The organism is Kitasatospora sp. NPDC001664 (genome assembly GCF_053596675.1).
Genome location: NZ_JBSFGS010000030.1, coordinates 1 through 57,671, shown reverse-complemented (window position 1 = coordinate 57,671; position 57,671 = coordinate 1). Strand labels below are relative to the sequence as shown.

Below are 57,671 nucleotides of genomic sequence, written 5' to 3'. Positions count from 1 at the left end.
GCGCAGCTACGCCTTCAACCTGATCGGCATGGCCAGCGTGCACCTGCTGCAGAACGAGCCCCGGCAGGCCGTCGCGGTGGCGGAGGAGGCGGTGGCCATCGCCACCAAGGTCCGCTCCGAGCGGCTGAACACCCGCATCCGCAAGACCACCGCCAACGCACTGCAGAACTACGGCGACCTGGACGCCGTCGCCCAGCTCTCCGACCGGGTGGTGGAGAACATCCCGGAGTTCGTCCAGAGCACCTGAGGCCCGGCGGCGGCCGGGACGTCCGTGGTTTGCGGTCCCGGGATGCCGGTGGCCTGCGGGCCTCACGGTCGGGGGTCGCCCGTCCGCAGCAGTCGTTCACCTCCTCGTAACGCCGCCGTGGCGCTCGTCACGGCGGCGAAACACCGAGCCGCACTGGCCGAAATCCGCCTTCGGCACTCTCCTCCTCAACGCCGACACCCCGGGTGGCACGGGACAGGGATCCCGGGTGTGGAGCGGCTCTTGCACCCACGAGGAGACGCCGATGCCGGACGGCTTCAGCGCTGGCGACACCGCCTTCGTATTCATCTGTGCGGCCCTGGTCATGGTGATGACCCCGGGCCTGGCCTTCTTCTACGGAGGCATGGTCAGGGTCAAGAGCACCCTCAACATGCTGGTCATGAGCTTCGTATCGCTCGCGATCGTCAGCGTGCTGTGGGTCCTCTACGGCTACTCGCTGGCCTTCGGCCCGGACGCGGGCGCCGGTCTCATCGGCAACCTCGACTACCTGGGCATGCGCGGCATCGGCCTGAACGACCTCACCGGCACCATCCCGGTCACCGCGTTCTCCGCCTTCCAGCTGATGTTCGCGATCATCACCCCGGCGCTGATCAGCGGCGCCATCGCGGACCGAGCCAAGTTCGCCGCCTGGGGCCTCTTCGTGGCCCTCTGGGTCTCGGTGGTCTACTTCCCGGTCGCGCACTGGGTGTTCTTCTTCGACGGCGGCAACGGCGGCTGGCTCGGCGACCGCAACGGCGTGATCGACTTCGCCGGCGGCACCGCCGTCCACATCAACGCCGGTGCGGCGGGCCTCGCGCTCTGCCTGGTGCTCGGCAAGCGGATCGGCTTCAAGAAGGACCCGATGCGCCCGCACAGCCTGCCGCTGGTGATGCTCGGCTCCGGGCTGCTCTGGTTCGGCTGGTTCGGCTTCAACGCCGGCTCGGCGCTGGCCGCCAACGGCGTCGCCGGGATGGCCTTCGTCAACACCCAGGTGGCCACCGCCGCCGCGGTGCTCGGCTGGCTGGCCTACGAGAAGATCCGCCACGGCGCCTTCACCACGCTCGGCGCCGCCTCCGGCGCGGTGGCCGGCCTGGTCGCCATCACCCCCGCCTGCGGCTCCGTCAGCCCGCTCGGCGCGGTGGCCATCGGTCTCATCGCCGGTGTGGCCTGCGCCGCCGCGATCAGCCTCAAGTACCGCTGGGGCTTCGACGACTCGCTCGACGTGGTCGGCGTCCACCTGGTCGGCGGCGTCATCGGCTCGCTGCTGATCGGCCTCTTCGCCACCGGCCACGTCGGCCAGACCGCGCAGGGCCTGTTCTACGGCGGCGGCGTCGGCCAGCTCGGCAAGCAGGCGATGGGCGTGGTCGTGGTCGGCCTCTACTCCTTCGTGCTCTCCTGGCTGCTCGGCAAGGCGATCGACAAGACCATCGGCTTCCGGGTCTCCGAGGACGTCGAAGTGGCCGGCATCGACCAGGCCGAACACGCCGAGTCCGCCTACGACTTCAGCGCCGTCGGCGCCAGCCTGGGCCGCGCCTCCACCTCCGCCTCCACCGTCACCACCGCTCCGAAGAAGGCCGAGGTCGACGCCTGATGAAGCTCATCACCGCAGTCATCAAGCCGCACCGTCTGGACGAGGTCAAGAACGCCCTGCAGGCCTTCGGGGTGCACGGACTGACCGTCACCGAGGCCAGCGGGTACGGCCGCCAGCGGGGCCACACCGAGGTCTACCGGGGCGCCGAGTACACCGTCGACCTGGTGCCCAAGGTCCGGATCGAGGTCCTGGTCGAGGACGACATGGCCGACGACGTGGTGGAGGTCGTGGTGAAGGCTGCCCGCACCGGCAAGATCGGTGACGGCAAGGTCTGGAGCATCCCGGTCGACACCGCCGTCCGGGTGCGGACCGGCGAACGCGGCCCCGACGCGATCTAGCGGGACCGGAACGACCGGCATCATTCGAGAGCGGTGAGCGGCGCTCGAGGGCAGCGGTCGAGAGCGGCGGTCGAGGGCAGTGGTCGACGGCGGCGGTCGAGAGTGGCAACCGAGAGCAGCAACCGACGGTCCCAGGCGGGCCGGTGACCCCCGTGGTCGCCGGTCCGCCGGACGCGTATCCGGACCCGGGCGGGTCCGGCCGAGCCAGCAGCAGCCCGCCGCGGCAGGACAGCCGCGGCGGGCACCGACGGACGGGGAACCGACGTGACCACCACCGACCAGCCCTCCGACCACGCGGCCGCCCGCGCCCGGCTGCTCGACGAACCGGGCCTGACCGGCGCCGTCCGCCGCAAGGCACTGGCCCGGCTCGCCGACGACTGGCTGGCCGGCCTCTACGCCGCGGCCGGCGCGCCCTCCGGCTCCGCCCTGGTGGCCGTCGGCGGCTACGGCCGCGGCGAACTCTCCCCGCGCAGCGACCTTGACGTGCTGCTGCTCCACCGCGGCCCGCTCGACCCGGCCCTGCCCGAACGGATCTGGTACCCCGTCTGGGACGGTGGTGCCGCCCTCGACCACGCCGTCCGCACCCCCGCCGAGGCCCGCGCGGTGGCCGCCGACGACCTCAAGGCCCAACTCGGCCTGCTGGACGCCCGCCACCTGGCCGGGGACCCCGAGCTGACCGCCGACCTGCGCTCCGCCGTCCTGTCCGACTGGCGGGCAAGCGCCCCCAAACGGCTGCCCGAACTGCGCGCCTCCTGCCTCGAACGGGCCGAGCGCCACGGCGAGTTGGCCTTCCTGCTGGAGCCCGACCTGAAGGAGGCCCGGGGCGGCCTGCGGGACGTGGTGGCGCTCAACGCGATCGCCGCCAGCTGGCTGGCCGACGCCCCGCGGGACGGGCTGGAGGCCGCCGCCGAGCGGCTCGCCGACGTCCGCGACGCCCTCCACCTGACCACCGGCCGGGCCACCGAGCGGCTCGCCCTCCAGGAGCAGGACCAAGTCGCCGCCAGGCTCGGCGTGCTGGACGCGGACACCCTGCTGCGCCAGGTCTACGAGGCGGCCCGCACCATCTCCTACGCGGCGGACGTCACCTGGCGCTCCGTCGAACGGGTCCTGGCCGAACGGAGCGGGGGCGGCCGGGTCCGCCGCAGCCGGCTGTTCACCTTCGGCGGCGCCGGGCGGGGGAGCGGGGCGGCGGCCCGGGGCCAGGTCGGCCGGGCGAACAGCGCGGTGGCCCGGGGTGCGGTCGAGCGGACGCCGCTGGCGGAGGGCGTGGTCGAGCAGGACGGCGAGGCGGTGCTCGCCCAGTCCGCCCGGCCCGGCCAGGACCCGGTGCTGCCGCTGCGCGCCGCCGCCGCGGCCGCCCAGGCCGGGCTGACCGTCTCCTACGCCACCGTCCGCCGCCTCGCCGCCGAGGCCGCCCCGCTCCCGGTGCCCTGGCCGGACGAGGCCCGGGCCCAGCTGGTCACCCTGCTCGGCGCGGGCGAGGCGGCCGTGCCGGTCTGGGAGGCGTACGAGGCCGAGGGCCTGATCACCCGTCTGCTGCCGGACTGGGAGCGGGTGCGCTGCCGCCCGCAGCGCAACGCGGTGCACGTCTGGACGGTGGACCGGCACCTGATCGAGACCGCGGTGCGGGCCGCCGCGATGACCCGCCGGGTGGCCCGGCCCGACCTGCTGCTGGTCGCCGCGCTGCTGCACGACATCGGCAAGGGCTGGCCCGGCGACCACTCCGAGGCGGGCGAGGTGATCGTCCGGGACGTGGCCGCCCGGATGGGCTTCGACAAGGCCGACGTCGAGACCCTCGCGCTGCTGGTCCGGCACCACCTGACCCTGGTCGACACCGCCACCCGGCGGGACCCGGACGACCCGGCCACCGTGGAGCTGATCACGGAGGTGACCGGCACCCTCTCCCACCTGGAGCTGCTGCACGCGCTCACCGAGGCGGACGCCACCGCCACCGGGCCGGCCGCCTGGAGCAGCTGGCGGGCCTCGCTGGTGTCCGGTCTGGCCGGGCGGGCCGCCGCGCGGCTGACGGGGGCTCAGGAGCCGCTCGCGGAGCTCGGCTGGGCCTCGGGACCGACCGCCGAGCAGGAGCGCCTCGCGGTCGAGGCGGCCCGCACGGGCGAGCCCGCGCTCACCCTGCTGGCCCACACGCTGAACACCGGGACGGGCCTGGGGGGCGGCGCCGCCGGTGTGGCCGGTGTCGCCGGGACGGGCTCGGGGAGCGGCGCCTCCGAGCCGCTGGGAACCGAACCGATGGGGGTCGAGCTCACGCTGGCCCTGCCGGACCGGCCCGGCCTGCTCGGCACGGTGGCCGGGGTGCTGGCGCTGCACCGCCTGACGGTCCGTTCGGCCGGGCTGCGCGAGCTGGACCCGGCGGGGGCCGGGCCGGTGCTGCTGCTCGGCTGGACGGTGGCGGCCGAGTACGGCGAACTCCCGGAGGCGGCCCGGCTGCGGGCCGACCTGCGGCGCGCACTGGACGGCTCGCTGGACGTCACCAGGAAGCTGGCGGAGCGCGACGCCGCCGCCCCGCGCCGCCGGGGGATCACCACTCCGCCGCCGGTCGTCACCGTCGCGCCGGGCGGGGCGTCCAGCACCGCGACGGTGCTGGAGGTGCGTGCGCACGACGCCCCCGGGCTGCTGCACCGGATCGGCCGGGCGCTGGACGGGGCGGGCGCCCGGGTCCGCACCGCGCACGTCTCCACCCTGGGGGCGGAGGCGGTGGACGCCTTCTACCTGACCGACCCGGCGGGCGGTCCGCTGACGGTGGAGCGGGCGCGGGAGGTGGCGGCGGCGGTGCAGTCGGCCCTGTCGTGAACGGGCCCCGCCGGCCGCTCGACCGCCGCTTCCGACGACCGCTTCCGACCGGGTGGGGACCGTTGGAGTGGTGGCCGGATACCCTGGGGGCGACGACAGTACCCGTACCGATGCCGCAAGGGACCCGCGACCGACGTGTTCGACACTCTCTCCGACCGCCTCGCAGCGACGTTCAAGAACCTCCGGGGCAAGGGCCGCCTCAGTGAGGCGGACATCGACGCCACCGCCCGCGAGATCCGGATCGCCCTGCTCGAGGCGGACGTCGCGCTGCCCGTGGTGCGCGCCTTCATCGCGCGGATCAAGGAGCGCGCGACCGGCGCGGAGGTCTCCGGCGCGCTCAACCCCGCGCAGCAGGTCATCAAGATCGTCAACGAGGAGCTCATCGCCATCCTCGGTGGCGAGACCCGCCGCCTGAAGTACGCCAAGTCCGGCCCGACCGTGATCATGCTGGCCGGTCTCCAGGGTGCCGGTAAGACCACCCTGGCCGGAAAGCTCGGCCACTGGCTCAAGGCGCAGAAGCACACCCCGCTCCTGGTGGCCTGTGACCTCCAGCGCCCCAACGCCGTCACCCAGCTCGAGGTGATGGCCGGCCGGGCCGGCGTCGCCTTCTACGGCCCGCAGCCGGGCAACGGCGTCGGCGACCCGGTGCAGGTGGCCCGCGACTCGATCGAGTACGCGAAGCAGAAGCAGTTCGACGTGGTCATCGTCGACACCGCCGGCCGCCTCGGCATCGACGCCGAGCTGATGCAGCAGGCCGCCGACATCCGGGCCGCGATCAACCCGGACGAGGTCCTGTTCGTGGTCGACGCCATGGTCGGCCAGGACGCGGTCACCACCGCCCAGGCCTTCCTCGACGGCGTCGACTTCACCGGCGTGGTGCTCTCCAAGCTGGACGGCGACGCGCGCGGTGGTGCGGCCCTCTCGGTCGCCCATGTGACCGGCCGTCAGATCATGTTCGCCTCCAACGGCGAGAAGGTCGACGAGTTCGACGCCTTCCACCCGGACCGGATGGCCTCGCGCATCCTCGGCATGGGCGACATGCTCTCCCTGATCGAGAAGGCCGAGCAGACCTTCTCGCAGGCCGAGGCCGAGAAGATGGCCGCCAAGCTGCGCGGCGGTCCGAAGGCCTTCACGCTGGACGACTTCCTGTCCCAGCTGGAGCAGGTCCAGAAGATGGGCTCGATCTCCAAGCTGCTCGGCATGCTGCCGGGCATGGGCCAGATCCGGGACCAGATCAACAACATCGACGACAAGGACGTCAACCGGGTCGGCGCGATCATCAAGTCGATGACCCCGGTCGAGCGGGCCGAGCCGGAGCTGATCAACGGCTCCCGCCGGGCCCGCATCGCCAAGGGCTCGGGCGTCCAGGTCGGCGAGGTGAAGAACCTGGTCGAGCGGTTCTTCGAGGCCCGCAAGATGATGTCCGCGATGGCCTCCGGCAAGGGCATGCCCGGCATGCCGGGGATCCCCGGGATGGGCGGCGGCGGCAAGAAGTCCGCCAAGAAGGCCCAGCCGGCCAAGGGCAAGCGCAAGAGCGGCAACCCGCTCAAGCGGGCCCAGGAGGAGGCGGCCGCGGCGGAGCGCAAGGCGCTCGGCGCGGGTGCCGGTGCGGGCGACGCCGCGCAGGCCCCGGGCGGTGCCTTCGGGCTCGGCGCGGGCAAGGGCCCGGCCGACTTCGAGCTCCCCAAGGAGTTCAAGGACCTGCTCTGACCCGCTGCGGACGTTCCGTCCGAGTCGGTCCGAGGGCGAGTTTCCGACGGCCCGTCACCCCTTCCGGTGGCGGGCCGTCGCCATGCCCGATGATGGTGCCGTGCGAGTGGAGATCCGGGCCCCCAGGGCGGCAGACGCAGGACCGTACGCGGCGGCGGTCCGCCGCTCCGCCGAGCACGTCGGGCGGTGGAACCCGGTGGAGCCGGACGGCCTCCCCGAGCTGCTCGGCCGTCAGGGGCCGGGGCTGCGCACCTTCCTGATCCTCGAGCGGGACAGCGGTGGACTGGTCGGCAAGTGCAACGTGGCCAACATCGTCATGGGCCGCTTCTGCAACGCCGCCCTCGGCTACGACTCCTACCTCCCCTACGCGGGGACGGGGCTGATGAGCGAAGGCATGCGGCTGGTGGTGGACCGCTGCTTCGCCGGGCAGGTGGACGGCGGGCTCGGGCTGCACCGGCTCGAGATCAACGTCCAGCCGGAGAACGAGCGCTCGATCGCGCTGGCGCGGCGGCTGGGGTTCCGGCACGAGGGCTTCACGCCGCGGATGCTCTTCCTGGGCGGGGCCTGGCGGGACCACGAGCGCTTCGCGCTGACGGCGGAGGAGTGGCCGGGGGTCTGACCCCGGGCCGCCTGACTCCATGTCGTCTGACCCCGGGTCAGGCCTGCGGGGCGCGGCGTTGCGTCTTGGTCGGCCCGTCCGGATGTCCGTATTGTCCGATGGGTGAGCAATCCCGTACCGCCCCGTCAGACCCCCGACCAGCCCTGGCGGTCCGAGGGCGCACCGCCTCCGCCGACGCCGAAGAAGAAGATGCCCGGTGGCTGGGCCGGCATGCTCCTCACCGCGCTCGCCGTCTTCCTGCTCGCCGAACTGCTGCTGAACACCTTCGGTGGCGGGGGCGGCACGACCATCTCCTACACCGAGTTCCGCAATCAGCTCGGCAAGGGCAACATCACCCAGATCTACTCCAAGGGCGACGCCATCGAGGGCACCCTCAAGGCGGCCGCGCCCAAGCCGGACGGCGCCAAGGGGAACTACACCGACTTCACCACCCAGCGCCCGGCCTTCGCCGACGACGGACTCTGGAACACCCTCCAGCAGCAGGGCGTCACCGTCACCGCCGAACCGGTGGTGCAGCAGCGCAGCTTCCTGGCCAACCTGCTGATCTCGCTCGCCCCGATGCTGCTGCTGGTGTTGATCTGGGTGCTGCTGGCCCGCCGGATGGCGGGCGGGATGGGCGGTGCCGGAGGGTTCGGCAAGAAGGCCCCGCCGAAGCCGGTCAACCCGGACGAGGGGAAGCGCACCACCTTCGCCGACGTGGCCGGCATCGACGAGGTCGAGGCCGAACTCAGCGAGGTGGTCGACTTCCTGAAGAACCCGCAGGAGTACCGCAAGCTCGGCGCCAAGATGCCGCGCGGCGTGCTGCTCACCGGTCCGCCCGGCACCGGCAAGACCCTGCTGGCCCGGGCCGTGGCCGGGGAGGCGAACGTGCCGTTCTTCTCCGCCTCCGCCTCCGAGTTCATCGAGATGATCGTCGGCGTCGGTGCCTCGCGGGTCCGGGAGCTGTTCGCCGAGGCGCGGAAGGTGGCGCCGGCGATCATCTTCATCGACGAGATCGACACCATCGGCCGTCAGCGGGGCGGGGGCGGCGGGATGGGCGGCCACGACGAACGCGAGCAGACGCTCAATCAGATCCTCACCGAGATGGACGGCTTCTCCGGCTCCGAGGGCGTCATCGTGATCGCGGCCACCAACCGCGCCGAGGTCCTCGACCCGGCGCTGCTGCGGCCCGGCCGCTTCGACCGCCGGATCACCGTCAGCCCGCCCGACCGGGACGGCCGGGTGGAGATCCTCAAGATCCACACCCGGACGGTGCCGCTCGGCTCCGACGCCGACCTCACCCAGCTGGCCAAGGTCACCCCCGGCATGACCGGCGCCGAACTCGCCAACCTGGTCAACGAGGCCGCCCTGCTCGCGGTCAAGCGCAAGCAGGACCGGGTCGGGGCCGACGACCTCTCGGACGCGCTGGAGAAGGTCCAGCTGGGCGCCGTCCGTCCGCTGGTGATGCCGCAGGGCGAGCGCGAGCGCACCGCGTTCCACGAGAGCGGCCACGCCCTGCTGGGCATGCTCCAGCCCGGCGCCGACCCCGTCCGCAAGATCACCATCGTGCCGCGCGGCCGGGCCCTGGGCGTCACCCTCTCCACCCCCGACACCGACCGCTACTCGTACACCGAGCCGTACCTGCGCGGCCGGATCATCGGCGCGCTCGGCGGCATGGCGGCCGAGCAGGTGGTCTACGGCGTCATCACCACGGGCGCCGAGAGCGACCTGGAGCAGGTCACCAACATCGCGCGGGGGATGGCCGGCCGCTGGGGCATGAGCGAACGGGTCGGCCGGCTCACCGCCGTCCCCAGCGACACCCAGGGCGCCTACGGGCTCTCCGCCGCGCCGACCACCCTGGACGCGGTGGACGAGGAGGCCCGCCGGATCGTCGCCGAGTGCTACGAGGAGGCCATCCGGCTGCTCAACGTGCACCGCGGCCAGCTGGACGCCCTGGCCGCCGCGCTGCTGGAGGCCGAGACCCTCGACGAGGAGGCCGCGTACCGGGCGGCGGGGGTGGCCCGCAACGCCAAGGAGCTGGACCGCAGCTGACGGTCCGTGGAACGTGTGCCCCGGTCCGGGAAGGGACCGGGGCACACTCCTGTCCGCCGACGGCCCGTGGTCCGCCGCCGCTGCCCGTGGGGCTCGGACGCTTGCCCGTGGGTCTCGGACGCTGCGGGCGGGGCGGGGCGGGGCGGGGCGGGGCGGGGCGGCGCGGGGCGGGGCCGGTCGGGGGTGGGCTCAGGCGCGTTCGCCGACCACGTAGCGGAACAGGTTGGTCATCCGGACCGAGGCGTCCGGGAGGACGAACGGGTGCAGCGCCTCCTCCAGCTCCTTCGCGACCAGGGTCCCGCCCGACTCCGCCAGGGCGGCGTCGAACAGCCCGGTGGAGAGCAGCCCGCGCACCGCGCTCTCCAGGTCGGGATAGGCGAACGGGCAGGACACCCGGCCGCCCCCGGCCGGGCGCAGACCGGCGCGGAACAGCAGCGACTCGAGACCCCCGGGCGCGCTCAGCGCGAACGGCCCCGGCAGCAGCCCGGCCCGCACCGCCGGCCCGGAGCCGGCCAGCCGCTGCCCCAGCTCCAGCACGGACGCGCTCTCGCAGCGCTCCGCCGGGCCCCAGGCCGCCAGCACCAGCTGACCGCCCGTCAGCACGCGCCGGGCCGCGGCCTCCACCAGCAGGCCGGGGGCGCGCGTGGTCTGCAACTGCTCGAAGACCGTCACGAGGGAGTGCGCCGAGCGGGCGACGGGTTCCGCCGTCCGGGTGCCGGGGCGGTGGTCCGGGTGGGCGCCGGGACGGGTGCTCAGGTGGGCACCGGAACTGGTGCCGGGGTGAGCGCCGGGATGGGCACCGGCGTGAGCGCCGGAGTGGGTGCCGGTGCCGCTGCGGGTGCCAGGGTGGGTGCCGGGGTGGGCGTCCGGCCTCGCGGCCGGACGGGTGCCGGTGGCGGGTTCCTGGTGCACCGTCAGGCCACGGGCGGTGGCCAGCTCGCGCAGCTCGGGGTCGGCCTCGGCGCCGGCCACCTGCGCGCCGCGCTCTGCGGCCAGCAGCAGGGCCAGCCCGGAGCGGCAGCCGATGCCGAGCAGGCTGGTCGCCGGGCCGACCTCCAACCGCTCGTACACGGCCTGGTAGAGCGGTACCAGCATCCGTTCCTGGATCTCCGCCCAGTCACGGGCCCGGTTGGTCCGGCCGAGTCGGCCGTCCGGGGCGTGGGGGCGTAGCCAGTCCGGAGTCGCCTCCGAGGTCGTGCCGGTCAACTGCGCCGAAGCCATCTCGGCCTCCATCCGGTCCTTGGGTCACCACAGGGTCGCCGCATCGAAAATCAACCCCCCAAAGTCCCGCCCCGACACCAGCGAACAGCCGTCGGGCCCCGGCGTCCAGAGGGGTACGGGGTGGTGTCCCGCCACATGGGTGATGCGCCCCCGGTGCGCCCTCCCGAGCGCCGTCCGACGGCCCGTCAGCCGGACGGCTGGTCAGTCGGCCGGTGGCCGACCGCAGCTGGCAGGTGAAACGGATTCACGGTCCGGGGCCCACTCCCCGTACCATCTGCCCCATGGCTAAGGCACCCGTGCTCACTCCCCAGGCGGACGACTTCCCGCGTTGGTACCAGGACCTCATCAACAAGGCCGAGCTGGCCGACAACGGCCCGGTCCGCGGCACCATGGTCATCCGACCGTACGGCTACGGCCTGTGGGAGCGGATGCAGCAGGAGATGGACGCCCGGATCAAGAAGGCGGGCGCGCAGAACGCCTACTTCCCGATGTTCATCCCGCAGTCGTACCTGACCAAGGAGGCCGAGCACGTCGAGGGCTTCGCCCCCGAGCTCGCGGTGGTCACCCACGGCGGCGGCAAGGAGCTCGAGGAGCCGGTCGTCGTCCGGCCGACCTCCGAGACCATCATCAACGAGTACTTCTCCAAGTGGGTGCAGAGCCACCGCGACCTGCCGCTGCTCATCAACCAGTGGGCCAACGTCGTCCGTTGGGAGCTGCGCCCGCGCGTCTTCCTGCGCACCACCGAGTTCCTCTGGCAGGAGGGCCACACGGCCCACGCGACCTACGAGGACGCCCGCGCCTACGCGTCGATGATCCACACCGAGGTCTACGGCGACTTCATGACCAACGTGCTCGGCATCGACGTGGTGCTCGGCCGCAAGACCGCCAAGGAGCGCTTCGCCGGCGCGATCAACACCCTCACCCTCGAGGGCATGATGGGCGACGGCAAGGCGCTGCAGATGGGCACCAGCCACGAGCTGGGCCAGAACTTCGCGAAGGCGTTCAACACCACGTACCAGCTGCAGGGCGCCGAGCGCGAGCACGTCTGGCAGACCTCCTGGGGCGTCTCGACCCGCATGGTCGGTGGCCTGATCATGTCCCACGGCGACGACAACGGACTGCGCGTCCCGCCGCGCCTGGCCGCCGTGCAGGCCGTGGTGCTCGCCATCAAGGGCGACGACGCGGTGTTGGCCAAGGTCCGTGAGATCGGCGCCCAGCTGGAGGCGGCCGGCGTGCGGGTGGTCGTGGACGACCGCACCGACACCCCGTTCGGCCGCCGCGCTGTGGACTGGGAGCTCAAGGGCGTCCCGGTCCGCATCGAGGTCGGCCCGCGCGACCTGGAGAACGGCACCGCGATGCTGGCCCGCCGCATCCCCGGTGGCAAGGAGCCGGTCTCGATCGACGGCCTGGCGGCGCTGCTGCCCGGCATCCTCGAGGAGGACCAGGACCTGCTGCTCCGTCAGTCGCGCGAGCGCCGGCTGTCCCGCACCGTCGAGGTCTCCAACCTCGACGAGGCGGTCGAGGCCGCGGCCACCGGCTGGGGCCGGATCTCCTGGGCCGAGCTCGGCCCGGAGGGCGAGGCCAAGCTGGCCGAGCAGGGCGTCTCGGTCCGCTGCATCGTCGCCGCCGACGGCTCCGTCCCGCTGACGGACGACCAGGAGGGCAACGTCGCGATCGTGGCCCGGGCGTACTGAGTTCGCTTCTTCCCGGCACCCAGAACGTGACTTATGCAGTGCGAATGTTCTACCGCCGACTGACTGTCTGGTGAGACTACTGACCGGTCAACTCCCGGTCGTGGTGAACTAGCGGTACGGTATACGGCCCGTGGCCCTGTCAATTCTCGACACCGCCACGGGCCGTTCGCCGCAAGGGGAGCAACCGCTCCCGGGCGATAGCCGAGAGCCTGGCGAGGTTCGCCGGGCCCAAAGTTGCAGGGGGTTGGTCTTGCGTCAGATACAGGCAGCGCAATTCGCGCACGGCAGTGCATTCCTGAAAGTTCGCTGGGAATTCCCCGTGAACGGGAACTCGCGGAACATCGGCTCTCACTGCATCGTTGGTCTAGCGTGAGCACGACACAGCCTCTCGTCCTGGCGGCCGAACTGGCCGCCGCCTGGAGCGACATCCAGGCCCACCATCAGGACCTCCCCGACCTGGCCTCGCCCGAGGCGCTGATCGGCGAGTCCTCCTCGGCCTGCGGCACCCAGCTCGGCTTCGAGCGACTGCTGCACGAAGCCGCCCACGGCCTCGCCGCCGCCCGGGACATCCGGGACACCTCGCGAGCCGGCCGCTACCACAACCGCCGCTTCCTGATGCTCGCCTCCGAGCTCGGCCTGGCCCACCCGATCGAGCCGCACGCCAGCAGCGGCTTCTCGCAGGTGACCATGCTGTCGGAGACGCAGGAGCGCTACTCCGAGACGATCGAGCGCCTCGACCGCGCCCTCGGTGCGCACCAGCTCGCCGTCAACGGCGAGGGCGGGCACCGCGCGTTCCGCGGACCGGCCGCTCGGCACGGCTCCTCCGGGGGCGGCGTCCGCGTCAAGGCGATCTGCGGTTGCGGCCGCAACGTCCGGGTGGTGCCGTCGGTGCTCGCCCAGGCGTCGATCGTCTGCGGCGCCTGCCAGCAGCCGTTCCGGATCGCCTGAGCACCGGGGCGCTCAACCGCAGCCGGTCGGGGGGTGGCCATCCGTTGCCAGGCGGATGAGCCGTACGTACCGCGCTGCTCGCACGCGGGGCCGATGGCCCCGGTGGTTTCACAGGTCCGCAGGTTCGCGGATCCGCAGGTGTGCAGTTCCGAAGGTTCGGTAGTCCCGCAGTCCCGTAGTACTCGCAGCGCCGTACAACCTGCACTGCTCGTGGTGTGCAGTGCCTGTCGTGCCGAGATTCGGCTCAACCGAGGGCGGGGGCCCTCGGTCGGGCCGACCGGCGCGGACCCCGGTCGGGCGCGCCGTCGGCGTGTGGCAGAATGGACAGCTGAGTACTCGGCAGCCGAGCAGGACCCCTCTCTCCTACGGCTGGCGTGTCCCTTGAACGGCCCACCTCGCAACCCCACGCGACGGAAGTGGCCGCTCACCCACGTCAACACCAGGAGAATCCACTCCCGTGGCAGTCAAGATCAAGCTCAAGCGTCTCGGCAAGATTCGCTCCCCGCACTACCGCATCGTCGTCGCCGACTCGCGCACCAAGCGTGACGGTCGCGCGATCGAGGAGATCGGCATCTACCAGCCGACCTACAACCCCTCGAAGATCGAGGTCGACACCGACCGTGCCCAGTACTGGCTGTCCGTCGGCGCCCAGCCGACCGAGCCGGTCCTCGCCATCCTGAAGCTCACCGGCGACTGGCAGAAGTTCAAGGGCCTGCCGGCTCCGGCTCCGCTGCTGGTTGCCGAGCCCAAGGTCGAGGACTTCTCGCACCTCTTCGCGAAGGCCGTCGCCGGCTTCGAGGACAGCACCACCGGTGTTGCCATCACCCCGAAGGCCAAGAAGGCTGACAAGGCCGAGGCCGAGGCCGACGCCGCTTCCACCGAGGCCTGATCGTGATCGAGGACGCCCTGGACCACTTGGTGAAGGGCATCGTCGAGCACCCCGACGAGGTACAGGTGCGCTCGCGCAACCTGCGTCGGGGGAACACCATCGAGGTGCGCGTGCACCCCGATGACCTCGGCAAGGTGATCGGCCGGGGCGGCCGCACGGCTCGCGCTCTGCGCACCGTGGTCGGCGCCCTCGGCGGTCGCAACGTCCGGGTCGACCTGGTCGACGTGGACAGCATTCGCTGACGTCAGATCGTCAGGATTCAGGGACCGGCCGGGACGCATGTCGTCCCGGCCGGTCCTTCTGCGTACCGGGGCACCCGCACGGGTGTCGCTCGTGTATTCATCGCTTCAAGGACCAGAGGATCAGGAGAAAGATCACCGTGCAGCTCGTCGTCGGCAAGATCGGCCGCGCCCACGGCATCAGGGGGGACGTCAGTGTCGAGGTCTGGACCGACGAGCCCGAACTGCGGCTCGGGCCCGGTGCGGTGCTGCTCACCGACCCGGCGTCGGTCGGTCCGCTGACCGTCGAGTCGGGCAAGGTGCACAGCGGTCGGCTGCTGCTGCGCTTCGCGGGGGTCAAGGACCGGAACGGGGCCGAAGCCCTGCGCGGCACCATGCTGATCGCGGAGGTCGATCCGGAGGAGCGCCCGGACGATCCGGAGGAGTACTACGACCACCAGCTGATCGGGCTCGACGTGGTGATGCTGGACGGCACCCTCGTGGGCGAGCTCACCGAGGTGGTCCACCTGCCGTACCAGGACCTGCTCACCGTCACCAAGCCCGACGGTACGGAGGTGCTGGTGCCCTTCGTCACCCGCATCGTGCCGACTATCGACCTGGAGAACCAGCGTGCGGTCATCGACCCGCCGCCCGGCCTGATCGACCCGGCCGACGCCGAGGTGGTCCGCGCGGACGCGGCCGAGCCGACCGAAGCGGATGAGACGGCCGAGGGCGCGGAAGCTGACGGTGCGTCGGCCGGCGGAACGCCCGACGAGGCCCCCGACGGTGCGCCCGGCGGGGCTCGCGCATGAGCGAGATGCGGATCGACGTCGTCACGATCTTCCCGGAGTACCTGGAGCCGCTGAACGTCTCCTTGGTCGGCAAGGCCCGTGCCCGGGGGCAGCTCGACGTCCACCTGCACGACCTGCGGTCCTGGACCACCGACGTGCACCGCACGGTGGACGACACTCCTTACGGTGGCGGCCCGGGCATGGTGATGAAGCCGGAGCCGTGGGGTGCGGCGCTGGACGCGGTGCTCGCTCAGGGGCCCGAGGGCGAGGTGCCGACCCTGGTCGTGCCGACCCCGAGCGGGAAGCCGTTCACCCAGGAGCTGGCCCAGGAGCTGGCGGGGCGTCAGTGGCTGGCCTTCGCACCGGCCCGCTACGAGGGCATCGACCGACGTGTGATCGAAGAGGCCGCGACCCGGATGCCGGTGGTCGAGGCGTCGATCGGTGACTACGTGCTGGCCGGCGGCGAGGTCGCGGTGCTGGTGATGGTCGAGGCGATCGCCCGGTTGCTGCCGGGAGTGCTCGGCAACGCGGAGTCCCACAGGGACGACTCCTTCGCGCCGGGTGCGATGGCGGACCTGCTGGAGGGGCCCGTCTACACCAAGCCCGCCGAGTGGCGCGGCCGCGAGGTGCCGGAGGTGCTGCTCAGCGGTCACCACGGCAAGATCGCCCGGTGGCGCCGCGAGCAGGCGTTCGCCCGTACCCTGGCGAACCGGCCGGACCTGGTGCAGCGCTGGCAGCACGGCGACTTCGACAAGAAGGAGCGCGAGGCGCTCAGCATCCTGGGGTTGGCCTGGGACCAGGAGCTCGGCCGATTTCGGTCCGCGGCGGAGGCTGTGGAAGAATAGGCGACTGTTGTCTGCCGTTGGGCTGCCTCCTTGGGAGCCAGTGGATCGGTGCCCCCGCCACGGGGGGATCGCCGAAGACCGAAACGGCCCGCAGCACACCCCATTGTGACGAACTTCCGTGGGCGGCCCGTGGCGCCTGCGATGGAGAGCAACATGAGCAACAAGCTCGCTGCTGTCGACGCGGCCTCGCTGCGTTCCGACATCCCGGCCTTCCGCGCCGGTGACACCCTGAAGGTCCACGTCCGGGTCATCGAGGGCAACCGCTCCCGTGTCCAGGTCTTCCAGGGCGTCGTCATCCGCCGTCACGGCTCCGGCATCGGTGAGACCTTCACCGTTCGCAAGGTCTCCTTCAACGTCGGCGTGGAGCGCACCTTCCCGGTGCACACCCCGGTCGTCGAGAAGATCGAGGTCGTGACCCGTGGTGCGGTCCGCCGCGCCAAGCTGTACTACCTGCGTGACCTGCGCGGCAAGGCCGCGAAGATCAAGGAGAAGCGCGACCGCTGATCCTCCGGCCTCCGGTCCGTCCGGAGGCCCGGAACGCTCGGTCGGGGCCGAGTCCCTTCGGGATAGGCTCTGCCCCGATGAGCACGCAAGAACCTGTCGCGGACCGCGACGGCACGGCCGTACCCCAGGGTGCGGACCCGCCGTCGCGGTCCGCGTCCGTTTCGGCCGTGGACCGAGCGCGGGGCGGGCCTCCGGAGGAAGAGCCCGGAGAAGCAGCCGGAGCGGTAGCAGAGGAAGCCGGAGGAGCCGGAGCACCGACTGACGTCGTGGACGGCACGGACGAAGCCGATGACTCCTCAGCCGGCTGGTCGACATGGGACCTCCTGCGGATCGGTGCGCTGGGTCTGCTGGTCCTGCTGCTGGTGAACGCCTTCGTGGTCCGCCCGTTCTCCGTCCCCTCCCGGTCGATGGAGGGCGCCCTCCAGCCGGGTGACCGCCTTCTGGTGAACCAGCTCGCCTACGTCTTCGGCGGTGAGATCGAGCGCGGGGACGTGGTGGTCTTCGACGGGACCGGCTCCTTCCTGCCTTACGCCGACGAGACACCGCCTGTGCGACGCTTCCTGTCGGCCGCGGGGCTCAACCCCGGTGACGGCTCCGTGTACGTGAAGCGTGTGGTCGGTGTCGGGGGTGACCGGGTGACGTGCTGTGGAACGGACGGGCGGCTCCGGGTCAACGGGGTGCCGTTGGACGAGTCGGCCTACCTGTACGCGGGTGACGCCCCGTCAACGGTGAGGTTCGACGTGGTGGTGCCGGCCGGCAAGCTCTGGCTGATGGGGGACCACCGGAGCGCCTCTCGTGATTCGCGGGATCACCTCGGTGAGCCGGGCGGTGGTTTCGTGCCCGAGTCGAAGGTGATCGGACGGGCGGACTGGATCGTCCTTCCGGTCGGTCGCTGGACCTCGCTCGACCGCCCCACGAGCTTCGCCCAGGTGGAGGGGACCGGTGGCCATGGGGGAGCGCGGTAGAGGGCGTGGCCTCGCCTCGCCCCCCGTTGCCGACGGGACCGCCGGCACGGGCATACCCGGTGGGGGCGGAGCGGCTGGTGTGACGGGCACGTCGAGTGGCGGGCCACGGACGCGGCCGGCCACAGGTGGGGCAGCGCCGGCCTCGACTCCCGCGCCGCGTGGCCGGGCCGAACGGCGCCGTAGCGCTCGCCGGGCCGCCCGGCGGCGCAGGCGTTCGCTGCTGCGCGAGGTGCCGCTGATCGCGGTGGTGGCCGTGCTGATCGCCCTGGCGCTCAAGACCTTCGCCGTCCAGGTCTTCGTGATCCCCTCGGGATCGATGGAGCAGACCATCCAGATCGGCGACCGGGTGCTGGTCGACAAGTTCACGCCGTGGTTCGGCAACGAGCCGTCCCGGGGTGAGGTGGTCGTCTTCAAGGACCCCGGAGGCTGGCTCGAACCCCAGCCCCGTGCGCAGGACGAAGGTGCCGTACTTCGGACCGGAAAGCGGCTGCTCTCGCACGTCGGCCTGCTGCCGTCCGACGACGAGCAGGACTTGATCAAGCGGGTGATCGGTGTCCCGGGAGACACCGTCGAGTGCTGTGAGGCGAGGGGCCGACTGACCGTCAACGGCGTTCCGCTGGACGAGCCTTACCTGGCGCCGGGCAACGCGCCCTCCAAGCAGCCGTTCAAGGTTACCGTTCCCCCGGGAAGGCTCTGGGTGATGGGTGACCACCGGGACCTCTCCGCCGACTCGCGCTACCACCTGGGCGAGGCCGGCCAGGGCACCATCCCCATGGACAACGTGCTCGGACGGGCCTTCGTGATCGCCTGGCCGCTTCAGCGGATGGGCCAACTCGACGTTCCCGGGGCTCTGTCGGCGCTTCCCGTGCAAGCCGGGGCGGGGGAGCGTAGCGTTCCGGGGGCGGGCGGAGGAACGAGCACACCTGACGGGACGAATCTCGCGGGTGCTCAGCCGGATCCGGCGAAACCTCCGCTCGTTATGGGTGTGTTGGGCTTCCTCCCGGCCCTCGTGCGGCCAAGGCGCGCAAGGGACCGGGACGGGCCGCTCGTCCGCTGATTCGTAGGTGCTGCCGTGTGGGAGCTCGGACGTCCCGGCCGGGAGTGGTAGAGAAGTGCTGGAGTGCTCGGTGCACGGTCCGATTGCCTCCGGCGACACGGTCGCTGAGTCGGTGTCAGACCCCGTTTCGGCGGGCAGTGCTGATGCGGGCTGACGGCCCGACGCAGAACGTGGTGCCCGCTGTGCGGCACTGTGAGCGCGGACGCGTGGGCGTCCGCACAGCTGGGAGGAGATGTTGTGGGGGATCTGGTGATCGGTGCCCGCTCTGGGGGCCCTGAGCCCGAGGGCGAGGGCCCCGAGCAGTTGGACGGCTCCGATCGATCCGGGCAGGCCGCTTCGGCGGCCTCGGACTCGACCGAGGAGACGCCGGAAGGCGGCGGGAAGAAGCAGGCCAAGCAGCGCTCGTTCTGGAAGGAACTGCCGATCCTGGTAGGCATCGCGCTGATCCTGGCGTTGGTGATCAAGACCTTCTTCGTCCAGGCCTTCTCGATCCCCTCGGGCTCGATGCAGAACACCCTGCAGATCGGTGACCGGGTCCTGGTCGACAAGCTGACGCCCTGGTTCGGGGCCGAGCCCGAGCGCGGAGAGGTCGTGGTCTTCCACGATCCGGGCGGCTGGCTGAGCGACGAGCCGGCGGAGCAGAGCGACAACGCCGTCGTCCGAGGCATCCAGGATGCGCTGAGCTTCATCGGTCTGATGCCTTCGGCCAACGAGAAGGACCTCATCAAGCGGGTCATCGCGGTCGGCGGCGACACCGTCGAGTGCGAGGGCACCGGGCCGGTCAAGGTGAACGGGATCGCGCTTGACGAGCCCTACATCTACCCCGGCAACACCCCGTGCGGCGACAAGCCGTTCGGCCGGGTGAACGTCCCCGAAGGCCGCATCTGGGTGATGGGCGACCACCGGGCGGACTCGCTCGACTCGCGCTTCCACCAGGACCAGCCCGGTGGCGGCACGGTGCCGGTGGACAACGTGGTCGGCCGCGCCTTCGTAGTGGCCTGGCCGATCGGCAACTGGGCCACGCTTCCCGTCCCGGACACCTTCGACCAGAAGGGGCTCGCCGCTGCCGCACTGCCGTACGCGCCGCCGGTGGCGGGCGCGGCGGTCGCAGTGCCGGCGGTCTGGTGGCTGCGGCGCAAGCGCAGCTGACGGTTGACCGGGCTGCTCCTGAGCAGCGCTCGGCTCTTGCGCGGGCCGTGGTACCGGCGAGTAATCTGCTCGCACGTGCCACGGCCCGTCGGTCTTCCCGGCCCCGCCGCGGCCTGCCCGCACGGAGTGTGGGCCGACCAGGAGGTGGCGACGGTGAGCGGTGTGATGAGCCCGGCGGCCCCGGCCCCGGCGGGGAAGAAGCCCGGGCGGAGTCCGGCGGCGGTCGTCCAGGGGCTGGTGATCGGCCTCGGCTTCCTGCTGATGGTCGGTTGCTTCGCGGCGATCGCGGTGCAGTACCGGCCGTACCGGATCCCGACGCAGTCGATGGAGCCCACGCTGCGGATCGGCGACACGGTGGTGGCCCGGTCGGTGCCGGCCGACAGCATCGGCCGCGGCGACGTGGTGGTCTTCCGGGACCCGCTGTGGGGCAACAGCACGATGGTCAAGAGGGTGGTCGCGGTCGGTGGTGACACCGTGGCCTGCTGCGATGCCCAGCACCGGCTCGTGGTGAACGACCACCCGGTCGACGAGCCCTACGTGGCTGATCCGAAGCTCGACGACCAGCGTTTCTCGACGACGGTCCCCGAAGGGCGCCTGTTCCTGCTGGGTGATCACCGGCTCGGCTCGCTCGATTCGCGGACCCACCTCGACCTGGCGGGCGGTACGGTGGCGGCGACCGAGGTGCTGGGACGGGTGGACGCGACGGTCTGGCCGGCGGGCCGGGCGGGAGTGAGCGGGCGCACCACCGCCTTCGACGGTCTGCCCGGCCGGCCGGCGGCGGAGGCCGGCCCGTTCGGGCTGCTCGCGTTCGGGACGGCGCTTGGTGCGGGCCTGGTCCTGCTGGCCTCGCTGGCCGGTGGCGTGGCGTCGCTGGCCGGGCGGCTGAGGAAGCGAGCGGGGCGGGGCTGAACCGCGAGGCCGCGCCGAGTCGGTCACGGAGGAGTCGGCGATGACGGTGGAGCGGCGTCGAGCGGCACGGGTGCTGCTGCTGGACGGTGAGGGCAGGCTGCTGCTGTTCCGAGGCACGGATCCCGCGGTCCCGGACGTGTACTGGTGGTTCACGCCCGGAGGGGGCGTCGAGCCCGGCGAGGAGCTGCGCGACGCGGCCCTGCGCGAGCTGGCGGAGGAGACCGGGCTGACCGGAGTGGAGCTCGGGCCGGTGGTGGCGTTCGACACGGTGACCTTCTCCTATCTGGGGAGGGGGTACGAGCAGGACCAGTGGTTCCACCTGGCGCGGACCGCGAGCACCGAGCTGCGCGTGCCCGAGGGGGACGGGACCGAGCACGCCCAGCTGCTGACGGCCCGTTGGTGGACGGTGGCCGAACTCCGGGAGACCGGGGAGACGGTCTACCCGGTGGAGCTGGCCGAGCTGGTGGAGCGATTGCTGGCCGATGGTCCGCCAGTCCGGCCGGTAAGGCTCTGCGGACGAGCGGGGTGGTCCACAATGGGGTGGACGTATCGAGCTGAGGGGACGCCTGGATGAGTGCCGAAGACCTCGAGAAGTACGAGACCGAGATGGAGCTCAAGCTCTACCGGGAGTACCGGGATGTCGTCGGCCTGTTCAAATACGTGATCGAGACCGAGCGGCGCTTCTACCTGACGAACGACTACGAGCTTCAGGTCCACTCGGTGCAGGGCGAGGTCTTCTTCGAGGTATCGATGGCGGACGCGTGGGTCTGGGACATGTACCGGCCTGCCCGGTTCGTCCGCAAGGTGAGGGTGCTGACCTTCAAGGACGTCAATATCGAGGAACTGGCGAAGAGTGATCTGGAGCTCCCGTCCGACGACGCGTCGTTCGGGAACTGAACCTCGGCAGCGGTCGAACTGCTGCCCGGAACGAGACATTGGACCGCCGATCACCGGTCTGTCCAGGGTGAATTCTCGGCACCACTCTTCCGAGTGAGCACCGTTGTCCACAGCCCCGGGTTTTCCACAGGCTGAAGACGCTTCCGACCAGTCGTCGGTCCATCGCGGCAACCTCCGGCATGGAGGTGATTGCCGTGCAGAGTTCCAACACCGGCCTCGGGCGGTACGGCGAAGAAGTCGCTGCCCGCTGGCTCGCCCAAGGCGGGCTGCAGATCCTCGAGCGCAACTGGCGCTGCGCCGAGGGCGAGCTGGACATCGTTGCGCTCGACGGGGACACGCTCGCCGTGTGCGAGGTGAAGACGCGGTCCGAGCGCGGGTTCCAGCAGCCCCAGGAGGGCATCGACCAGACGAAGGCCGAGCGGCTGCGCCACCTCGCCGAGCGCTGGCTCGGCGAGCGCTGGCCCGAGCACTTCGATCGGCTGGCAAGGGCGGTCGAGGCAGCTTCCGGACCACCGGGGGGCCAGTCGGTCGACCAGTCGGTCAAGGCATCGCCGACTGCGGTCACCGCCGGGGAAGGACCTGCCCCGGGAGGAGCCGTGGTCGACGCCGGACCGCCGGGAGCGGGTCCTAGTACGGGCCAGGGCGGGACCACCGGTGGCAAGGGCGACGGTGTCAGGGGCAGTCGCGCCAAGGGCAGTCGCGCCAAGGCGGCCAAGGGCGGCAGCCCGACACCTGCCCCGGAGCCCCCGATCCGGTCGGTCCCGCTGCCGCCCGGCGGTGTCCGCATCGACCTGGTGGCGGTGGTCAACCGCCTCAAGGGTGCCGCCCTGGTGGAGCACCTCAGAGGGGCGATCTGAGATGGCCTTCGCCCGCACCTGCTCGGTGGCCCTGGTCGGGGTGGACGGCGTGGTGGTGGAGGTCCAGGCGGACCTGGAGCCCGGTCTGGCCGCCTTCGCCCTGGTGGGACTGCCCGACAAGGCGCTCTCGGAGGCGAGGGACAGGGTGAGGGCTGCCGTGGTCAACAGCGGGGAGACCTGGCCCCAGCGGAAACTGACGGTGGGTCTGAGCCCGGCCTCGGTCCCGAAGGGGGGCAGCGGGTTCGACCTGGCCGTGGCCTGTGCGGTCCTGGCCGCGGCCGAGCGGCTCGAACCGGCCGTCATCGCCGACCTGCTGATCATCGGTGAGCTCGGCCTGGACGGACGGGTCAGGCCGGTCCGAGGAGTCCTGCCCTCCGTCCTGGCGGCCGCCGAGGCCGGGTACCGGCAGATCATCGTGGCCGAGCAGACCGCTGCCGAGGCGTCGCTCGTCCCCGAGGTCTCGGTCCGTGGTGTCCGCAGCCTCCGGCAGCTGATCGCCATGCTGACCGGTGCCCCGGCGCCTGACGATCCCTCACCCCAACTGGACGGGCGCCGTGACCCGTCGGTGGCCGGGCTGCTCCTGCCGGGAGCCGGCATCCGGGGGCTTACGGCAGAGAAGGCGGCCCTGCTCGACCTCGCCGACGTATCCGGGCAGCAGGAAGCCCGCCAGGCCTTGGAGATCGCCGCCGCCGGCGGCCACCACCTCTACCTGAAGGGGCCGCCGGGCGCGGGCAAGACGATGCTCGCGGAGCGGCTCCCGGCCCTTCTGCCGCCGCTGACCCAGTCCGAGGCGCTGGAGGTGACGGCGGTGCACTCGGTCGCCGGTCTGCTGCCCGTGGACCGGCCGCTGATCGACAGTCCGCCCTACTACGCGCCGCACCACTCCACCACGATGCCCGCGATCGTCGGTGGCGGCAGCGGGCTCCCCAGACCGGGAGCGGTCTCCTTGGCACACCGAGGGATCCTCTTCCTGGACGAGGCACCGGAGTTCCCCGTCCGGGTCCTCGACGCGCTGCGGCAGCCGTTGGAGTCCGGGGAGGTGACCATCGCCCGGTCTGCCGGTTCGGTCCGCCTGCCCGCCCGGTTCCAGCTCTGCCTCGCGGCCAACCCCTGCCCCTGCGGCAGGCATTCGCGCCGGGGCGAGGGATGTGAGTGCACGCCCACGATGGTGAGCCGGTATCAGGGCCGGCTCTCCGGGCCGTTGTTGGACAGGGTGGACCTCCAGGTGCAGGTGGCGCCGGTGACCAGGGCCGAGTTGATGGGGCGTGAGGGCAAGGCCGAGAGCACCCGGGAAGTCGCCGACCGGGTCCTGGTCGCTCGTGAGCGAGCCGCCGCCAGGATGGCCGAGACCCCCTGGCGCACCAATGCGGAGGTCCCCGGCCACACCCTCCGCACCCGTTGGGAGTTGGCGCCGGGCGCCCTGATCGACGCGGAGCGGGAGTTGGAGCGGGGCCTGCTCACTGCCCGCGGGCTCGACCGCGTGCTGCGGGTCGCCTGGACTGTCGCCGACCTGTGCGGGCACTCCAGCCCGACCAGGGTCGACGTCCGGGCCGCGCTGCAACTGCGGACGGGAGTCCAACGCGGCCTCCCCGCCGTGGAGCGGCCCGCCCACCCCGAAGGAGAGCCGGACGGCCACTTCGAGATCGAGCCCTGACACCCCTTCACAGCCCTCGTGGCCGGGCCTTCCCCAACTCCGCCGACACCGTGGAGGTACAGGTGAACCGCAGTCGACCCACCGTTGCCGAGTCCGACTCCCTGACCGAGCCCGGCACCCTGCCCGAGACCGAGCTCGGACCTCGCACCGAACCCCGGACCGGGCGCCGCACCGAGCCGCAGCCCGAGAGCCGGCACATCGGCGAGGACTGCGCCGCCAGTGACGGCACCCACCCTCCATCCTGGAAGGACAACCCCGAGCGGCGCGCCAGAGCCGCGCTCTCACGCCTCATCGAGCCGGGCGACGCCGTGATCGGGCGCTGGCTCGGACAGGTCGGCGCGGCCAGCCTGGTCGAGGCGATCCACCGCAGGGCGGAGCCCGGGTACCTGGACCTGGACGCCGACCGGCTCGCCGCCTACCGGGCCAGGCTTCCGCTCATCGACGTCGACGGTGACCTGGAACGGGTGCGATCACTCGGTGGGCGGTTCATCATTCCGGGCGACACCGAGTGGCCCTCCCAACTCGACGACCTCGGGGACGGCCGGCCGATCGGCCTCTGGATCCGAGGCTCGGGCTCCCTGCGGATGCTCGCCCTACGGTCGGTCTCGATGGTCGGCGCCCGGGCCTGCACCTCCTACGGGGCCCATGTGGCCGGAGAGCTGGCGGCCCAACTCGCCGAGCGGGGCTGGGTGGTGGTCTCCGGGGCGGCGTACGGAATCGACGCGGCGGCTCACCGGGGCACGCTCGCGGTCGGCGGTGTGACCCTCGCAGTGCTGGCCAGTGGGGTGGACGTGGCCTACCCGGCGGGCAACTCCGAGCTGATCGCCCGGATCGCGGCGCAGGGGCTGCTGCTGAGCGAACTGCCGCCTGGCGAGCACCCCAACCGGTTCCGCTTCGTCCTGCGGAACCGCGTCATCGCGGCCCTCACCCGGGGCACCGTCGTGGTGGAGGCGGCCCTGCGCAGCGGCGCTCTGAGCACGGCGCGCCGGGCCCGTGACCTCAACCGGCACACCATGGGCGTGGCCGGCCCCGTCACGTCCGAGCTCTCGGCAGGGGTCCACGCTCTGATCCGCAGCGGCGCGGCCACCTTGGTCACCGACGCCGCCGAGGTCAGCGAGCTGATCGGGGCAATCGGCGACGACCTCGCGCCGCGCCGGTCCGGGCCGGTTCTTCCCCGGGATCTGCTGACGCCGAACGTGGCCAAGGTGTTGGAGGCGGTCCCGGCCACGGCCGAGGGCGCGCCGCTCGAGCGGCTGGCACGGCAGGCGGGGCTGTCGCAGGACGAAGTCCAGCAGCGGCTGTACGAGTTGGGGTCCCTCGGCTTCGTCGAGAGGTGCGGCGCCCACTGGCGGCTCGCGCGCCGGGCGAGGTCCGGACGAGGGTGACGACCCGCCGGTCCGGTGGAGCGCGACGCGCCGATCGCACCACCGGATCGAGGGACGACCGAGTGGTGGTAGCACTGTGCAGCGACTCGATCACGCTACGCTCCCAGTGGCTTCCCTATCAGCACATGACTCGGCAGAACGGCGCAGACCAACGTATGCCCACACACATTCCCGGACGCAGGGTGACCGGTGGCCTCCGGTCCTCGGGAGGGCCAGGGCCGGGGGCCGAGGTGCGCCCGGCCGCCGAGGGACCGGCCAAGGCAGCAGGCGTGATGGGTGTGACCCGGCAGGCCGGCCGGGCGCACACCAGGGGGAACGCGGAGGAGGCGGCGGCCCCGGCGGGAGCCCGCGCGCCGGACGCCCGGCGTGAGCAGGCGTCGGCTACGCCCCCCGAGGGGGCTGCCACTGACGAACGGTCAGCCCTGGAGGTGCTCTGGCGCTCCTACAAGGAGTCCGGCGACGCCAGGTTGCGGGAACAACTGATCCTGCACTACTCGCCATTGGTCAAATACGTGGCCGGCCGGGTCGGGGTCGGGCTTCCCGCCAACGTCGAGCAGGCAGACTTCGTCTCCTCCGGGGTCTTCGGCCTGATCGACGCGATCGAGAAGTTCGACATCGACCGCGCGATCAAGTTCGAGACCTACGCCATCAGCCGCATCCGCGGCGCGATCATCGACGAGCTCCGGGCGCTGGACTGGATCCCACGCTCCGTCAGGCAGAAGGCCAAGGCGGTGGAGCGGACCTACGCCACCCTGGAGGCGCGTCTTCGCCGAACCCCGCACGAACCCGAGGTCGCGGCCGAGATGGGGATCGCAATCGAGGACCTGCACGCGATCTTCAGCCAGCTCTCGCTCGCCAACGTGGTGGCTCTGGACGAACTGCTGCACCCGGCCGGGGACGGAGGTGACCGGCTGAGCCTGATGGACACCCTGGAGGACACCGGCGCCGACAATCCCGTCGAGGTGGCGGAGGACCGCGAGCTGCGCCGGCTGCTGGCCACGGCGGTCAACACCCTCCCCGAGCGGGAGAAGACGGTGGTGACCCTCTACTACTACGAGGGCCTCACGCTCGCCGAGATCGGACAGGTGCTCGGCGTCACGGAGAGCAGGGTCAGCCAGATTCACACCAAGTCGGTGATCCAGCTACGGGCCAAGCTCTCCGAGGTCTGCTGACGGCTCGCGGCCGCAGTTCGCGCCGTGCGGGACGTCTGCTGACGGCTCGCTCACGGATGTCGGCCCGCGGCTGATGGGCCGACAGGTCGGCGTACGGCGCCGGCGGATTCGCAGCCACCCTCGGTGGAGCGCGCGCTGGGCGGCGTGCGCCGGGTGTGCTCTGACGGATTCGCGAGGCCCCGTCACCGGAGCGCTCCGGGCTCCGTACAGTAGGGGCGTGCCTAAGATCCGGGCGGCCACCGTGGCCGAGCATCGCCAGCTGCAGCACGCAGCGCTGCTCGATGCTGCCCGCACGCTGCTCACCGAGGGGGGCATGGAGGCGCTGACCTTCCCCGCACTCGCGGCGCAGGCCGGTCTCGCACGCTCCTCGGTGTACGAGTACTTCCGTTCGCGGGCGGCGGTCGTGGAAGAGCTCTGCGCCATCGACTTCCCGCTCTGGGCTGCCGAGATTGAGGCCGGGATGGCCGCTTCGGACGCCCCGGAGCAGAAGGTCGAGGCCTATGTCCGGGGGCAGCTCGCCCTCGCGGCGGACCCTCGGCACCGTGCGGTCGTGGCGATCTCGGCGCTCGAACTGAGCGACGAGGCGCGCGAGCGGATCCGGGCGGCCCACCACACCCTGGTCGACCTGGTGGTGCAGGCCCTGGAGGACCTCGGGCACGATCAGCCCAGGGTGGCGGCCGTGCTGCTGCAGGGAGTGGTCGAGGCCGCCGTGCGCCAGGCCGAGCGGCCGGGTGGCCCGGGCTCCGGCCCGGTCTCCGACTCGGCGGTGTCGATGGTGCTGCACGGTGTCTGCCCGGCACACCGTGAGGCTTCCGCCCACGGTGACGCCGACATCGCTGCCGCCATCACTGCCGACGCCGCTGCCCAGCGGCAGGCCGGAGCCCCGGCCGCGGACTGACGGAGGCCGCCCCTGAGGGCGGCCCCGTGCCGACGTGACGGTGGTCGGCCCGACTCAGCGCACGTCGAGCGGCAGCAGTCTGGCCCGTCCGGTGCCCAGCAGGGCCAGCGGATCGAGGTAGCGCTTCCCGCGCAGCAACCCCCAGTGCAGGCAGTCGCTGGCGCAGTGCCCGGCCCCGACGGCCAGCACCCCGATCGGTTGCCCGGCCGAGACCGCCGTGCCGACCGGGAGCCCGGTGACCGGTAGGTAGGTGGTCCGCAGAGCCGGGCTCCCCGAGCCGGGGTGAGTCACCGTCACCACCGGTCGGCCGCCCACCATCCCGGAGAACGACACCACCCCGGGTGCGGCTGCCCGGACGGTGTCGCCGAGCGAGGCCGCCAGGTCGACGCCCCGGTGGCCGGCCGCCCACCGGACCGGCGGCGGGTCGAACCGTTGCAGCAGCCCGCTCCGTCCGCCCACCGGCCAGGCCCGCCCGGGCCCCGGCCCGACGGCAGGACGGATCGCCGGAGCGACCACGGCCCGGGGTACAGCCCGGGGTACATGGGCCGCCCCCGTAGCCGCGTCCCGAGCCGTGCCGTGAGCGGTGGGCGGCTCCACCCCGACGAGCAGCACTGCGGCCAGCAGGACTGCCAACAGCACCAGCCGTCGATCGGGTCGGCCCGGCGGCCCGGAGCCGTCCCCGCCGGGTAGCAGGGCGAGCCCACCCTGGAAGTCCCGGGCCCGGACCCTCGCCCGGTACCGGTCCCACTCCCGGAGCCAGCCCGGGTCCCAGTCCCGGTGACGCTCCCGGGCTCCAGCACGAGCCCCGGCCCCGGCCCCGGGCCATCCCCGGGTGCGCGCCCGGCCCCAGGAGCGCACCCGGGGCCGGGGCCGGGGAGAGGAGGACGGAAACGAAACCACCGGACTGACGAGAGGATCGGTCATGCCGTGCAGGCTCCCGAGCGGCCGAGCTCCGGACCACTGCCCGGCCCGGCCCTGTGGACAAGGCCGTCCCTGTGGACGGCCGCCGTCCCCCGCAGGGGTGAACCCGAGGTGACCGGGCGGTCGGGGCGGCCCGGCAGTCCGTCCTCCGGTCCCTTCCCGCCACCGCCGGAGTCGCTCCTCGCTCGGGGCTTCCCGTACACTTCACACGCGACCCGGTCTCCCGGGTCGACTTCGCACGCCCCGCCACCGGCGGCCAGGCCACCCGCGAGGAGGCCGCCAGCCCGGTGCGAGTGCCGCTCGGTCCGCCGAGCCCGGTGCGGTCAGGACTCCGGTCCCGACCTGTGCCAGGCCGAGCGGCTCGGCACGTCCGGGGCGTCAGGCGTGACGGTCGCCCGACCGTCACGGAACAACCGAGAACCCCTGGCACCCCGCGGTCCGCACGGACCCGGCGCGCCGGGCAGAGCACAAGGAGCACGGCCATGGCCGTCGTCACGATGCGGGAGCTGCTGGAGAGCGGCGTCCACTTCGGTCACCAGACCCGTCGTTGGAACCCGAAGATGAAGCGCTTCATCTTCACGGAGCGCAACGGCATCTACATCATCGACCTCCTGCAGTCGCTGAACTACATCGACCGCGCCTTCGAGTTCGTCAAGGAGACCGTTGCCCACGGCGGCAGCGTCCTCTTCGTCGGCACCAAGAAGCAGGCCCAGGAGGCCATCGCCGAGCAGGCCACCCGCGTGGGCATGCCCTACGTGAACCAGCGCTGGCTCGGCGGTATGCTGACCAACTTCTCGACCGTCTACAAGCGCCTGCAGCGCCTGAAGGAGCTCGGCGAGATCGACTTCACGGACGTGGCCGGCTCCGGCCTCACCAAGAAGGAGCTCCTGGTCCTCCAGCGCGAGCACGACAAGCTGGAGAAGACCCTCGGCGGTATCCGCGACATGCAGCGCGTTCCCAGCGCCGTCTGGATCGTGGACACCAAGAAGGAGCACATCGCGGTCGGCGAGGCCCGGAAGCTCAACATCCCGGTCGTCGCCATCCTGGACACGAACTGTGACCCGGACGAGGTCGACTACAAGATCCCCGGCAACGACGACGCGATCCGCTCCGTCACCCTGCTGACCCGCGTCATCGCCGACGCCGTCGCCGAGGGCCTGAAGTCCCGCGCCGGTGTCGCCAAGGGCGATGTCAAGGCCGAGCCGGGCGCCGACCAGCCGCTCGCCGACTGGGAGAAGGACCTCCTCGAGGGCGAGAAGAAGGCCGAGGAGGCCCCCGCCGCCGCCGAGGCTCCCGCCGCTGAGGCCGTCGAGGCCCCCGCTGCCGAGGCCACCGAGGCTCCGGCCGTCGAGGCCGAGCAGGCCTGACGTACCAAGGGTGAGGGGCACCCGCCGGTACGACACCGGTAGGTGCCCCTCTCTCCCGTGCCGGGGCCTGGCCATCGCCACCCCGGCACCACTCCCCGCAGACACGCGAGACGCGAGAAGAGATTCACACCATGGCGAACATCTCCGCCGCGGACGTCAAGAAGCTCCGTGAGCTCACCGGCGCCGGCATGATGGACTGCAAGAAGGCTCTGGACGAGGCCGAGGGCAACGTCGAGAAGGCCGTCGAGCTGCTCCGCATCAAGGGTCAGAAGGGCGTTGCCAAGCGCGAGGGCCGTGACGCCTCCAACGGCGCCGTCGCCTCCGTGATCGCCGAGGACGCCCAGTCCGGCGTTCTGGTCGAGCTCAACTGCGAGACCGACTTCGTCGCCAAGGGCGGCAAGTTCGTCGAGGTCGCCAACACGATCGCCACCCACATCGCCGCCACCTCCCCGGCCGACCTCGAGGCCGCCCTGGCCTCCGAGATCAACGCCGGCCAGACCGTCCAGCAGTACGTGGACGAGGCCAACGCGACCCTGGGCGAGAAGATCGTCTTCCGTCGCTTCGCCCAGTTCGACGGTGACGGCTTCGTCGCGGTCTACCAGCACAAGTCCGACCCGGACCTGCCGCCCACCATCGGTGTCCTGGTCGAGCTGGACAAGCCGAACGCCGAGGTCGCCAAGGACGTCGCGCAGCACATCGCCGCCTTCGCGCCGAAGTACCTCTCCCGCGAGGAGATCCCGGCCGAGGACATCGAGAACGAGCGCCGCGTCGCCGAGGCCACCGCTCGCGAGGAGGGCAAGCCCGAGGCCGCCCTGCCGAAGATCGTCGAGGGTCGCGTCACCGGCTTCGTCAAGGAGAACTCCGTTCTGGAGCAGGCCTTCGCGAAGGACAACAAGAAGACCGTCGCCAAGGTTCTCGAGGAGAACGGCGTCACCCTCAAGCGCTTCGCCCGCTTCCGCGTCGGCGCCTGAGACCCGTTCCGAGCGCTTCCCGCCTAAGGTAGGAACCGCCCGGCCGCCCACCACAGGTGCGGCCAGGAACGCGCCGAACTGGCTCGACCAGCGCCACGAAGACAACGGGCGGGCCACGTCGGCACCATGAACGACGAGGAGGCCATTGCCGTGCAGGAGACCGTACCGGTTCCCGCGGCAGTGGCCTCCTCGCGTGTACGCGCAGGTCAAGGGGCCCGGCAGCGCCCGCCGGTGGCCCCGCCTGCGGACCAGTAGGTGGAGAAGGAGAAGTCGATGACGGAGACGCAGGAGACCGGGCAGGACGGCGGCCGCCGCCGGGTACTGCTCAAGCTGTCCGGTGAGGCGTTCGCCGGTGGCGGTGGCCTCGGCGTCGATCCGGACGTGGTGCACAAGATCGCCCGCGAGATCGCCACGGTGGTCCGGGGCGGCACCGAGGTGGCGGTCGTGATCGGCGGCGGCAACTTCTTCCGGGGCGCCGAGCTCCAGGTCCGCGGCATGGACCGGGCCCGCTCCGACTACATGGGCATGCTGGGCACCGTGATGAACTGCCTGGCGCTCCAGGACTTCCTGATCAAGGAAGGCATCGAGACCCGGGTCCAGACCGCCATCACCATGGGCCAGGTAGCCGAGCCCTATCTCCCGCTGCGGGCCGTCCGGCACCTGGAGAAGGGCCGCGTGGTCATCTTCGGCGCCGGTATGGGCATGCCGTACTTCTCCACCGACACCACCGCCGTGCAGCGCGCCCTGGAGATCCACGCCGAGGTGCTGCTGATGGGCAAGAACGGCGTCGACGGCGTGTACGACTCCGACCCCCGCACCAACCCCGGGGCGGTCAAGTTCGACTCGCTCGACTACACCGAGGTCATCTCGCGGGACCTCAAGGTGGCTGACCTGACCGCCATCACGCTGTGCAAGGACAACGACCTGCCGATCCTGGTCTTCGAGCTGCTGGCGGAGGGCAATATCGCCCGCGCGGTGAAGAGTGAGAAGATCGGCACACTCATCAGCCAGGATTCCGTACGGGCCTGAGCGGTCGTCAGCCGACGGTCGGTCAGCCGGCGGGCCGTCACCTGAGCAGCAACCAGCCGTCCGGGGCACCAACCGGTACGGGACAACAGCAGATGTACGGGACAGGGAGCAGACAGTGACCGAAGAGATCCTCTTCGAGGCCGAGGAGAAGATGGAGAAGGCCGTCCAGGTCGCGAAGGACGACTTCGCGGCCATCCGGACCGGCCGGGCCCACCCCGCGATGTTCGCCAAGATCGTCGCGGACTACTACGGCGCGCTGACGCCGATCAACCAGCTGGCCTCGTTCTCGGTGCCGGAGCCCCGGATGGCGGTCGTCACGCCGTTCGACAAGACCGCGCTCAAGAACATCGAGACCGCGATCCGCGACTCCGACCTGGGCGTCAACCCGTCCAACGACGGCTCGATCATCCGCGTGGTGCTGCCGGTCCTCACCGAGGAGCGCCGTCGCGAGTACATCAAGCAGGCCCGCGGCAAGGGCGAGGACGCCAAGGTCTCGATCCGCTCCATCCGCCGCAAGGCCAAGGACGGCATCGACAAGCTGGTGAAGGACGGCGAGATCGGCGAGGACGACGGCCGCCGCGCCGAGAAGGAGCTCGACGACGTCACCGCCCGCCACGTGGCGCAGATCGACGAGCTGCTGAAGCACAAGGAAGCCGAGCTGCTCGAGGTCTGATGCACGACGCTCCCGGGCGCCCGGCCTCGGCGCCCGACCGCTCTGCTGCGACCGCCCCCGGGCCGGAGTCCTCCGGCCCGGGGGTCGGTGCACCCCAAACGGGTCACGCGCGGCAGCGCCCGGTGTACCGACCGGGCACCCCGGCACAGACTCCTGTCATGCCGCACCATCCCACCCCGACGTCCGCCCCAGGGCAGGAGACAGCCGTGGCCCAGCCCGACCAGCAGCCCCGCAAGCAGCGGGGCGGCCGCAACCTCCAGGCGGCGATAGGAGTCGGGGTCGGCCTCGGTGCGGTCATCGTGGCCTCGCTGTTCTTCGTGAAGGTGCTCTTCCTCTTCGTGGTGATGGCCGCGGTCGGGGTCGGCATCTGGGAGCTCACCAGCCGGCTCACCGAGCGCAAGCAGGTCAGCGTCCCGCTGGTGCCACTGGTGGCGGGCGGCATCGCGATGCTGGCGGCCGGCTACTGGGCCGGGCCCGAGTGGGCCGCCGCCGCGCTGGCGCTGACCGGGCTCGCGGTGATGGTCTGGCGGATGTCGCAGCCGCCGGAGAACTACCTGCGCGACATAACGGCGGGCATCTTCACCGCCTTCTACGTGCCGTTCCTGGCCACCTTCGTGGTGATGATGCTGGCGGCCGACGACGGGCCGTGGCGCATCCTGCTCTTCCTGGTCGTCACCATCTGCAGCGACACCGGCGCCTACGCGGTCGGCTACAAGTTCGGCAAGAACAAGCTGGCCCCCACCATCAGCCCGGGCAAGACCCGGGAGGGCCTGGCCGGCGGCATCGGGCTGTCGATGATCGCGGGCGCGCTGCTGATGCAGTACGTGATCGACGACGGCGTCTGGTGGCAGGGCCTGATCCTGGGCGCCTGCGCGGCCGTCACCGCCACCCTGGGCGACCTGGCCGAGTCGATGATCAAGCGCGACCTCGGCATCAAGGACATGGGCACCCTGCTCCCCGGCCACGGCGGCATCATGGACCGGCTGGATTCGCTGCTGCCGACCGCCCCGGTGGTCTGGCTCCTGCTCGCCGCCTTCGTCGGCAGCTGACCGGCCGCGCTGACGCACCCTCAGAGGGGCCCCGGACGCCGTAGCGTCCGGGGCCTTTTCGATCTGCGACACTGGATGAATCATGCCTAAGCCCGGAGAACTCACCTTCGCTGCGCCGCGCGGCGCCAAGCCCCCGCGACACCTCGCCGACCTGTCCGCCGACGAGCGGAAGGCGGCCGTCGCCGAGCTGGGCGAGCAGCCGTTCCGCGCCAAGCAGCTGTCGAACCACTACTTCGGCCGCCTCTCGAACGACCCCTCGCAGTGGACGGACATGCCGGCCGCCAGCCGGGAGAAGCTGACCGAGGCGCTGCTGCCGGACCTGATGTCGGTGGTCCGGCACGTGTCCTGCGACGACGACGAGACCCGCAAGACGCTGTGGAAGCTGTTCGACGGCGTGCTGGTCGAGTCGGTGCTGATGCGCTACCCGGACCGGGTGACCATGTGCATCAGCTCGCAGGCCGGCTGCGGGATGAACTGCCCGTTCTGCGCGACCGGGCAGGCCGGGCTGACCCGTAACCTCTCCACCGCCGAGATCGTGGAGCAGATCGCCGCCGGGATGCGTTCGCTGCGCTCCGGGGAGATGCCGGGCGGTGAGGCGCGGCTGTCGAACGTGGTCTTCATGGGGATGGGCGAGCCGCTCGCCAACTACAACCGGGTGCTGGCCTCGATCCGCCGGCTGACCGACCCGGCGCCGGACGGCTTCGGGCTCTCCCAGCGCGGCATCACGGTCTCGACCGTCGGCCTCGTCCCGGCGATGTACCGGTTCGCGGACGAGGGGCTCTCCTGCCGCCTCGCGCTCTCGCTGCACGCGCCGGACGACGAGCTCCGCGACGAGCTGGTGCCGGTGAACACCCGGTGGAAGGTCGAGGAGGTGCTGGACGCCGCGTGGAACTACGCGGAGAAGTCCGGGCGCCGGATCTCCATCGAGTACGCGCTGATCAAGGACATCAACGACCAGGCGTGGCGGGCGGACCTGCTCGGCCGTCTGATCAAGAACCACCGGGTGCACGTGAACCTGATCCCGCTGAACCCGACGCCGGGTTCGAAGTGGACCGCCTCGCGGCCCGAGGACGAGCGGGAGTTCGTCCGCCGCCTCCAGTCGCACGGCGTGCCGACCACGGTCCGGGACACCCGCGGTCAGGAGATCGACGGCGCCTGCGGGCAGCTGGCGGCGGCCGGCTGACGAGCGGTCAGGGCGTACGGCGAAGGGCCCGGCGGACGGTGAGTCCGCCGGGCCCTTCGGCATGACCGGGGGTCAGGAGAGCGCGCCGGCCGCCAGGGCGGCGGTCAGGCCGCCGGTCAGCAGCAGCACCGTCCCGGCGGTGAGCACCCGGAGGACGGCGGCGCCGAAGAGGAGCCCGGGGGCGGCGCCGAGGCGGAGCAGGGTGGAGCTGACGGCCCGTCGGGAGTGGCGGACCTCGTTGGCCCGGGCGAGCGCGGCGGCCGCCGCGCAGGCGATCACCAGCACGGCGGCCAGGGCGGTCAGCGCCTCGCCGGTGCCGGGGCGGTCGCCCCAGTGGCGGAAGGCGGTGAGCACGGTGGCCGCGGTGAGGGCGAGCACCGCGAGCGGGACGGCGAGCCGGCGGGCCTCGGCGGTGAGGCCCCGGCCGGCCAGCAGCCGGAGCGGGCTCGGGCGGCCGAGGGCGAGCACCCGGCCCGCCAGGGCGAGCAGCGGCCCGGTGAGCATGGCCAGGCCCAGTGCGGCCATGGCCCAGCCGGCGAGGGCGGCGTGGCTGGTGTCGCCGAGGCCGCCGGGCAGGTCGACCGGGCGGCCGTCGGCGGCGGCGCCGGGCCGCAGGCCGTACAGCTCCAGGGCCGCGCCCGCCACCAGGAGGCCGAGGCCGGTGGCGGTCAGGGCGGTCGGGAAGCCGGTGCGGGCGGTGGTCTCGGCGCCGGTGGGCAGCGGGTCGGCGGCCGGGACGGCGAGTGCGGCGCACAGGCCCGCGGCGAGCGGGACGAGGGCCAGCAGGGTGACCGGCGCGGCCGCCGGGAGGGGGGTGCCCATGCCGAGGTCGGCGGCGAGCGAGGGGCCGGCGATGTCGTTGCGCAGCACCAGGAAGGCGAGCAGGGCGAGCAGGCTGCCCGCGCTGCAGGCGAGGGCGATCTCGCCGGCGATCAGCAGCCGGATGCGGACCGGGCCGGCTCCGGCGGCGGTGAGGCCCCTGATCCGCTCGGGCCGGGCGGCGGGCACCGCGCGGGCGGCCGCGGCGGCGAACCAGCCGACGGCGGCCAGTGGCGGCAGGCACCAGAGCAGCCGGGGGAGTGCGTCGGTGCCGGGGGTGCCGAGGGCGCGGCCGAGGGCGCGTAGCAGCAGCGCCGCCACCAGGGCGGCGGCGGTCGCGGTGAGGAGCCAGCGGAGCAGGTCGGCGGCCCGGTAGCCGCGGGCCAGGCGGAGGTAGAGCATGCTCAGCGCCCCGCGGGTACGGCGGTGGCGGGGCCGTGGCCGTTCAGGTTCTGCGGCGCCGTGCCCCGGCCGACCGGGACGGCGGGCCCGGTGAGCCGGCCGTCGGCGAGCGCGACGGTGCGGTCGGCGTACCGGGCGAGCTCCGGGTCGTGGGTGGCGAGCACCAGGGTGAGCTGGTGGGAGCGGGCGGCGGTCGCCAGTATCCGCAGGACCTGGTCCTGGGCCTCGCGGTGCAGCGGGGCGGTGGGGTCGTCGGCGAAGACCACCGGCGGCAGTGGGGCCAGGGCCCGGGCGACCGCGATCCGCTGGCGCTGGCTCTGCATCAGTTCGGCCGGGCGCTGCTTGGCGTGCTCGGCCACGTCGAGCCGCTCCAGCCACTCGGCGGCCGCGGTGTGGGCCGCCTTGTGGCCGACGCCGGAGAGCAGCAGGGGCAGGGCGACGTTCTCGCGGGCGGTGAGCTCCGGCACGAGGTGCGGCTCGGAGCCGACGAAGCCGAAGCGTTCGCGGCGCAGCCGCTCGCGGCCGGCCCGGCCGAGGGTGTGCACGGGGGAGCTGTTGAACCAGACCTCGCCCTCGTCCACGGGGAGCAGGCCGGAGAGGCAGCCGAGCAGGGTGCTCTTGCCGGAACCGCGGGGGCCGGTGACGGCGAGGACCTCGCCCTCCCGGACGCCGATCGAGACGCCGCGGAGGGCGGGGGTGCCGTGGTGGGACTTGACGATCCCCCGGGCCCAGAGCACGTCGTTGTCGGGCGGGGCCGCTGACATGAGGTCCATCCTGTGCCGAACGCGGATATGACAGTCGTCAGATTAGAACGACCGGGGCGGGTCGGGGTTGCGGCGCACTGAGCCGTTCAGGTCGCATTCCGGTCCGAAGAGTGACGAATCCGGCGTGTTGATCACCGGAAAACGCCGGAGGCGGCCCCCGGAAGGAGGCCGCCTCGGGCGGAGGGTGGGACGGAGAGCCTGTCAGGCCGTCAGATCTTGGCCCACGCGTCGGTCAGCGTCTGGCGCAGGATCTGCTCGATCTCGTCGAAGGTCGACTGGTCGGAGATCAGCGGCGGCGCCAGCTGGATGACCGGGTCGCCACGGTCGTCGGCGCGGCAGTAGAGGCCGTTGTTGTACAGCTCCTTGGAGAGGAAGCCGTACAGCACGCGCTCGATCTCGTCGTCGTTGAACGACTCCTTGGTGACCTTGTCCTTCACGAGCTCGATGCCGTAGAAGTACCCGTTGCCGCGGACGTCGCCGACGATCGGCAGGTCGTGGAGCTTGCCCAGGGTGCCGAGGAACTTCGACTCGTTGTCGAGCACGTGCTGGTTCAGGCCCTCGCGCTCGAAGATGTCGAGGTTGGCCAGCGCCACCGCGGAGGAGACCGGGTGGCCACCGAAGGTGTAGCCGTGCAGGAAGGCGTTGTCGCCCTTGTAGAACGGCTCGGCCAGGCGGTCCGAGATGATGGTCGCGCCGATCGGGCTGTAGCCCGAGGTCATGCCCTTGGCGCAGGTGATCATGTCGGGCTGGTAGCCGAACTTGTCGGCGCCGAACATGGTGCCCAGGCGGCCGAAGGCGCAGATGACCTCGTCCGAGACCAGCAGCACGTCGTGGCGGTCGCAGATCTCGCGCAGGCGCTGGAAGTACCCGGGCGGCGGCGGGAAGCAGCCGCCGGCGTTCTGCACCGGCTCGACGAAGACGGCGGCGACGGTGTCGGCGCCCTCGAACAGGATGGCCTGCTCGACCTGGTCCGCGGCCCAGCGGCCGTAGAACTCCGGGTCGACGGTGCCGTCCGGGCCCGCGAGGTACTCGGGGGCGCGGTAGATGTTGGTGTTCGGCGCCTTGTGGGTGCCCGGCACCAGCGGCTCGAACGGGGCCTTCAGGCCCGGCAGACCGGTGATGGACAGGGCGCCCTGCGGGGTGCCGTGGTACGCGATGGAGCGCGAGATGACCTTGTGCTTGGTCGGCTTGCCGGTCAGCTTGAAGTACTGCTTGGCCAGCTTCCAGGCAGTCTCGACGGCCTCGCCGCCACCGGTGGAGAAGAAGACCTTGTTCAGGTCGCCCGGGGCGTAGTTGGCCAGGCGCTCGGCCAGCTCGATCGCCTTCGGGTGGGCGTAGCTCCACACCGGGAAGAAGGCGAGCTCCTTGGCCTGCTTGGCGGCGGCCTCGGCCAGCTCCTCGCGGCCGTGACCGGCCTGGACCACGAACAGGCCGGCGAGGCCGTCGAGGTACTTCTTGCCCTTGTCGTCCCAGACGTAGACGCCCTCACCACGCACGATGGTGGGGACGGGGTTCTTCTCGTACGACGACATGCGGGTGAAGTGCATCCACAGGTGGTCGTAGGCGGTCTTGGAAAGGTCCGTCATCTGGTGCCCCAGGTGTAGGTCTGTTTCCGGAGCTTCAGGTAAACGAAGCTCTCGGTGCTCCGCACGCCGGGAAGGGCGCGGATGCGCTTGTTGATCAGTTCGAGCAGGTGCTCGTCGTCCTCGCAGACCAGCTCGGCCAGCAGGTCGAACGAGCCTGCGGTGCAGACCACGTAGTCGACCTCGTCGAGGGCGGCCAGCGCGTCGGCGACGGGCTCGATGTCACCTTCGACGTTGATCCCGACCATCGCCTGCCGGGTGAAGCCGACGGTGAGGGGGTCGGTCACGGCGACGATCTGCATCACGCCCTGGTCGAGCAGCTTCTGGACCCGCTGACGCACGGCCGCCTCGGACAGGCCGACGGCCTTGCCGATGGCGGCGTACGGGCGGCGCCCGTCCTCCTGGAGCTGCTCGATGATCGCCTTGGAGGCGGCGTCGAGGGGAACGCTGGCGTTCCGGTCGCGGTTGGCCACGTCGCCACTGTGCCTGATCGTTTCGTCAGGCGCAACTGCTCCTGCTGCTGATTTCGTCGCTGTTTCCGATTTGGCCTGCGGATTACGTAGCCCTTATGTCGATGGGCTGTCGAGAACGGAAGCCAACCGGCTACTCTGGTCAGGTACACGCGAAGGCGGGTACGCACCCAACCGTGGACCGGCGCTTCCCAGCCGGCCGCCCGGCGCCCAGAGGTACCCTGGCGCCGGTGTCCCTGCAACGTGGCAGGCCCCGACCGAGGAGAGACTTCCGTGAGCGAGCTTCAGACGCTGCGCAACTACGTCAACGGTGAGTTCGTCGATGCGGCCGACGGCCGCACGCTCGACGTGATCGACCCGACCACCGGCGAGGTGTACGCGACGTCCCCGCTGTCGGGCGCCGCCGACGTGGACGCCGCCATGGACGCCGCCGCCGCGGCCTTCCCGGCCTGGCGCGACGCCACCCCCTCCACCCGGCAGAAGCTGCTGCTGAAGATCGCCGACGCGGTCGAGGCGCGCGCCGACGAGATCGTGGACGCCGAGGTCCGCAACACCGGCAAGCCGCGCGGGCTGACCCTCTCCGAGGAGATCGGCCCGATGGTGGACCAGCTGCGCTTCTTCGCCGGCGCCGCCCGTCTGCTGGAGGGCAAGGCCGCCGGTGAGTACATGGACGGCATGACCTCGATCGTCCGCCGCGAGCCGGTCGGCGTCTGCGCCCAGGTCGCGCCGTGGAACTACCCGATGATGATGGCCGTGTGGAAGTTCGCCCCGGCCATCGCCGCGGGCAACACCGTGGTCCTCAAGCCCTCGGACACCACCCCGGCCTCCACCGTGCTGCTGGCCGAGATCATCGGCGGCGTGCTCAAGGACCTGGAGCTGCCGGCCGGCATCTTCAACGTGATCTGCGGTGACCGCGAGTCCGGCCGTCTGATGGTCGAGCACTCCACCCCGGCGATGGCCTCCATCACCGGCTCGGTCCGCGCCGGCATCCAGGTCGCCGAGTCGGCCGCCAAGGACGTCAAGCGGGTCCACCTGGAGCTGGGCGGCAAGGCCCCGGTCGTGGTGTTCGAGGACGCCGACATCGCCGAGGCCGTCGAGGGCATCTCGGTCGCCGGGTACTTCAACGCCGGCCAGGACTGCACCGCCGCCACCCGCGTGCTGGTGCACGAGTCGATCCACGACGAGTTCGTCGCCGCGCTGGCCAAGGCCGCCTCGGAGACCAAGACCGGCGGCGTGGACGACGAGGACGTGCTCTACGGCCCGCTGAACAACGCCAACCAGCTCAAGCAGGTGGCCGGCTTCATCGAGCGACTGCCCGCCCACGCCAAGGTCGAGGCCGGTGGCCACCGGGTCGGCGAGGTCGGCTACTTCTACGCCCCGACCGTGGTCTCCGGCCTGAACCAGGACGACGAGATCATCCAGAACGAGGTCTTCGGCCCGGTCATCACCGTGCAGAAGTTCTCCGACGAGGACCAGGCCGTCGGCTACGCCAACGGCGTCGAGTACGCGCTGGCCTCCTCGGTCTGGACCAAGGACCACGCCCGCGCCATGCGGATGTCCCGTCGCCTGGACTTCGGCTGCGTCTGGATCAACACCCACATCCCGCTGGTCGCGGAGATGCCGCACGGTGGCTTCAAGAAGTCCGGCTACGGCAAGGACCTGTCGTCGTACGGCTTCGAGGACTACACCCGGGTCAAGCACGTGATGACCGCGATCTAGCGGGTCGTCACCGTCGGGCGCAGCATGACCGCGATCTGAGCGTCCTGAGGTACTGAGGGGCGCGGGGCCACTGGCTCCGCGCCCCTCGTGTTTGTCAGGGTGTCGGGCGACGCGGCGTCCGCCTGACAGGATGCAACTGCACGTCAGGCCCGGGGTTCCCTAGGCTTACCGGCATGAGCATCCCCACTGCTGATCCGGCTGCCGGGCAGGCCGTCAAGGCCGCCGACCGCGCGCACGTCTTCCACTCGTGGTCCGCCCAGGCCCTGATCGACCCCCTCGCGGTGGCCGGTGCCGAAGGCTCGTACTTCTGGGACTACGAGGGCAACCGCTACCTCGACTTCTCCTCCCAGCTGGTGAACACCAACATCGGTCACCAGCACCCCAAGGTGGTCGCCGCGATCCAGCAGAAGGCCGCCCAGCTCTGCACCATCGCCCCCGGCTTCGCCGAGGAGTCCCGCTCGGAGGCGGCCCGCCTCATCGCCGAGCGCACCCCGGGCGACCTGGACAAGATCTTCTTCACCAACGGCGGCGCCGAGGCCAACGAGAACGCCATCCGGATGGCCCGGCTGCACACCGGCCGCCACAAGGTGCTGGCCACCTACCGCTCGTACCACGGCGCCACCGCCAACGCGATCACGCTGACCGGCGACCCCCGTCGCTGGGCCAACGAGACCGGCGTCTCCGGCATCGTGCACTTCTGGGGCCCGTACGCCTACCGCTCCAACTTCCACGCCGAGAACGAGGCCCAGGAGTGCGAGCGCGCGCTCGCCCACCTCGAGCAGACCATCGCCTTCGAGGGCCCCGGCACCGTCGCCGCGATCATCCTGGAGACGGTGGTCGGCACCGCGGGCATCCTGATCCCGCCGGCCGGCTACCTGGCGGGCGTCCGGGAGATCTGCGACCGCTACGGCATCGTCTTCATCCTCGACGAGGTGATGGCCGGCTTCGGCCGCACCGGCGCGTGGTTCGCCGCCGACCACTGGAACGTCACCCCGGACCTGCTGACCTTCGCCAAGGGCGTCAACTCCGGCTACCTGCCGCTCGGCGGCGTGGCCATCTCGGCCGAGATCGCGGCCACCTTCGCCGAGCGGGTCTTCCCCGGCGGCCTCACCTACTCCGGCCACCCGCTGGCCTGCGCCTCCGCCGTCGCGACCATCACCACGATGGCCGAGGAGGGCATCGTGGAGCACGCCAAGCACATCGGCGAGACGGTGATCGGCCCCGGCCTGCGCGAGCTGGCGGAGCGTCACCCCTCGATCGGCGAGGTCCGCGGCCTGGGCGTGTTCTGGGCGCTGGACCTGGTGAAGGACCGTCAGACCCGCGAGCCGCTGGTGCCGTACAACGCGGCCGGCCCCGCGAACGCCCCGATGGCCGAGCTGGCCGCCGCCTGCAAGAAGCGCGGCCTGTGGCCGTTCGTGAACATGAACCGCTTCCACGTGGTGCCGCCGTGCAACGTGAGCGAGGAGGAGGCCAAGACCGGCCTCGCCATCCTGGACGAGGTGCTCAACCTCACCGACGCGCACACCGTCTGACGTACCGTTCGGCACGGCCCCGGGCTACCGGCCCGGGGCCGCCCCTTTGCTCGGAGACCCGCTGATGACCTTCACCCGCCGCGCCCTGCTGGGGACCGCCGGCCTGCTGAGCCTCTCCGCCTGCGGCATCCCCGCCGCGTACGTCCCGGAGGAGCGCCGCGCGGGGCCGGACAAGTCGGAGCAGGACAAGTCGCTCCAGTTCTCCAACTGGACGCAGTACATCGACACCGACGACAAGGGCGGGCGCCCGACCCTGGACGCCTTCGCCAAGGACGCCGGGATCGAGGTCAGCTACACCGAGGACATCAACGACAACGACGAGTTCTTCGGCAAGATCAGCCCGGTGCTGGCCCAGGGCGGGGACCCGGGCCGCGACCTGATGGTGGTCAGCGACTGGATGGCCGGGCGGTACGTCTCGCTGGGCTGGGTCCAGCAGTACGAGGCAGCCAACCTGCCCAACGTCACCAAGCACCTCGACCCGCAGCTGGCCTCCCCGGCCTGGGACCCGGGGCGCCGGCACAGCGTGCCGTGGCAGTCCGGCATCACCGGGATCGCCTACAACCGCAAGGCGCTGGGGCGGGAGCTGAAGTCGACGGCGGACCTGTGGGCCCCCGACCTGAAGGGCCGGGTCACGCTGTTCGCCGGGATGGACGAGGCGATCGGCATGCTGATGCTGGCCCAGGGCGCGGACATCGCGAAGTTCACGGCGGACGACGCGCACAAGGCGATGGCGCTGGTCCAGAAGATGGTGGACACCAAGCACGTCCGGCGGTTCACCGGCAACGACTACACCAGCGACCTGGCGTCGGGTGCGGCGGTCGCCTGCCAGGCGTACTCCGGCGACGCGATCCAGCTGAAGGCGGAGAACCCGGACATCGAGTTCGTCGTGCCGGAGGAGGGCGGCGAGCTGTGGGCCGAGAGCCTGCTGGTGCCGAACCGGGCCGCCCACAAGACCAACGCCGAGCTGCTGATCGACTACTACTACCAGCCCGAGGTGGCGGCGGAGCTGGCGGCGGCGGTGCAGTACATCTGCCCGGTGCCGGCCGCGCGGGAGGTCCTGGCGAAGAGCGAGGACCCGGAGGTGGCGGCGCTCGCGGAGGAGCCGTTGATGTTCCCGACGGACGAGATGCGGGCGCGGCTGCGCACGATGCGGGACGTCACCGCCGACGAGCGGCCCGACTTCCACAAGATCTGGGGCAACGTCGCGGGGGTCTGAGCTTCGCCCGGCAGGGCAGCGACCCCAGGGGCGCGAGGAACTGCGCGCGGGGGCACGGCAGCACGTGCAACTGGCTGACGTGCCCCGATCTCACGCTGGTCCGCCTTCCGGACTCGCGCAGTTCCTCGCGCCCCTGAGGTCGCTGCCCTTCCGGGCGGCGCGCCGCTACCTTCGGACGGCGTCGAGGGCGAGCAGGGCGACGTGCAGGGAGAGGCAGGACTCCACCTGGTCGAGGTCGACGGCGAGGATGCGTTCGACCTTGTGGAGGCGGTCGTAGAAGGACGGCCGGGAGAGGTGGGCGGCGTCGGCGGCGGCGGACTTGTTGCGGCCCTGCTCCAGGTAGATCCGCAGCAGCTGGACCAGCTGCCCGCCGTGCTCGGCGTCGTACGCGAGCAGGGGCCCGAGCTCCCGCTCGACGTACGTCTGCAGCCGGGCGTCGTCGCGGAGCAGGTGGAGCAGGCCGCGCAGTCGCACGTCCGGCAGCCGGTAGTAGGAGGCGGCCCGTCCGCCGGGGGCGTCGTGCAGGGCGGCGTCCGCGACCTGGGTGGCTTCGAGCAGGGTGCGCCGCGCGTCCCGGACCGACCCGACCGAGGAGCCGACCGCGATCACGGGCTCGGGGACGGGTGACGCGGCGTCACGAGCGCCCTCGGCGACGAGCTTGCGCAGCGCCGCCGCGAAGGACTCCAGTGCCGTGTGCTCGTCCTGCCCGGAGCCGAGGGCGATCAGCAGCCCGACGCCCTCGTCGTCCAGCGCGCCGACCAGCGCCGAGAGCCGGCTGCTCCGCACCGCCGTGGCGGCGAGTTCGGTGAAGTCGCGCAGCCGGGCCTGGGCCTCCAGGGCCGCGGGGATCGGCCCGCGCCGCTGCCGCAGGACCACGCCGACCAGCCGCCGCCCGTCCAGCGGGACGCCCAGGGCGGCGGCCCGCAGGGCGACCTCACTGACCGTCAGGGCGTGGGTGAGGATGCCGGAGAGCAGGGTGCGGTGGGTCTGCCGTTCCAGCGACTCGCGGTCGCGGACCACCAGCCGGTTCAGGGCCAGGGTGGCGGCGCCGCGCTCCAGCAGCATGGCGTGCGGGTGGGGGGTGTCGGCGGGCAGCGGGCCGGGGTCGGCGACCAGGACGAGGCGGCCCCAGTCCTGGCCGCGGGCGCCGACGGTGGTGACCAGCCAGCCGCTGCGCGGGTCGTGGCCGGTGCGGCCGGTGGGGTGGACGCCGCGGGAGCGGCGCTCCCAGCCCTCCAGCAGTTCGCTCTCCGGGCGGCCGGCGGTGTCGTGGGCCAGCACCTGGTGGGCGAGGTTCTCCAGCACGACGGGCGCGCCGGCCATCCGGGCGACCTGGCGGACCACCTCGCCGGGTTCGGCGCCTTCGGTGGCGAGCTCGTTGAAGACCTGGTGGACGGCCTCGGAGGTGCGCAGCTGTTCCAGCTGGGCGTTGACGACGAGGGCGTGCACGGCCTCGGTGACGGCGACGAAGCGCAGTTCGCGGCGGAGCGCGATGAGGGGGAGGCCGCGCTGCTCGGCGGCGTGCACCAGGGCGCGGGGGAGGGTGTCGAAGTAGCGGCGGCCGAACTCGACGACCAGGCCGGCGGCGCCGATCTCGGTGAGCTCGCGGACGTAGCGGGCCAGGCCGTCGCGGTCCTCGGGCAGGGCGATGCCGGTGGTGAGGACGAGTTCGCCGCCCTGGAGCATGCCGGCCACGTCGGGGAGCTCGCTGACGTGCACCCAGCGGACGGGGCGTTCCAGGTGTTCGGCTCCGGCCACGACCTGGGGCAGGCCGCGCCGCATCACGTCGAGGTCGAGCACGCGGGCGACGGTGGGGAGCACGGCGGCACCTTCCGGTGGGGGCGTCAGGGTGTCAGGTGAATCATGCATCGGCCGGACGACCTGTCGCCTTTCCACCCTGTAAGGCCTCTGCGGCGGAGGCTGTCGGAGTGAGGCTTGTCACCCTTCCGGGTGAGGAGGCAAGGTCAGCGGGTCGGCAGCACCGACCCTCTCCCCGGGTCGTGGCATGAATGCGGTGTTGCCCCCGGATTCCGTCGCGTAACCAGAACGCAACGGCGGATTCCCTTGTAGGGGCAACGGGCGGGTGTCAGGATCGCCGGACCCCGCTGATCCCTGGCCGACTCACCGGGTACCTGGAGGACAACGATGGATCTGACCGACTTCGGCGCGGGTGCGCAGTACATCGCCGGACGGCTCACCGAGGGCACCGGCAGCGAACCCTTCCAGGTCGTCAACCCGGCCACCGGGAAGACCGTACAGACCGTCACCCTGGCCTCGACCGGGGACGTGGACACCGCCGTCGCCGCCGCGAAGGCCGCGCTCCCGGAGTGGTCGGCCGCCACCCCCGGCGCCCGGTCCGAGGCGCTGCTGAAGCTGGCCGCGGTGCTGGCGGAGCACGCCGAGGACTTCGCCCGGGTGGAGACCTCGCAGACCGGCAAGCCGATCAAGCTCTCCACCGAGTTCGACGTGCCCGGCACTGTCGACAACACCTCCTTCTTCGCCGGCGCGGCCCGCAACCTGGAGGGCAAGGCGGCCGGCGAGTACTCCGGCGACCACACCTCCTACGTGCGCCGCGAGGCGATCGGCGTGGTCGGCTCCATCTCGCCGTGGAACTACCCGCTGCAGATGGCCGCGTGGAAGGTCCTGCCGGCCATCGCGGCGGGCAACACCATCGTGCTCAAGCCGGCCGAGCTGACCCCGCTGACCTCGCTGATGTTCGCCCGGGCCTGCACCGAGGCGGGCATCCCGGACGGCGTGGTCAACGTGGTCACCGGCGCCGGCCGCACCGCGGGCGAGCACCTGGTCTCGCACCCGGACGTCGCGATGGTCTCCTTCACCGGCTCCACCCCGGTCGGCAAGCGGGTGGCCGAGCTGGCCGTCGCGGGCGTCAAGCGCACCCACCTGGAGCTCGGCGGCAAGGCCCCGTTCGTGGTCTTCGACGACGCCGACCTGGACGCCGCCGTGCACGGCGCGGTGGCCGCCTCGCTGATCAACTCCGGCCAGGACTGCACCGCCGCCACCCGCGCCTACGTGCAGCGCCCGCTGTACGACGCCTTCGTCGCCGGGGTGGCCGAGCTGTACGGGCAGGTCCGGATCGGCGACCCGCTGAACCCGGCCACCGACCTCGGCCCGCTGGTCTCGTACGCGCACCGCGACCGGGTGGCCGGCTTCGTCGAGCGCGCCCGCTCGTACGCCACCGTGGTCACCGGCGGCCCGGCCCGGGTGCTCGGCCACGACGGCACCGACCTGAGTGTCGGCGCCTACTTCCTGCCGACCCTGATCACCGGCGCCCCGCAGGACAGCGAGGTGGTGCAGGGCGAGATCTTCGGCCCGGTCCTGGTGGTGCTCCCGTTCGACTCCGACGAGGAGGGCCTGCGGCTGGCCAACGACACCCCGTACGGCCTGGCCGCCTCCGCCTGGACCACCAACGTCCACCGCTCGCTGCGGGCCACCCGGGAGATCAAGGCCGGGTGCGTCTGGGTCAACGACCACATCCCGATCATCAGCGAGATGCCGCACGGCGGCTACAAGGCCTCCGGCTACGGCAAGGACATGTCCCAGTACTCGCTGGACGAGTACACGCAGGTCAAGCACGTCATGTTCGACACCACCGCGGTCGCCAGGAAGGACTGGCACCGCACGGTCTTCGGAGACAGATAATCCCCGTCTGCTCCGCCTCTTCCCCCGGAGGGTGTCCCCAGCATGGAGTTCAACGAGATCACCGACGGCCTGTCCGAGCCGGTCCGCAGGGCCTGGGAACGGAGCCTCCTGGGCGGCCGGGCGGCGCTGACGCGCCGTCGGCTGCTGCAGGCCACCGCCCTGCTGGCCGGGGCGGGCGGCCTGACGGCCTGCGGGATACCCCCGGCGAAGACCGGCTCCGCCGAGGGGAAGGAGTCCGCAGCCCCGGACGCCTCGGACACCGACAAGGTGCTGAACTTCTCCAACTGGCCGCTCTACGTCGACGTCGACCCCAACGACGAGGCGAAGCGGCCGACCCTGGACGCCTTCACCGCCGCCACCGGCGTCAAGGTGAAGTACACCGAGGACGTCAACGACAACGTCGAGTTCTTCGGCAAGGTCAAGCCGCAGCTGGCGGCGGGTCAGGACACCGGCCGGGACCTGGTGGTGCTCACCGACTGGATGGCCGGCCGACTGATCCGGCTCGGCTGGGCGCAGAAGCTCAACCCGGCCAACCTGACCAACGCGCTGACCAACCTGGAGGCCCGCTTCCGCGCCCCCGACTGGGACCCGGGCCGCCAGTACACCTACCCCTGGACCAGCATCCAGACGGTGATCGCCTACAACAAGAAGGCGACCAAGGGGAAGGAGGTCACCTCCGTCGCCCAGCTGCTGGACGACCCCGAGCTCAAGGGCCGGGTGACCTTCCTGTCGGAGATGCGCGACACCATCGGGATGGTGCTGCTCTCGCTCGGCAAGAGCCCGGAGAAGTTCACCGCGGACGACTTCGACGCCGCCGTGGCCCGGGTCCAGAAGGCCGTGGACTCCAAGCAGATCCGCAAGTTCACCGGCAACGACTACGGCCAGGAGCTCTCCTCCGGGGACATCGCGGCCTGCATCGCCTGGGGCGGCGACCTGATCCAGCTGAAGGCCGACAACCCCGACATCGAGTTCGTGATCCCGGCCGACGGCTACCTGGCCTCCACCGACAACCTGCTGGTCCCGGCCAGGGCCCAGCACAAGAAGAACGCCGAGCTGCTGATCAACTTCTACTATCAGCAGACCGTCGCGGCGCAGCTCACGGCGGGCATCAGCTACGTCTCCCCGGTCACCGGGGTGCAGGCCGAGCTCGCCAAGATCGCCCCCGAGGCGGCCGAGAACCCCCTGGTGATCCCGACCCCGGAGATGGCCGCGAAGGTGCACACCTTCCGCAGCCTGACCGAGGCCGAGGAGACCGCCTTCGAGGAGAAGTTCTCCAAGTTGATCGGCGCCTGACCCCACCCCACTCGGCCTTCTGAACACCCGACAGAGAGACCCCCATGACCAAGCAGCTGCGCGAGGCGGCGACGGCCGGCGGCGACGTACGCCTCACCGGCATCGGCAAGACCTACGGCGCCTTCACCGCCGTCCATCCGCTGGACCTGACTGTCCCGCAGGGCTCCTTCTTCGCCCTGCTCGGTGCCTCCGGCTGCGGCAAGACCACCACCCTGCGGATGATCGCGGGTCTGGAGGAGCCCACCAGCGGCACCGTGCTGATCGGGGGTCAGGACGTCACCGCGCTGCCCCCGTACAAGCGGCCGGTGAACACGGTCTTCCAGAGCTACGCGCTCTTCCCGCACCTGGACATCTTCGAGAACGTCGCCTTCGGCCTGCGCCGCCGCGGCAAGAAGGACGTCAAGAAGCAGGTCGAGGAGATGCTGGAGCTGGTCGAGCTCGGCCCGATGGCCCGGCGCAAGCCGCACCAGCTCTCCGGCGGCCAGCAGCAGCGCGTCGCGGTCGCCCGCGCGCTGATCAACCACCCTCAGGTGCTGCTGCTCGACGAGCCGCTCGGCGCCCTCGACCTCAAGCTGCGCCGCCAGATGCAGCTGGAGCTCAAGCGGATCCAGACCGAGGTCGGCATCACCTTCGTGCACGTCACCCACGACCAGGAGGAGGCCATGACCATGGCCGACACCATCGCGGTGATGAACGGCGGCCGGGTCGAGCAGCTCGGTGCCCCCGCCGACCTCTACGAGAACCCCGCCACCACCTTCGTGGCCAACTTCCTCGGGCAGTCCAACCTGATCCCCGCCCAGGTCAGCGGCCGCTCCGACGGCTCGGTGCTGCTGGACGCCGACGGCGCCCGGCTCGCGCTGCCCGAGGCCCGCTGCGCCACCGCGGCCGGCCGGGTCCACCTGGGCGTGCGGCCCGAGAAGATCACCATCGAAACGGCCGGCACCGAGGTCGCCGAGGGCCGCAACCGGCTCACCGGCACCGTGCTGGACTCCGCCTTCATCGGCGTCTCCACCCAGTACGTGGTGCGCACCGCCAGCGGCCAGGAGATCGCCGTCTTCGAGCAGAACATGGACCGCGACGTCCGGATCACCCCCGGTGCCGAGGTCGTCCTGCACTGGAACCCGGCGCACTCCTTCGGCCTCGACGCCGACCAGGCGATCGACGCGGGCACCGGGGAGGAGGCGGCGTGACCAGCACCACCGAGGCGGCACCGCCCCAGGTGATACCCCTTCAGGAGCGCCCCGCCAAGCGGAAGCTGACGGCCTACTGGCTGCTGCTGCCCGGCCTGGCCTGGCTGGTGGTCTTCTTCGTGGTGCCGATGGTCTACCAGGCCTCCACCTCGCTGCAGACCGGCTCGCTGGAGCAGGGCTTCAAGCTCACCTGGCACTTCTCCACCTACTGGGACGCGCTCAGCGAGTACAAGTGGCACTACCTGCGCTCGTTCGGCTACGCCGGGGTCGCCACCCTGCTCTGCCTGGCGATCGGCTACCCGCTGGCGTACACCATCGCCTTCAAGGCCTCCAAGCGCTGGCGCAACGTCATCCTGATCCTGGTGATCGCGCCGTTCTTCACCAGCTTCCTGATCCGCACCCTGGCCTGGAAGACCATCCTCTCGGACGGCGGCCCGGTGGTCTCGGTGCTCAACTCGCTGCACCTGCTGAGCATCACCGACGCCGTCGGGCTGACGACGGGGCAGCGCCTGCTGGCCACCCCGCTCGCGGTGATCTGCGGCCTGACGTACAACTTCCTGCCGTTCATGATCCTGCCGCTCTACACTTCGCTGGAGCGGATCGACCCCAGGCTGCACGAGGCGGCCGGCGACCTGTACGCCAAGCCGTTCACCACCTTCCGCAAGGTCACCTTCCCGATCTCGCTGCCGGGCGTGGTGGCGGGCACCATGCTCACCTTCATCCCCGCCTCCGGCGACTACATCAACGCCCAGCTGCTCGGCTCGCCGAGCGAGCAGATGATCGGCAACGCGATCCAGAAGCAGTTCCTGAACGTGCTGGACTACCCCACGGCCGCCGCGCTGAGCTTCATCCTGATGGCCCTGATCCTGGGTCTGGTGACGGTCTACATGCGCAAGGCCGGGACGGAGGAACTGGTCTGATGAACCGTCCCGTGAAGTGGCTGCGCCGCAACCTGGTCACCCTGGCCGGGCTCGCCGCCCTGGCCTACCTGATCCTGCCCAACCTGGTCGTGCTGGCCTTCTCGTTCAACAAGCCCGCGGGCAAGTTCAACTACGAGTGGAACCAGTTCTCCACCGACGCCTGGACCGACCCCTGCGGCGTGGCCGACATGTGCGGCTCGCTCTCGCTCTCGCTGCAGATCGCCGTGCTGGCCACCGTCGGCGCCACCGTGCTCGGCACCATGGTCGCGTTCGCGCTGGCCCGCTACCGCTTCCGCGGCAAGGGCACCGCGACCGGCCTGATCTTCCTGCCGATGGCCATGCCCGAGGTGGTCATGGCGGCCTCACTGGGCACCCTGTTCCTCAACATGCGGATCCCGTTCGGCTTCACCACGATCCTGATCGCGCACATCATGTTCTGCCTCAGCTTCGTGGTGACGGCGGTCAAGGCCCGCGTGATGAGCATGGACCCGCGCCTGGAGCAGGCCGCCCAGGACCTCTACGCCACCCCGTTCCAGACCTTCCTCAAGATCACCCTGCCGCTCGCCGCCCCCGGCATCGCGGCCGGCGCGCTGCTCAGCTTCGCGCTCTCCTTCGACGACTTCATCATCACCCAGTTCAACTCGGGACCGACCACGGTCACCTTCCCGATGTTCGTCTGGGGCGCCTCGCAGCGAGGCATCCCGGTGCAGGTCAACGTGATCGGCACCGCGATGTTCATCGCCGCCGTCGTCCTGACGGTGGCCGGCCAGTGGGTCGGCAACCGCAGGAAGGCGCGAGCCTGACACTCTGTACACACCCTGCTGTGTACGCTCTGAAATGCCGTCAATCCGCAGAAAGTAGCTGATAGGCAGATGGACTCTGCCCGTGCTCTCAGTGACGCCCGTCCCACCCCGTTCTGGCTCGAGGACCCGGGTCGGCCGGAGGCCCTCGCGGCCCTGGTCGGCGACACCCGGTGCGACCTGCTGGTCGTGGGCGGCGGCTACTCCGGCCTGTGGACCGCGCTGATCGCCAAGGAGCGGGACCCCTCGCTCGACGTGGTGCTGATCGAGGGTCACGAGATCGGCTGGGCGGCGTCCGGGCGCAACGGCGGGTTCTGCGCCGCCAGCCTCACCCACGGATTCGGCAACGGCCTCCAGCGCTGGCCCGGCGAACTGGCCGAGCTGGAGCGCCAGGGCATGGCCAACCTCCAGGCCATCGAGGACACCCTCAAGCGCTACTCCATCGACTGCGAGTGGGAGCGGACCGGCGAGATCGACATCGCCACCCAGCCGCACCAGCTCGCCGAACTGCGCGAGGTGGCCGAGGCGGTCGCCGAGTACGGCACCGACCTCACCTTCCTGGACGCCGACGCCCTGCGCGAGCAGGTCGACTCGCCCACCTTCCTGGGCGGCCTGTGGGACAAGGACGGCGTGGCCATGCTCCACCCGGCCAAGCTGGCCTGGGGCCTCAAGGACGCCTGCCTCTCCCAGGGCGTGCGGATCTTCGAGCGCACCAAGGGCCTCTCGCTCGCCGAGCACGGCAGCGGCATGGCCGTCCGCACCCCGTACGGGCGGGTCTTCGCGCGCAAGGTCGCGCTCGGCACCAACGTGTTCCCCTCGCTGGTCAAGCGGGTCCGCCCGTACATCGTCCCGGTGTACGACTACGCCCTGATGACCGAACCGCTCACCGACGAGCAGCTCGCCTCGATCGGCTGGACCGGCCGGCAGGGGCTCAGCGACAGCGCCAACAAGTTCCACTACTTCCGGCTCTCCGCGGACAACCGGATCCTGTGGGGCGGCTACGACACCATCTACCACTTCGGCAGCAAGGTGCAGTCGGAGCACGACCAGCGCCCGGAGACCTTCCGCACCCTGTCGCGGCAGTTTTTCCAGACCTTCCCCCAGCTGGACGGCATCCGCTTCACCCACGCCTGGGGCGGCGCGATCGACACCTGCACCCGCTTCTCGGCGTTCTTCGACACCGCCTACAAGGGCCGGGTCGCGTACGCCGCCGGGTTCACCGGCCTCGGCGTCGGCGCCACCCGCTACGGCGCCGAGGTGATGCTCGACCTGCTCGCGGGCGAGCTGACCGAGCGGACCTCGCTGGAGATGGTGCGCAGCAAGCCGCTGCCCTTCCCGCCCGAGCCGGTGCGCTGGGCCGGGATCGAGATCACCAAGTGGTCGCTGGACCGCTCCGACCGGCAGGGCGGACACCGCAACCTCTGGCTGCGCACGCTCGACAAGCTGGGCCTGGGCTTCGACAGCTGACGGTCCGTCCGCGCGTGCGGCGAGGGGCACTCCGCTTCGGCGGGGTGCCCCTCCGGCGTGCTGCGGGCCTGCTCTAGCCTGGCGCCGTCCCGCCCCTGGACGCTGCGTCCGTTCCGAAGGAGCCACCATGGCCCCCGCCCCCGCCCTGGCCGACCTGCGCGAGGTCTGCCAGCCCGCCGCCAAACTCGCCCTCCGCAACGGCGAGCACTGGGCCGGCCGGCTCTACATGCGCGGGATCTCCCTGCGCGTCACCCGCCAGCTGGTCCGCACCCGGGTCAGCCCCAACACCCTCACCTGGCTGATGGTGGTCTGCGGCGTCGGTGCCGGAGCCGCCCTGCTGATCCCCGGCCTGGCCGGCCCGCTGCTGGCCGCCGTGCTCTTCCAGGGCTTCCTGCTCTTCGACTGCGTGGACGGCGAAGTCGCCCGCTGGAAGCGCCAGTTCTCCACCGCCGGCGTCTACGTCGACCGGCTCGGCGCCTACCTGGCCGACGCCGCGCTGCTCGCCGGGGCCGGCTTCCGGGCCGGCCAGAACGACTTCGGGGCGTGGTCCACGATCGGCTTCGCCACCGCCCTGGGCGTGGTGCTGCTCAAGGCCTCCACCGACCTGGTGGACGTGGCCCGGGCCCGCAGCGGCCTCTCCGTCGCCGAGGACGCCGCCGCCCAGCCGCGCTCCCAGGGCGTCGCCACCCTGCGACGGCTCGCCTCCGCCTTCAAGCTGCACCGGCTCACCAACGGCATCGAGGCCTCGCTGCTGCTGCTCGCCGCCGCCGTGGCCGACACGGTGACCGGCGACCTCACCCCCACGCGGGCGGCGGTCGCGCTGCTCGCCGCCGTCACCTGGGTGATGGTGCCCGCCCACCTCGCCTCGATCCTGGCCTCCTCCCGGCTGCGCTGACCGTCCGTCCCCTCGCGCCGGCCCCCTCGCGCCGGCCCTTCGCGCCGTCCCCTCCGAGGTGGCTCTCCGGGGTCGGCTCCTGTGGGTCGGCTCTTGTGGGTCGGCGAGGGGGAGGCGTGTAAGACCCGGCGCTCGCGCCCCTCTCTCACTCCTGACGGATGTCCGGAGCACCGAGGAGCGCACGATGGAGACCACCCCGCTGGACTGGCTGGTGTCGGCTGCCGACGACCCGGCGGCCTGCCGGGCGGAGTGGGAACGCGGCGGCCGCGGCGTCATGCCGCTGCCCGCCGGCCGAGTCTGGGACGTCCTGCTGGTCCCCGGCCCGCTCGGCCGGGCGGCCCACCGGATGCTCGCCGAGGTGGGCGGCCCGGCCTTCGCCGAGTTCGGCGACGCCCGGGTCGGCTTCCTGGTGCCCGTCGGCACCGCCGCCCGGTGGGTCGGCACGAGCGTCCGGGCCGCCGGCTACGGCACCCGGGTCGCCCTGCCGCACCCGGCGGGCGGCGGCAGCGGGCTCCGCTGGCTGACCCCGCCGGACGGCTCCGGCCGGCTGACCGACCCGGTGCTGCTGGAGCTGGCGCTGCACGAGGCCGCCGCACTGACGCGTCAGCCCCGCGTGCATGACGACCTGTAAGGCTGAATCTCCATTCCCCGTCAGCCTGTTCGTTGAGACGGGCCCGATCGGTCAGCAGACTGGAGGACGAGCGCGGTAGCCCCGTGATCGGACTTCGGAGGCATGAGGACCTTGAGCAAGCACATCATTCACTGGATCGACGGCGCTCCCGTCGCCACCGCCGGCTCCGCCCCTCGGCGCGGCGACATCTTCGACCCGGCCACCGGCCTGGTCACCGGCCAGGTCGACTTCGCCGGGATCGAGGAGGTGGACCAGGCCGTCGCGGCGGCCGCCTCCGCCTTCGACGAGTGGCGCCACGCCTCGATCGCCAAGCGCACCCAGGTGCTGTTCGCGTTCCGCGAGCTGTTCAACGCCCGCAAGGACGAGCTCGCGTCGATCATCGTGGCCGAGCACGGCAAGGTGCACTCCGACGCGCTCGGCGAGCTGGCCCGCGGCCAGGAGGTCGTCGAGTACGCCTGTGGCATCCCGCAGCTCGTCAAGGGCGGCTTCACCGAGCAGGCCTCCACCGGCATCGACGTCTACTCGATCCGCCAGGCGCTCGGCCCGGTCGCCATCATCTCCCCGTTCAACTTCCCGGCCATGGTGCCGATGTGGTTCTTCCCGATCGCCATCGCGGCCGGCAACACCGTCATCCTCAAGCCCTCCGAGAAGGACCCGTCCGCGGCCAACTTCATCGCCCAGATGTGGAAGGAGGCCGGTCTCCCCGACGGCGTCTTCAACGTCGTGCACGGTGACAAGGTGGCCGTCGACCGCCTGCTGGAGCACCCGGACGTCAAGGCCGTCAGCTTCGTCGGCTCCACCCCGATCGCCCGCTACGTCTACGAGACCGGCACCCGCTACGGCAAGCGCGTCCAGGCCCTCGGCGGCGCCAAGAACCACATGCTGGTCCTCCCCGACGCCGACCTCGACCTGAGCGCCGACGCCGCCATCAACGCCGGCTTCGGCGCGGCCGGCGAGCGCTGCATGGCCGTCTCGGTCCTGGTCGCGGTCGACCCGATCGGCGACGAGCTGGTCGAGAAGATCAAGCAGCGGATGGCCACCCTCAAGGTCGGCCCGGGCTGCAACGGCGACAGCGAGATGGGCCCGCTGGTCACCGGCCAGCACCGCGACAAGGTCACCTCCTACGTCGAGTCCGGCCTCGCCGACGGCGCCGAGCTCGCCGTGGACGGCCGCAAGCACGCGATCTCCGAGACGGACACCGCCGGTACCCCCACGGCCGACGGCTTCTGGCTCGGCCCCACCCTGTTCGACCACGTCAAGCCCGGCATGTCCGTCTACAACGACGAGATCTTCGGCCCGGTGCTCTCGGTGGTCCGGGTCTCCTCCTACGAGGAGGGCCTGGCGCTCATCAACAGCAACCCGTACGGCAACGGCACCGCCATCTTCACCAACGACGGTGGCGCCGCCCGACGCTTCCAGCACGAGGTCGAGGTCGGCATGGTCGGCATCAACGTGCCGATCCCGGTCCCGGTCGCCTACTACTCCTTCGGCGGCTGGAAGGCCTCGCTCTTCGGCGACACCCACGCCTACGGCCCGGACGGCGTCCAGTTCTTCACCCGCGGCAAGGCCGTCACCTCGCGCTGGCTGGACCCCTCGCACGGCGGCATCAACCTGGGCTTCCCCACCAACTCCTGACCGGAGTGCGGTGACCAGGTGACACGACGGCGGCCCGCCCCCACAGTGGGGGCGGGCCGCCGTCGTGTCACCTGCTGCCGGCCTCAGCCCTCGCGACCCGTCCGGGCGGAGCTGCGCCGAAGCGTGGCCTTGAACGCGCGCGCGGCCACCGGCCCGAGCCCGTCCACCACCTCCACCAGCGCGCCCATCCGGTCCAGCGCGTCGAAGGCGGCCGACGCCCCGTCAGGATCCACCCCCTCGTACAGCTCCAGACCGACGAAGGAGGCGGAGACGGCCTTGGCCAGCCCCGGTACGTCGAGGACCTCCACCAGCGGGTGGCCCAGGAAGATCCGCGTCAGCACCCGCTCGACCTCCGCACTCCACAGCCCGAGCGCCTCCGCCGAAGCGGTCGCCAGCGCCGGGTAGGCGGCGGCCCCCGCGAGGAAGTGCCCAAGCAGTGCCACGTTCCCCCGGTCCCGCTCCTCCTCGTGCAGCTCCCGGCCGAGCCGGAGGAGCTCGCGCAGCGAGCCGGCCTGCTCGAGCCGCGGCCGGTAGCGCTCGAGCCGCAGACCGGTCTCACGGAGCGCGGCGGCGGCGAGCAGTCCCTCGACCGTCTTGAAGTGGTAGAAGACCAGCGCCTGGTTGGCCCCCGCCTCGGTGGCGATGCTTCGCGCCGAGACGCCCGCGATCCCGTGCCGCCTGATCGCGGAGACGGCCGCTTCCATCAGTCGCTCACGCGTGTCGCTCATGCCGAGCAGCGTAGTGGGAGCCGCCCCGGGCGGCCCGAGGCCCGTTCAGGCGCGCTGACTAGCATCGCTTTCCCCGCTCTCCCCGCGGTCCTTGCTCCTCCCCGTGCCCGTTCCCGTGCCCTCAACTCCGCCACTGCTCCCGTACCGGCCGCACGTACGTCGGCACCCCCGCGCGGTCCGCGACGTCCACGTACTCGGTGGTGAACGACCCCTGGTACCCCATCACCGCACCGACCACCGGATTGGTCACCCTCACCTCGATCCGGAACCGCTCCGCCTCCTCGTCGAACCACTCGTGCACCCGGGCCCGCCCCGTCAGCACCCCCGGGCACCGCGGCGAGCCCGGCAGCGCCGACACCCGTTGGTCGCCCGAGGTGATCACCAACCCGCCGGCCGGAGTCACCTGCAACTCCAGGTCGACCGCCAGGTGCTGGTGCGTCCCCAGGTAGTCGATGACCGTGTTCGGCCGCTCGGAGGCGATCATCGTCGCGTCGAACCGGCGGGGACGGGTGAACTGGAAGGTCCGGACGAAGGTGACCGTCTCCCGGCCGTACCCGTCCCGGTACGCGTAGTTCGCGATGGTGAAGGCGACGTCGCGCCCGCTCTCCGGAAAGAGGATGTTGCAGCCGCTCCCCAGTCGGAGGGCCTGCTTCACCAGGCGGGACCCGTGCCACACCCGGTCCATCCGGCCGGTGCCGATGCAGGCGATCCCGTCCCGACTGGAGAACCCGAAGCGACGCTGGAGTTCGGGGTGCAGCCGGTCGAAGTCCGAGCCGAGGGCGCTCCGGAATATCGACGCGCGGGCGGTGGAGGCGGTCGCGGTGGGGGCGGTGGCGATCTGAGGCACGGGTACTCCTGGGCAGGCCGGCGGTTGCGGTTTGAGCGATCGCTCAAGGCGGTGGCGCCATGGTGGCAGAGCTTGAGCGATCGCTCAAGAGGGTGTCGAACAGGGCTCTTGGAGGATGTTTGCCTTCGGATGGCAACGAAGGTAGTGTTCTCTAGTCGCTCGGCAGGGAGCACCGGACACGCGTTCTGTGTGGACGGTCCCGGGGCGGCCAATCCTTGGAACACCACTTCTGCTCGGAACCGGTCTGTGCTTTTTGCGGGCCGGGTCTATTTGTCGTGTGCGTTTATATGGATTGCGGCTGGATTCGCTTTTCGGAGCGGGAATCGGCTAGAGTTTGAAACGTCGGACAGGCCGTCAGGTCGCAGAAGACGGAAGCGAGTCGGACGAAAGCGTCTGATAAGCTTGAAACACGAAAGAACGAAGCGCCCGGAGGGCCCGCTGGAAGGCGGACCGAAGGAAGCCACCGTTCCTTGAGAACTCAACAGCGTGCCAAAAGTCAACGCCAGATAT

At 71.6% G+C, this 57,671-nt stretch carries 51 protein-coding genes and 1 pseudogene (1 of these 52 running past the window's edge); 43 read left to right on the top strand and 9 right to left on the bottom strand.

The genetic code is table 11. The annotated features are described in order from the left end of the window. From nsdA to ftsH, 7 genes are all read left to right on the top strand, one after another. Positions 1-247 carry the end of a transcriptional repressor NsdA gene (gene nsdA, locus ACWCYY_RS32675; protein WP_345285532.1) on the top strand. The gene continues 1,208 nt to the left of window position 1, outside the view, so the window shows 247 of its 1,455 coding nt (coding positions 1,209-1,455); its start codon lies beyond the left edge, outside the window; its stop codon occupies positions 245-247. A gap of 262 nt (positions 248-509) precedes the next feature. After that, on the top strand, positions 510-1,835 hold the full coding sequence (locus ACWCYY_RS32670; protein WP_345285534.1) for an ammonium transporter: 1,326 nt from the start codon (positions 510-512) through the stop codon (positions 1,833-1,835). Then, a complete protein-coding gene (locus tag ACWCYY_RS32665) occupies positions 1,835-2,173 on the top strand; it encodes a P-II family nitrogen regulator (RefSeq protein ID WP_345285536.1) in 339 nt (112 codons plus the stop codon). The genes ACWCYY_RS32670 and ACWCYY_RS32665 overlap by 1 nt, the downstream gene beginning before the upstream one ends. 264 nt (positions 2,174-2,437) lie before the next feature. Continuing rightward, positions 2,438-4,984 carry a [protein-PII] uridylyltransferase gene (locus ACWCYY_RS32660; protein WP_449798079.1) on the top strand — a complete coding sequence of 849 codons (2,547 nt, stop codon included), beginning with the start codon at positions 2,438-2,440 and terminating at the stop codon, positions 4,982-4,984. Positions 4,985-5,119: 135 nt separating this feature from the next. Then, on the top strand, positions 5,120-6,694 hold the full coding sequence (gene ffh / locus ACWCYY_RS32655) for a signal recognition particle protein (protein WP_345285540.1): 1,575 nt from the start codon (positions 5,120-5,122) through the stop codon (positions 6,692-6,694). Positions 6,695-6,776: 82 nt separating this feature from the next. Beyond that, complete coding sequence (locus ACWCYY_RS32650) at positions 6,777-7,313, top strand: GNAT family N-acetyltransferase (protein ID WP_345285541.1); 537 nt, start codon at positions 6,777-6,779, stop codon at positions 7,311-7,313. Between the two features lie 102 nt (positions 7,314-7,415). Beyond that, a complete protein-coding gene (gene ftsH, locus ACWCYY_RS32645; protein ID WP_345285542.1) occupies positions 7,416-9,344 on the top strand; it encodes an ATP-dependent zinc metalloprotease FtsH in 1,929 nt (642 codons plus the stop codon). Positions 9,345-9,533: 189 nt separating this feature from the next. Here ftsH and ACWCYY_RS32640 read toward each other — a convergent pair whose 3' ends face one another. Further along, entirely contained in the window at positions 9,534-10,565 is a 1,032-nt protein-coding gene (locus ACWCYY_RS32640) for an SAM-dependent methyltransferase (protein WP_449798078.1), read from the bottom strand. 281 nt (positions 10,566-10,846) lie between these two features. On the opposite strand from ACWCYY_RS32640, the gene proS reads away from it, so the two are divergent. The 18 genes and pseudogenes from proS to ACWCYY_RS32550 all read left to right on the top strand — a co-directional run. Beyond that, positions 10,847-12,259 carry a proline--tRNA ligase gene (gene proS / locus ACWCYY_RS32635; protein ID WP_345285543.1) on the top strand — a complete coding sequence of 471 codons (1,413 nt, stop codon included), beginning with the start codon at positions 10,847-10,849 and terminating at the stop codon, positions 12,257-12,259. A gap of 369 nt (positions 12,260-12,628) precedes the next feature. Further along, complete coding sequence (locus ACWCYY_RS32630) at positions 12,629-13,207, top strand: hypothetical protein (protein ID WP_345285545.1); 579 nt, start codon at positions 12,629-12,631, stop codon at positions 13,205-13,207. Between the two features lie 457 nt (positions 13,208-13,664). Continuing rightward, a complete protein-coding gene (gene rpsP, locus ACWCYY_RS32625) occupies positions 13,665-14,096 on the top strand; it encodes a 30S ribosomal protein S16 (protein WP_184913873.1) in 432 nt (143 codons plus the stop codon). Positions 14,097-14,098: 2 nt separating this feature from the next. Next, on the top strand, positions 14,099-14,338 hold the full coding sequence (locus tag ACWCYY_RS32620; RefSeq protein ID WP_030306741.1) for an RNA-binding protein: 240 nt from the start codon (positions 14,099-14,101) through the stop codon (positions 14,336-14,338). Between the two features lie 137 nt (positions 14,339-14,475). After that, complete coding sequence (rimM, locus tag ACWCYY_RS32615) at positions 14,476-15,126, top strand: ribosome maturation factor RimM (protein ID WP_449798077.1); 651 nt, start codon at positions 14,476-14,478, stop codon at positions 15,124-15,126. Between the two features lie 5 nt (positions 15,127-15,131). Beyond that, on the top strand, positions 15,132-15,950 hold the full coding sequence (gene trmD, locus ACWCYY_RS32610) for a tRNA (guanosine(37)-N1)-methyltransferase TrmD (RefSeq protein WP_449798091.1): 819 nt from the start codon (positions 15,132-15,134) through the stop codon (positions 15,948-15,950). Between the two features lie 153 nt (positions 15,951-16,103). After that, a complete protein-coding gene (rplS, locus tag ACWCYY_RS32605) occupies positions 16,104-16,454 on the top strand; it encodes a 50S ribosomal protein L19 (protein WP_345285549.1) in 351 nt (116 codons plus the stop codon). 266 nt (positions 16,455-16,720) lie between these two features. Further along, a complete protein-coding gene (gene lepB, locus ACWCYY_RS32600; protein WP_449798076.1) occupies positions 16,721-17,419 on the top strand; it encodes a signal peptidase I in 699 nt (232 codons plus the stop codon). Positions 17,420-17,648: 229 nt separating this feature from the next. Further along, positions 17,649-18,476 (top strand): signal peptidase I, encoded by an 828-nt coding sequence (gene lepB, locus ACWCYY_RS32595; RefSeq protein ID WP_449798075.1) that lies wholly within the window; start codon positions 17,649-17,651, stop codon positions 18,474-18,476. Between the two features lie 237 nt (positions 18,477-18,713). Continuing rightward, the gene (gene lepB, locus ACWCYY_RS32590) at positions 18,714-19,625 is read left to right on the top strand and encodes a signal peptidase I (protein ID WP_449798074.1); all 912 of its coding nucleotides are present in this window, start codon (positions 18,714-18,716) and stop codon (positions 19,623-19,625) included. 153 nt (positions 19,626-19,778) lie between these two features. Next, complete coding sequence (gene lepB, locus ACWCYY_RS32585) at positions 19,779-20,534, top strand: signal peptidase I (protein WP_449798073.1); 756 nt, start codon at positions 19,779-19,781, stop codon at positions 20,532-20,534. 40 nt (positions 20,535-20,574) lie between these two features. Further along, entirely contained in the window at positions 20,575-21,108 is a 534-nt protein-coding gene (locus ACWCYY_RS32580; protein WP_449798072.1) for an NUDIX hydrolase, read from the top strand. Further along, complete coding sequence (locus ACWCYY_RS32575; protein WP_057232326.1) at positions 21,105-21,431, top strand: DUF2469 domain-containing protein; 327 nt, start codon at positions 21,105-21,107, stop codon at positions 21,429-21,431. Before ACWCYY_RS32580 ends, ACWCYY_RS32575 begins: the two co-directional genes overlap by 4 nt. Before the next feature lie 194 nt (positions 21,432-21,625). Then, complete coding sequence (locus ACWCYY_RS32570) at positions 21,626-22,288, top strand: YraN family protein (protein WP_449798071.1); 663 nt, start codon at positions 21,626-21,628, stop codon at positions 22,286-22,288. 1 nt (position 22,289) lies between these two features. Further along, a complete protein-coding gene (locus ACWCYY_RS32565) occupies positions 22,290-23,942 on the top strand; it encodes a YifB family Mg chelatase-like AAA ATPase (protein WP_345285561.1) in 1,653 nt (550 codons plus the stop codon). 197 nt (positions 23,943-24,139) lie between these two features. Continuing rightward, complete coding sequence (dprA, locus tag ACWCYY_RS32560) at positions 24,140-25,327, top strand: DNA-processing protein DprA (RefSeq protein WP_345285688.1); 1,188 nt, start codon at positions 24,140-24,142, stop codon at positions 25,325-25,327. 272 nt (positions 25,328-25,599) lie between these two features. Beyond that, entirely contained in the window at positions 25,600-26,499 is a 900-nt protein-coding gene (gene whiG / locus ACWCYY_RS32555; protein ID WP_449798090.1) for an RNA polymerase sigma factor WhiG, read from the top strand. Positions 26,500-26,740: 241 nt separating this feature from the next. Beyond that, positions 26,741-27,289 (top strand): annotated as a pseudogene (locus ACWCYY_RS32550) (TetR/AcrR family transcriptional regulator); the annotation flags it as partial. 162 nt (positions 27,290-27,451) lie between these two features. On the opposite strand, the gene ACWCYY_RS32545 reads toward ACWCYY_RS32550, so the two are convergent. Next, positions 27,452-28,036 (bottom strand): M23 family metallopeptidase, encoded by a 585-nt coding sequence (locus ACWCYY_RS32545; RefSeq protein WP_449798070.1) that lies wholly within the window; start codon positions 28,034-28,036, stop codon positions 27,452-27,454. Between the two features lie 764 nt (positions 28,037-28,800). On the opposite strand from ACWCYY_RS32545, the gene rpsB reads away from it, so the two are divergent. The 6 genes from rpsB to rlmN all read left to right on the top strand — a co-directional run bounded on the left by rpsB (position 28,801) and on the right by rlmN (position 34,590). Next, positions 28,801-29,685 carry a 30S ribosomal protein S2 gene (rpsB, locus tag ACWCYY_RS32540; protein ID WP_449798069.1) on the top strand — a complete coding sequence of 295 codons (885 nt, stop codon included), beginning with the start codon at positions 28,801-28,803 and terminating at the stop codon, positions 29,683-29,685. Between the two features lie 131 nt (positions 29,686-29,816). Then, the gene (gene tsf, locus ACWCYY_RS32535; RefSeq protein WP_345285566.1) at positions 29,817-30,656 is read left to right on the top strand and encodes a translation elongation factor Ts; all 840 of its coding nucleotides are present in this window, start codon (positions 29,817-29,819) and stop codon (positions 30,654-30,656) included. Positions 30,657-30,929: 273 nt separating this feature from the next. Beyond that, positions 30,930-31,685, top strand: a complete 756-nt coding sequence (gene pyrH / locus ACWCYY_RS32530; RefSeq protein WP_345285568.1) for a UMP kinase — start codon at positions 30,930-30,932, stop codon at positions 31,683-31,685. Between the two features lie 115 nt (positions 31,686-31,800). After that, positions 31,801-32,358 carry a ribosome recycling factor gene (gene frr / locus ACWCYY_RS32525; protein WP_345285570.1) on the top strand — a complete coding sequence of 186 codons (558 nt, stop codon included), beginning with the start codon at positions 31,801-31,803 and terminating at the stop codon, positions 32,356-32,358. Next, positions 32,358-33,407, top strand: coding sequence for a phosphatidate cytidylyltransferase (locus tag ACWCYY_RS32520; protein WP_449798068.1), 1,050 nt, complete (start codon positions 32,358-32,360; stop codon positions 33,405-33,407). The genes frr and ACWCYY_RS32520 overlap by 1 nt, the downstream gene beginning before the upstream one ends. 82 nt (positions 33,408-33,489) lie before the next feature. Beyond that, positions 33,490-34,590, top strand: a complete 1,101-nt coding sequence (gene rlmN / locus ACWCYY_RS32515) for a 23S rRNA (adenine(2503)-C(2))-methyltransferase RlmN (protein ID WP_402304487.1) — start codon at positions 33,490-33,492, stop codon at positions 34,588-34,590. Between the two features lie 72 nt (positions 34,591-34,662). On the opposite strand, the gene ACWCYY_RS32510 is transcribed toward rlmN, so the two are convergent. The 4 genes from ACWCYY_RS32510 to ACWCYY_RS32495 form a co-directional block, all read right to left on the bottom strand. Beyond that, positions 34,663-35,811: a hypothetical protein gene (locus ACWCYY_RS32510; RefSeq protein WP_449798067.1), complete on the bottom strand. Its 1,149-nt coding sequence runs from the start codon at positions 35,809-35,811 to the stop codon at positions 34,663-34,665. Positions 35,812-35,813: 2 nt separating this feature from the next. Beyond that, positions 35,814-36,575: an ABC transporter ATP-binding protein gene (locus ACWCYY_RS32505; protein WP_345285578.1), complete on the bottom strand. Its 762-nt coding sequence runs from the start codon at positions 36,573-36,575 to the stop codon at positions 35,814-35,816. A 209-nt stretch (positions 36,576-36,784) separates the two neighbouring features. Next, the gene (locus ACWCYY_RS32500) at positions 36,785-38,161 is read right to left on the bottom strand and encodes an aspartate aminotransferase family protein (RefSeq protein WP_345285580.1); all 1,377 of its coding nucleotides are present in this window, start codon (positions 38,159-38,161) and stop codon (positions 36,785-36,787) included. After that, positions 38,158-38,631, bottom strand: coding sequence for an Lrp/AsnC family transcriptional regulator (locus tag ACWCYY_RS32495; protein ID WP_057232352.1), 474 nt, complete (start codon positions 38,629-38,631; stop codon positions 38,158-38,160). The genes ACWCYY_RS32500 and ACWCYY_RS32495 overlap by 4 nt, the downstream gene beginning before the upstream one ends. Positions 38,632-38,901: 270 nt before the next feature. Between ACWCYY_RS32495 and ACWCYY_RS32490 the strand changes: the two genes are divergently transcribed. The 3 genes from ACWCYY_RS32490 to ACWCYY_RS32480 all read left to right on the top strand — a co-directional run bounded on the left by ACWCYY_RS32490 (position 38,902) and on the right by ACWCYY_RS32480 (position 43,095). Further along, positions 38,902-40,347: a gamma-aminobutyraldehyde dehydrogenase gene (locus ACWCYY_RS32490; protein WP_449798066.1), complete on the top strand. Its 1,446-nt coding sequence runs from the start codon at positions 38,902-38,904 to the stop codon at positions 40,345-40,347. A gap of 173 nt (positions 40,348-40,520) precedes the next feature. Further along, a complete protein-coding gene (locus tag ACWCYY_RS32485) occupies positions 40,521-41,879 on the top strand; it encodes an aspartate aminotransferase family protein (protein ID WP_345285585.1) in 1,359 nt (452 codons plus the stop codon). A 64-nt stretch (positions 41,880-41,943) separates the two neighbouring features. Next, a complete protein-coding gene (locus ACWCYY_RS32480) occupies positions 41,944-43,095 on the top strand; it encodes a polyamine ABC transporter substrate-binding protein (protein ID WP_345285587.1) in 1,152 nt (383 codons plus the stop codon). A 165-nt stretch (positions 43,096-43,260) separates the two neighbouring features. Here ACWCYY_RS32480 and ACWCYY_RS32475 read toward each other — a convergent pair whose 3' ends face one another. Continuing rightward, the gene (locus ACWCYY_RS32475) at positions 43,261-44,916 is read right to left on the bottom strand and encodes a PucR family transcriptional regulator (protein WP_345285589.1); all 1,656 of its coding nucleotides are present in this window, start codon (positions 44,914-44,916) and stop codon (positions 43,261-43,263) included. Positions 44,917-45,240: 324 nt separating this feature from the next. Between ACWCYY_RS32475 and ACWCYY_RS32470 the strand changes: the two genes are divergently transcribed. From ACWCYY_RS32470 to ACWCYY_RS32430, 9 genes are all read left to right on the top strand, one after another. Further along, positions 45,241-46,755, top strand: a complete 1,515-nt coding sequence (locus ACWCYY_RS32470; RefSeq protein WP_449798065.1) for a gamma-aminobutyraldehyde dehydrogenase — start codon at positions 45,241-45,243, stop codon at positions 46,753-46,755. A gap of 42 nt (positions 46,756-46,797) precedes the next feature. After that, complete coding sequence (locus ACWCYY_RS32465; RefSeq protein ID WP_345285593.1) at positions 46,798-48,048, top strand: polyamine ABC transporter substrate-binding protein; 1,251 nt, start codon at positions 46,798-46,800, stop codon at positions 48,046-48,048. 44 nt (positions 48,049-48,092) lie between these two features. Further along, the gene (locus tag ACWCYY_RS32460; protein WP_449798064.1) at positions 48,093-49,238 is read left to right on the top strand and encodes an ABC transporter ATP-binding protein; all 1,146 of its coding nucleotides are present in this window, start codon (positions 48,093-48,095) and stop codon (positions 49,236-49,238) included. Next, positions 49,235-50,158: an ABC transporter permease gene (locus ACWCYY_RS32455; RefSeq protein WP_345285597.1), complete on the top strand. Its 924-nt coding sequence runs from the start codon at positions 49,235-49,237 to the stop codon at positions 50,156-50,158. Before ACWCYY_RS32460 ends, ACWCYY_RS32455 begins: the two co-directional genes overlap by 4 nt. Next, a complete protein-coding gene (locus ACWCYY_RS32450) occupies positions 50,158-50,961 on the top strand; it encodes an ABC transporter permease (protein WP_345285599.1) in 804 nt (267 codons plus the stop codon). Before ACWCYY_RS32455 ends, ACWCYY_RS32450 begins: the two co-directional genes overlap by 1 nt. Positions 50,962-51,030: 69 nt before the next feature. Then, complete coding sequence (locus ACWCYY_RS32445) at positions 51,031-52,425, top strand: NAD(P)/FAD-dependent oxidoreductase (RefSeq protein ID WP_345285600.1); 1,395 nt, start codon at positions 51,031-51,033, stop codon at positions 52,423-52,425. Between the two features lie 127 nt (positions 52,426-52,552). After that, a complete protein-coding gene (locus ACWCYY_RS32440) occupies positions 52,553-53,320 on the top strand; it encodes a CDP-alcohol phosphatidyltransferase family protein (protein WP_345285602.1) in 768 nt (255 codons plus the stop codon). A 184-nt stretch (positions 53,321-53,504) separates the two neighbouring features. After that, entirely contained in the window at positions 53,505-53,951 is a 447-nt protein-coding gene (locus ACWCYY_RS32435) for a hypothetical protein (RefSeq protein ID WP_345285604.1), read from the top strand. Positions 53,952-54,053: 102 nt separating this feature from the next. Then, the gene (locus ACWCYY_RS32430) at positions 54,054-55,586 is read left to right on the top strand and encodes a CoA-acylating methylmalonate-semialdehyde dehydrogenase (protein ID WP_345285606.1); all 1,533 of its coding nucleotides are present in this window, start codon (positions 54,054-54,056) and stop codon (positions 55,584-55,586) included. 83 nt (positions 55,587-55,669) lie between these two features. On the opposite strand, the gene ACWCYY_RS32425 is transcribed toward ACWCYY_RS32430, so the two are convergent. After that, positions 55,670-56,314 carry a TetR/AcrR family transcriptional regulator gene (locus ACWCYY_RS32425; protein WP_449798063.1) on the bottom strand — a complete coding sequence of 215 codons (645 nt, stop codon included), beginning with the start codon at positions 56,312-56,314 and terminating at the stop codon, positions 55,670-55,672. A 121-nt stretch (positions 56,315-56,435) separates the two neighbouring features. Beyond that, positions 56,436-57,161 (bottom strand): DUF4166 domain-containing protein, encoded by a 726-nt coding sequence (locus ACWCYY_RS32420; RefSeq protein WP_449798062.1) that lies wholly within the window; start codon positions 57,159-57,161, stop codon positions 56,436-56,438. Positions 57,162-57,671 lie beyond the last annotated feature (510 nt).

What these genes read in the sequence shown, in the direction of transcription:
- ACWCYY_RS32670 (WP_345285534.1), top strand. Translation starts at nt 510, where the DNA reads ATGCCGGACGGCTTCAGCGCTGGCGACACCGCCTTCGTATTCATCTGT.
- ACWCYY_RS32665 (WP_345285536.1), top strand. Translation starts at nt 1,835, where the DNA reads ATGAAGCTCATCACCGCAGTCATCAAGCCGCACCGTCTGGACGAGGTC.
- ACWCYY_RS32650 (WP_345285541.1), top strand. Translation starts at nt 6,777, where the DNA reads ATGCCCGATGATGGTGCCGTGCGAGTGGAGATCCGGGCCCCCAGGGCG.
- ACWCYY_RS32640 (WP_449798078.1), bottom strand. Translation starts at nt 10,565, where the DNA reads ATGGCTTCGGCGCAGTTGACCGGCACGACCTCGGAGGCGACTCCGGAC.
- proS (WP_345285543.1), top strand. Translation starts at nt 10,847, where the DNA reads ATGGCTAAGGCACCCGTGCTCACTCCCCAGGCGGACGACTTCCCGCGT.
- trmD (WP_449798091.1), top strand. Translation starts at nt 15,132, where the DNA reads ATGCGGATCGACGTCGTCACGATCTTCCCGGAGTACCTGGAGCCGCTG.
- rplS (WP_345285549.1), top strand. Translation starts at nt 16,104, where the DNA reads ATGAGCAACAAGCTCGCTGCTGTCGACGCGGCCTCGCTGCGTTCCGAC.
- ACWCYY_RS32580 (WP_449798072.1), top strand. Translation starts at nt 20,575, where the DNA reads ATGACGGTGGAGCGGCGTCGAGCGGCACGGGTGCTGCTGCTGGACGGT.
- ACWCYY_RS32575 (WP_057232326.1), top strand. Translation starts at nt 21,105, where the DNA reads ATGAGTGCCGAAGACCTCGAGAAGTACGAGACCGAGATGGAGCTCAAG.
- ACWCYY_RS32565 (WP_345285561.1), top strand. Translation starts at nt 22,290, where the DNA reads ATGGCCTTCGCCCGCACCTGCTCGGTGGCCCTGGTCGGGGTGGACGGC.
- whiG (WP_449798090.1), top strand. Translation starts at nt 25,600, where the DNA reads ATGGGTGTGACCCGGCAGGCCGGCCGGGCGCACACCAGGGGGAACGCG.
- rpsB (WP_449798069.1), top strand. Translation starts at nt 28,801, where the DNA reads ATGGCCGTCGTCACGATGCGGGAGCTGCTGGAGAGCGGCGTCCACTTC.
- tsf (WP_345285566.1), top strand. Translation starts at nt 29,817, where the DNA reads ATGGCGAACATCTCCGCCGCGGACGTCAAGAAGCTCCGTGAGCTCACC.
- pyrH (WP_345285568.1), top strand. Translation starts at nt 30,930, where the DNA reads ATGACGGAGACGCAGGAGACCGGGCAGGACGGCGGCCGCCGCCGGGTA.
- ACWCYY_RS32520 (WP_449798068.1), top strand. Translation starts at nt 32,358, where the DNA reads ATGCACGACGCTCCCGGGCGCCCGGCCTCGGCGCCCGACCGCTCTGCT.
- rlmN (WP_402304487.1), top strand. Translation starts at nt 33,490, where the DNA reads ATGCCTAAGCCCGGAGAACTCACCTTCGCTGCGCCGCGCGGCGCCAAG.
- ACWCYY_RS32510 (WP_449798067.1), bottom strand. Translation starts at nt 35,811, where the DNA reads ATGCTCTACCTCCGCCTGGCCCGCGGCTACCGGGCCGCCGACCTGCTC.
- ACWCYY_RS32505 (WP_345285578.1), bottom strand. Translation starts at nt 36,575, where the DNA reads ATGTCAGCGGCCCCGCCCGACAACGACGTGCTCTGGGCCCGGGGGATC.
- ACWCYY_RS32500 (WP_345285580.1), bottom strand. Translation starts at nt 38,161, where the DNA reads ATGACGGACCTTTCCAAGACCGCCTACGACCACCTGTGGATGCACTTC.
- ACWCYY_RS32485 (WP_345285585.1), top strand. Translation starts at nt 40,521, where the DNA reads ATGAGCATCCCCACTGCTGATCCGGCTGCCGGGCAGGCCGTCAAGGCC.
- ACWCYY_RS32480 (WP_345285587.1), top strand. Translation starts at nt 41,944, where the DNA reads ATGACCTTCACCCGCCGCGCCCTGCTGGGGACCGCCGGCCTGCTGAGC.
- ACWCYY_RS32470 (WP_449798065.1), top strand. Translation starts at nt 45,241, where the DNA reads ATGGATCTGACCGACTTCGGCGCGGGTGCGCAGTACATCGCCGGACGG.
- ACWCYY_RS32465 (WP_345285593.1), top strand. Translation starts at nt 46,798, where the DNA reads ATGGAGTTCAACGAGATCACCGACGGCCTGTCCGAGCCGGTCCGCAGG.
- ACWCYY_RS32460 (WP_449798064.1), top strand. Translation starts at nt 48,093, where the DNA reads ATGACCAAGCAGCTGCGCGAGGCGGCGACGGCCGGCGGCGACGTACGC.
- ACWCYY_RS32450 (WP_345285599.1), top strand. Translation starts at nt 50,158, where the DNA reads ATGAACCGTCCCGTGAAGTGGCTGCGCCGCAACCTGGTCACCCTGGCC.
- ACWCYY_RS32445 (WP_345285600.1), top strand. Translation starts at nt 51,031, where the DNA reads ATGGACTCTGCCCGTGCTCTCAGTGACGCCCGTCCCACCCCGTTCTGG.
- ACWCYY_RS32440 (WP_345285602.1), top strand. Translation starts at nt 52,553, where the DNA reads ATGGCCCCCGCCCCCGCCCTGGCCGACCTGCGCGAGGTCTGCCAGCCC.
- ACWCYY_RS32435 (WP_345285604.1), top strand. Translation starts at nt 53,505, where the DNA reads ATGGAGACCACCCCGCTGGACTGGCTGGTGTCGGCTGCCGACGACCCG.
- ACWCYY_RS32430 (WP_345285606.1), top strand. Translation starts at nt 54,054, where the DNA reads ATGAGGACCTTGAGCAAGCACATCATTCACTGGATCGACGGCGCTCCC.
- ACWCYY_RS32425 (WP_449798063.1), bottom strand. Translation starts at nt 56,314, where the DNA reads ATGAGCGACACGCGTGAGCGACTGATGGAAGCGGCCGTCTCCGCGATC.